This window comes from uncultured Apibacter sp., assembly GCF_946479295.1.
In the GTDB taxonomy this organism is placed as follows: Bacteria; Bacteroidota; Bacteroidia; order Flavobacteriales; family Weeksellaceae; genus Apibacter.
This window is the reverse complement of record NZ_CAMLFD010000003.1, coordinates 57,672-115,342: the sequence shown is the minus strand read 5'-3', so window position 1 is coordinate 115,342 and position 57,671 is coordinate 57,672. Positions and strand designations below refer to the sequence as shown.

Below are 57,671 nucleotides of genomic sequence, written 5' to 3'. Positions count from 1 at the left end.
ACCCTGCATATAATTTTCGATTTTATATATTACCTTTTCAGGATACATTAATTTGTAAAAAGGTTCAGGATTTTTTAAAATTTCATTTGGTGAATATGCTGTATAAATTTCTGGGAAAATATCCATAAGATGAAAACTTTGGTGGATATATAAATTTTCATAACACCCCCAATCTTTTCTGAATTTATGTGGTGAAAATATTGAAAAAGTAGGTTTTTGTAAAGCTTTAGCAATATTTACAGCTCCCCCTTCATTAGCGATCAAAGCATCGGCATTAGATAATATTGCTGCAAATTCTCTAACATTATTGCCAAGAATTGATGTAAATATTTTTTCTTTATGGTCAATTTTTTCAAGTAAAATTTCAACTTCATGATGTTGAAGAGGAATAAAGTTAAATAAAATATCAATATCATAATTGGATAATAATACGTTAATTAAATCAGCCATGTAAGAAAGAGGCCATGATTTATCCATGCTACTCCCCAAAATGCCAATAATTATGATAGGTTTGGTAAAAGTAATGCCTGAATTATGCATCAATTGTTTTGCATGTTCAATTTCTGCATTTGTTAGAAATATTTCTGTTTGAAAATCAATATTAGAAAAATCTTTTATAAAAGGAGAAAGTAATAAGCATCTGTTTTCTATTGAGGTACAATTAATAACTTTCGGAAGTTTTTCCTCAATATATACATCGGTATAAAAATGTTTAAAAAAAGGTTTATCGAAACTAATTCTTTTTTTAGCTTTAGAAAATAGAGTAATAAATCGACTTTGCAATTTTGCATACGGATCTATTAAAATATCATATTTTTCACTTCTAATATAGTTGGAGTATTTCCATAAAACTGATAATTTTTTAAGTTCAATATCATCAAAATCGATGATTTTGTCTATATGCGGATTATTTTGAAGAATGCTAATTGCCTTATTGTAGCAAAAAAAATGAACTTCAATATGTGGGAATATATTTTTTAAATTTTTGGCAAGTACACTAGCAACCAATACATCTCCAATATATTTATTTTGTATAATTAATGCTTTCTTCAAAGTGATAAAATATTACAATATTAAAAATTATAAAAGATAAAAATACAATGTATTAAAAAAAGGATAAATAAAAACTTATATAAATAAATTATTATTCATAGTTCAAGACATATGTCATATAATAATTGTTAATTTTTTTATAGTAAGCGTAATACTTGACACTTGCTTTTTCATCAATTATCCAACACATGATAGGCTTTTCATTTTTTAAGGTAAAAGGCTCAACTCGATAATGGTTTAAAAAAGACCATAAATTTCCATGATGAATCTTATATAAAGCTTCTTTAATTCCCCATAATATATGATAATAGTCCTTTTCCTGATCTTTTGGAATAAATTCAAATTCATCTTTTCGAATGAATTTATATTTAATAGTGTTAATTTTTTCTTCTCTTTCCAATTCAATGTCAACCCCTATATTAAATGAAGAGGCTCCTACACATACAACTCCATGTGAATGAGATACGGAAATGTTATAGGTTCCTTCAACAAAAGGTTTACCTTCGGGAGTGTATTTTACAGTATTATCTAATCCCAATGCCATTAAACAAGCCCGTAAACCCAGATATTCACGTTTTCTTTTAGATGTTAAAGAATCATATTTTCCTTGCCTTTTATTATCTAGCTTTAATATACGTAATAATTCTTCATTGGTTTCACTAACTTTCCAAGTAACGATTCTTGTAAAATAATCTGGTATAATAAAATCTACAATTGGCATCTATTTTACTTATTAATTTGTAATAGATTGGCAGTAAATATATGAAAATAAAAAAGATTATAATTCTGAATTGAAAAAAACTTTATAATAAAACATTTTTCTTTCTTCATCGTATCCTTGTTCTAAAAAATCTTCAGAAGCTTCAGGTTTATTAATATCCAATTTGATCTGAAAATGAGTATCTAATTTTATGTCAGTTTTTATTTTACGTTTTTCTCTAACCAGAGCATTAGTGGAAACGTCGAATATTTCCGAAAATTCAATACCTGAATTTTCAGAATATACTTTTTTATAAGATTTAAATTCTTCAACTAAATTGTAATTTTCTAATAATTCCCTATCTAAAATTTCTTCGGTCATAGTTTCATTTTCATTAAATATCTGTAGACAGTTGCTGATAAACTCAGTTTGAATTTTTTTACCTTTTTCTTCGAAAATTACTTGTTGAGAAAAATCGGACAATAAATTTATATAACTCTTTGTTTGGTAAGAATCATCTTTTATATAATCGACCTCTAAAAAAGATTTTTTCCAATATTCAGATTCCACATGTGCATCATCATGTACTAAAATTTTATAGCCGCTTTCTTTGTGCATATTCAGTATTAAGCAAGCTTTATCTATTGCTGAATCCAATCTAAAACCCTTTTGAATGGCACATTCAACAATATCTGAATGTTTAAAACGTAAAAATTTGTTTTTGTTTTCAAGTTTAAATACTCCAATACCGCAAATCTTAGACTCTAATCCTACATCAATATCACTAAATAAAGCAATAAAAATTTCACCTTTTTTTATTTGCGGGTGATTTGATCGTTCATACAAATGATCAAGTACCTTATCTGAAAAATTCACAAAATCAAGAGTATCTTCAAAGACATCTTTACATAAAGAATATAAAATATTAAAATTAATATCTTGAGTATAATGAGTAAATTGATAATATTCTAAATTTTTTTTGAAAGGAGAAATAAAATAAGGTTGAATTTCTTCTTCTTCTTTTTCATTTAAATGAAATAAATCCCCAGCATATATATTTTTTTCTTCACGTAATTTATTACCCGAAAATTGCAAAGTTAATTTGGAAATAACAGCATGTTTTAAATTAATCGTCATAAATTTGCCTGATAAAAAGAGTTACAAAAGTAATTCTTTTAAATAAATGAATAAATAATTATACTTATAAAATAGAATTTATCGTATAAATAATTCGTTACTAATAAGGTAATATAAGATTTTAAAGCAACTGAAAACCTAGGCTAGGATTACTCGAAATATAGTTGATAAAAAAATGAAAACAATTATATGTATTTAGTTCATATCATTGATTTTAAGATACACTAAAAAATAATAAATATTCTATATTTGCAAACATTTGATTGAAAATATATGGGAACAACTTTAGAAAAAGAAATTAAAAGGAGAAAAACCTTTGGAATCATATCCCATCCGGATGCCGGTAAAACTACGTTGACAGAAAAATTGCTCTTATTTGGAGGAGCAATTCAAGAAGCGGGAGCTGTAAAAAGCAACAAGATAAAAAAAGGAGCTACTTCGGATTTTATGGAGATTGAGAGACAACGAGGAATTTCTGTAGCTACATCTGTATTAGCCTTTGAATATAAAGGAAAAAAGATTAATATATTAGATACTCCTGGACATAAAGATTTTGCTGAAGATACGTACAGAACTTTAACAGCTGTGGATTCTGTTATAGTAGTTATAGATGTAGCAAAAGGGGTAGAAGAGCAAACTGAAAAATTAGTACAGGTTTGTCGAATGAGGAATATTCCTATGCTGGTTTTTATAAATAAATTAGATCGAGAAGGTAAAGATGCATTTGATTTATTGGATGAAGTAGAACAAAAATTACATTTAAGAGTTACCCCCTTGTCTTGGCCTATAGGAATGGGTTTAGATTTTCAAGGCATCTTTAATATGTGGGAGAATAACTTTAAATTCTTTACAGAAGAAAAAAAACAGAAGGTAGGGGAGAGTATTGAAATTAATGATATAAATGATTCTATAGTAAACGAGCTTATTGGAGACAATGCCGCTGAAAATCTTAGAAACGAACAAGAATTAATTCATTCCGTTTATCCAAAATTTTCTAAAGAAGAATATTTGAACGGAACTTTACAGCCTGTTTTTTTCGGATCAGCATTAAATAATTTTGGAGTTCAAGAATTATTAGACGCATTTGTTGAAATTGCACCCAATCCATTACCTAAGATGAGTGATGTTCGTTTAGTAAAACCCGAAGAACCCAATTTCACAGGATTTGTATTTAAGATACATGCCAATATGGATCCTAAACATCGTGATAGGTTGGCATTTGTGAAAATTGTTTCAGGTACATTTAAAAGAAATACTAATTACTTGCATGTTCGTCAAAATAAAATGATGAAATTCAGCAGTCCTGCAGCTTTTTTTGCAGATAAAAAAGAAGTTGTTGAAGAAAGCTTTCCTGGTGATATAGTAGGTTTGCATGATACAGGTAATTTTAGGATTGGGGATACTTTAACAGAAGGAGAAAAGTTAAATTTTAAAGGAATTCCATCATTTTCACCCGAGCATTTTCGTTATATAAATAATGATGATCCGATGAAAACCAAACAGCTAGCAAAGGGTATAGATCAATTAATGGATGAAGGTGTAGCTCAATTATTTACGCTTGAAATGAATAATCGTAAAATCATTGGAACTGTGGGAGCTCTTCAGTTTGAAGTAATCCAATACAGATTGGAACATGAATATTCAGCTAAATGTAGTTATGAGCCGGTAAATATACATAAGGCATGTTGGGTTCAAACTGATAATGAAAAATCTACAGAATTTTTAGAATTTAAGCGAATTAAACAAAAATTTTTAGCTAGAGATAAATTCGGTCAATTAGTTTTTTTAGCGGATTCAGCATTTAGCATTACTATGACACTTGAAAAATTTCCCTCTATAAAGCTCCATTTTACCAATGAATTTTAACAATAAAAAATGAGTGTTGAAGACACTCATTTTTTATTATAAATCAATCCAATATTAAATGTTTTATTTCAAAATATAGAAAGCGATTCCTTCATATTTATATTTAGGTAAAATGATACCCCATTTTTTATTTTCTAAATATTGAACTTCATTTTTTTTAGTTGTAAGTAAATGATCCGGTTTACTTTTTTCTCTGAAAAAACGATAAACAGGAATAGTATTTGGTTGTGGTGAATTATATGCATAACCTGTTATTCCTTCGTAAACCCAACCATTACTTCCTCCATTTTGTAATTCGTTCCAATTAATCGTAGACAATCTATCTCCATTTATTCTATTATAGTATCTATAAATCGGGTATGTATTTGGAATTTGTGAACTATAAATTTTTCCCAAAATACCTTCTAAATATCGATAACCAAGTTCATTGAAATCGGAGGTATAAAAATGTCTTGAATCATAAAAATACCTATAAAGGTTTTGTGTTTCATATACTTTTCCCGGATATAGTTGAGCTATAAACTCCTTATCTTTGACAGAAAGTACAGTGTTCCATCCGCTTGACCAACCATTCAATGATAAAGAAGATGGAAATGAATAAAGCATAATAGATTTATTATCAAAAGAAGAATAATTGGTTATAGTATGATCATATTTATAAAAAATATTTTGGTCAACTTTTTCTTTGCTCCAATAATTCGGTGCTCCCCCATAATATTCATATACTTTTTGCTTATTCCATTGTATACCCGATGCAGGACTTTGATGTTCATGCACTAAACCTAAAGCATGTCCGAATTCATGAATAACGGTTCTAGAGAACTCATAATCAGGTGTGTTCGAATTAAACCATCCAAAATTCATAGTAGGTTTATTTGCATCAATGTAATTACAATCTGTACCTATATATGACCAAGATCCACCGCTGTTATCAAAATTAATTCTTATATCTGCATTTTGATATGGATTTACATATTCAAAATTCAAATTAGCATATTTCAACCATTCATTAGCAAATTGTTTAATCTTACTTTGTAAAAAAGGAGTTCCATTTAAAAATTTAATTCTAATTGTTTTTCCATTTTCCCATTTTTTATACTTAAGCAGTGCTCCATATGAATTAATGTCATATTCTGAATTTACTTTTGAGTGATTCTCAATATCTTCAATTAAATAAACATCAAAGCAAATGTTTTCATTTGTAATAGTATTTATTTCCTGCGAAATATCCGAACTTAAAGAATCTTCATTACAAGATACAAATAGGACCAGTGAAAGTAGTAAAAAGTAAAAATACTTTTTCATGATTTATTTTTTTATGTTTATCAAATATAGAAAAATAATTATTTGTATTATAATTTTAATTAATTAAATAAAATTATATTTATATATATTTTTAAACATATAAACTAAAACTAAATGAAATAGGTGTTTATATGTAAATAAAAAATAAAATTATTTTATATTATACAAAATGATAATAAAATACATTTATTGTATATCAAATAATTAAGTAAGTTTGTTTATTAATTTAATAGTAATTAGATTTTAATGATTAGTTATTTTGAATTTAAAACAGTCAAATATTGTGAATTATAATTTTTTTAAAACAGATTTTCGAATATCAATTACTTTTCTAAAATATTTGTTTTTACTCTTATTCCTTATTCGCATAAATATTTTTCATGCGCAAACTTTAAAAAAAGGTGAATTGACAGTAGGAATTGACCTTACCTATGCACCTTATGCTTATACAGAGGGAGGCCCTAGAGGGTTTGATCCGGACCTAATGAGGCTCGTAGCTGAAAAATTGAAACTAAAAGTAGTATTTAAAGATACAAGAATAGAAAATATCATTATAGGTCTAAATGCAGGACACTATGATGTTATAGCCTCTGCCCTGTATGTAAATTCACAACGAGCTAAACAAGTTTCTTTTTTACCGTATCTTCAAACAGGAGGTGTACTAGTGGTTAGAAAAGATGATACCTATCGTCCTACATCTTTACAGGAATTATGTGGCAAGAAAATTTCATCGATGAAAGGTGCTGCCTGGATACCTAAATTAAATGAAATATCTCAAAAATATTGTTTGCTTAATAATCTTAATACAATTGAAATTAAAGAATATCCAAGTGCTCCCGAAGCATCACAGGCGCTTTTATCCAAAGGGGTAGATGTTCAATATGAAGACGCTGCTGTAGCAAAAATGTTGGTAGATAATTTAGAGGAAAAGCTAATTATATCAACAAAAGAAATGATCGATCCGGTATTAATAGGATTGGCTTTTAAAAAGGATAATAGTTCATTAAAAAATAAAATTTCGAAAATAATACAAGATTTAAGAGAATCGGGAGAATATCAGCAACTGTTGAATAAATATAATTTGGCATACCCAAGTAAAGAATTACTGAAAACTTACAAATTAGAGGAAGAAGATATTTCTGATAATAATAAGAAAAAGGGTTTCATTTGGGAATATTTTATAAATCAGTTTTTTAATAAGGATTTTTGGAAAGCTTGTGTAACCGTTCTTGAATTAAGTACCTTAACCTGGTGTATAGGTATAATCGTAGGTTTCTTTGTTGCTTTATTGGGCCGAAGTAAATCTTTGATTTTAAGAAAAATTTCTAGGGGTTATATCTGGTTTTTCAGAAGTTTGCCTTTATTAGTATTATTAATATTTATTTACAATTTGCCACAAATTTGGCCGCAAAGCTCAATAATTCTTTCCAATCCTTTTATTTCAGGATTATTGGCTTTAGTATTAAGCGAGACTGCTTATATTGCTGAAATACATAGAGGAGCATTACAAGCCGTGCCCAAAGGCCAATATGAGGCAGGAAAAGCACTGGGATTATCATATTGGTTAATTATGAGGCTAATTATTGTGCCTCAAACCCTAAGAGTTGCCTTACCATCATTAGCCAATCAATACATTACAATAATCAAGTTAACTTCTTTAGTTTCCGTTATATCATTAACGGAAATATTACTAGTTGGACAACAACTCTACACTCGTAACTTTCTAGTTATGGAAACTCTATTAGTCGTTGCCCTCTATTACGTTTTGATTGTAACCATAGTAACTTGGATTATACATAAGCTTGAAGAAAAATTTGACGTGAATAAAAAAATTACAGATACGGATGAATTCATAAAAGTGGATCATGATAAGTTGAAAAAATATTCAACCATAAAAAGTAACAAGGTTGGAGAATTAGCATTAAGCCTAAAAAATATAAATAAGTCCTATGAAAACACTCCGGTATTAAAAAATGTAAATATAACGGTTCCATGGGGTAATGTTATTAGCATTATAGGCCCCTCCGGATCAGGGAAAAGCACACTTATACGATCAATAATTGGCTTAGAATCAATTGATACAGGAGCTATCCGAATGGGTAATAATCCAATAATAACAAAAAATAATCATAAAATAGAAAATACGATAAAAAATAATCATAATCAAAGGATAGGCATGGTATTTCAGTCTTATAATCTTTTTCCTCACAAAACCGTATTGGAAAATGTTATGTTAGCACCTTTATATCATTTGAAAAACAAAGATAAAATTGCTATACGGACCTATGCATTAGCTATGTTGGATAAAGTTGGTATGCTAAGTCATGCGAATAAATATCCGCATCAGCTATCTGGAGGACAACAACAACGAGTGGCCATAGCAAGGGCTTTGGCTATCCAGCCAAGCATTATGTTATTTGACGAACCTACTTCGGCTTTAGATCCGGAATTAGTAAAAGAAGTCTTAAAAGTTATTAAAGAATTATCCAATGAAGGAATGACCATGATCATAGTTACTCATGAAATGAAATTTGCATTTGAAGTTTCAGATAGAATAATTTTTATGGAATCGGGGCAAATTTTATATAATGAAGAGCCTCAACAATTAAAGAAAACCCGAGATGAAAGATTACTAAAATTTATCGGAAATATAGCTCCGATTGAGTATAACATATAATAAAAACAAGGAAATACAAGTATGAAGAACCAAAACAAAGAAATAGGTATTTTACAACGAAGAAAAATAGAAGCGGAGATCATCAAGCCTATCTATAATATTTTAAAGAAAGAATACGGTTTGGAGAAAGCAAAATCTATTATAGAAGAGGCAGTAGCCAATGCAGCAATACAAGCTGGAAGAGAATTCGCGCAAAAAGAAGAAGGTCCCACTTCTGTACAAAGTTTTGTAGCACTGCAATATCTGTGGGAAAAAGACGACGCTTTAGAAACGGAAGTATTGGTAAACAATGAAATTCAATACAACTATACGGTTAAAAGATGTCGTTATGCAGAAATGTATCATGAGATGGGGCTAGGAGAAATAGGATTTTTACTTTCTTGTAATAGAGATGCAAAATTTATTGAAGGCTATGCTCCGGACGTTAAATTAACACGCCCACATACTATAATGAATGGAGATGGATATTGTGATTTTCATTATCAATTAGAAAAACACAAAAAAAATATTTCCAATGAATGATAATATATATATTAATTCCAAAAGACTACAAAAATGGATAAGAGATTTTGCTAAAATAGGAGGAACTCCTAAGGGAGGGGTACATAGGCTAACCCTCACGGATTTAGACAAACAAGCCCGTGATTTATTTGTTGAGTTAGCTGAAGAGGCTGGCTGCTCGATTAAAATTGACTCTATGGGAAATATTTTTGCAAGACGATCTGGAGAAGATAATACTCTAAATCCTATTCTGATAGGTTCTCATATAGATAGTCAGCCGTTGGGAGGTAAATATGATGGAATATATGGAGTTCTAGCAGCATTGGAAGTAATATATTCTCTTAATGATCATAAAATAAAAACAGACCGTCCTATTGACGTGGTAAGCTGGACCAATGAAGAAGGAGCTCGTTTTGCACCGGCTATGATAGGCTCTGCAATTTTTTCCCGGCTTATGCCTGTAAATGAAGGCTGGGCTTGTAAAGATGCTTCCGGAAAAACTATTAAAGATGAGTTGACAAAAATTGGCTATGCTGGAAAAGACAATTTTTCTCAATATAAAATTCATGCGTCCCTTGAGCTACATATTGAGCAAGGTCCTATATTGGAGAATAATAATGAATTAATTGGGATAGTTACCGGAGCTGTCGGACAAAAATGGTATGATATTGAATTTACAGGAGTTGCCTCACATGCTGGGACAACACCTATGGAAGTGAGACAAGATGCGCTATTAGGATTGGCTGAAGCCGTAATAAGGGTTAACCAAATTGGGAAAGAAGAAATGCCAGAAGGAAGAGCTACCGTGGGAATGGTAAAAACAATTCCGAATTCTAGAAATGTAATATCCAATAAAGCTTGGTTATCCGTAGAATTTAGGCATCCTTCAGAAAGAGGACTAGATCGAATGAACCAAAAACTATCTGTAAAGATAAAGGAAATTGCTGAAGAGCTTAATTTGAAATATAGTATCAACCAAATTCTTTCTTTTCCACCAATACATTTTTCAGATACCTGCATAGAAACAGTACGCCAAGTAACACACCATTTAAAGTATTCATGTAGAGAAATAGTATCAGGTGCGGGACATGATTCATGTAATATTTCAAAAATAGCTCCGACTTCTATGATTTTTATTCCATGCATTAAAGGAATAAGCCACAACGAAGAAGAAGAAATAAAACCGGAATGGATGAGTGCAGGAGCCAATGTTCTCTTAAATAGCGTGATAAAATTGGCTACTAAATAAAATAATTATTTAATACAATTCTATAAATACATGAGTCAGAATCTTTTAGTTCTGACTTTTTAATTTAAGTAAACCTGAGCTATAACCTCACATAAAAAACAAAATAGACAATATGTCAGGTAATAATAAATTAATTATGACAAATCATATGATAATACTTCATGGCATAATCATTGAAACTAAATTATCAATTAATAATTTAGGTATAAATTAACTATAATTAAATTTAAAATAACGAAAAAATATAAACATGAGTAAAATTATAGGAATTGATTTAGGGACAACGAATTCTTGCGTTGCAGTAATGGAAGGTAATGATCCAACCGTTATTACAAATGCAGAAGGAAAAAGAACAACTCCTTCCGTAGTTGCTTTTATGGAAGATGGAGAAATCAAGGTTGGAGATCCTGCTAAAAGACAAGCGGTAACAAATCCACATAATACAGTGTATTCCATAAAAAGATTTATGGGTACAAGATTCTCATCAGATGCAAGCGAAATATCCAGAGTTCCTTATAAAGTTGTAAAAGGTGATTCCGATACTCCAAGAGTAGACATAAATGGTAGATTATATACTCCGCAAGAAATATCAGCGATGATACTTCAAAAAATGAAGAAAACTGCTGAAGATTTTTTAGGAGAAACAGTTGATAGAGCAGTTATTACTGTTCCAGCTTATTTTAACGATGCACAAAGACAGGCAACTAAAGAAGCCGGCGAAATAGCAGGATTAAAAGTTGAAAGAATAATTAACGAACCGACTGCTGCAGCATTAGCATATGGTTTGGATAAAGCGCATAAAGATCAAAAAGTAGCGGTATACGATTTAGGTGGGGGGACTTTTGATATCTCTATTCTTGATTTAGGAGACGGGGTATTTGAAGTATTATCAACTAATGGAGATACTCACCTAGGAGGGGATGATTTCGATGATGTAATCATTAATTGGTTAGCAGAAGAATTTAAATCAGCAGAAGGTGTTGATTTAAAAGCGGATCCTATTGCATTACAAAGATTGAAAGAAGCTGCTGAAAAGGCAAAAGTTGAATTATCTTCATCTACACAAACAGAAATCAATTTACCGTATATTACAGCTACAGCTTCCGGACCTAAACATTTAGTTAAAACTTTAACCAGAGCTAAATTTGAACAACTTGCCGCAGATTTAGTTAAAAGGTCTATGGAACCATGTAAAAAAGCATTAGAAGATGCCGGGTTAAAAACTTCTGATATAGATGAAGTATTATTAGTCGGAGGTTCTACACGTATACCTGTAATACAAGAAGAAGTGGAAAAATTCTTCGGTAAAAAACCTTCAAAAGGGGTAAATCCTGATGAGGTAGTTGCTATTGGAGCCGCTATTCAAGGTGGAGTTTTAACAGGAGATGTAAAAGATGTATTACTATTAGATGTTACTCCTCTTTCATTAGGTATAGAGACTTACGGAGGGGTGTTTACCAAATTAATCGATGCCAATACTACCATTCCAACTAAAAAGTCAGAAACTTTCTCCACTGCCGCAGACAATCAACCTGCTGTAACTATTAGAGTAGGACAAGGAGAAAGACCGATGTTTAATGATAACAAAGAAATTGGAAAATTCGATTTGGTTGATATACCACCTGCACCAAGAGGAGTTCCTCAAATTGAAGTAACTTTTGATATTGATGCAAATGGTATTTTGAGTGTTTCCGCTAAAGATAAAGGAACAGGAAAAGAACAATCCATAAAAATACAAGCATCTTCAGGATTAAGTGAAGCAGAAATCGAAAAAATGAAGAAAGAGGCTGAAGCTAATGCAGAAGCAGATAAGAAAAGAAAAGAAGAAGTTGAAAAATTAAATTCTGCTGACGCCATGATTTTCCAAACTGAAAAACAATTAAAAGAATTTGGAGATAAATTACCTGCAGAGAAAAAGCAACCGATAGAAGATGCATTGGCTGATTTGAAAAAAGCCCACGAAAGTAAAGATATTCCGGAAATAGAAACTGCTATGGAAAAAATAAATTCTGTATGGGCCTCTGCTTCTGAAGATTTATATAAATCTGGTCAAACAGCAGAAGGTGCCAATACAGGTGCTCAGGGTGGAGGAGAAGGAGCTTCCACCAGTTCTAACCAAGGAGGAGATAATGTTGAAGATGTAGACTTTGAAGAAGTTAAATAATTGACGATTATAAACAATAATCAATAATAATAAAGCCGCAGTAAATCATGTATTTACTGAGGCTTTTGCTTTCTATAAACTTTTCAATTTTGATTGTTTTTAGTTAATTTTCATCATATTTGTCCGCGTTAGTTATATAATATGCGCGTTATTCACGCTTATTATAATTATACCTTAATCGTTCTTAATTGGCGATAAAGTATACAATATGAATATATGGTAGGAGTTAGCAAACTGAAGCAATCATCTTAATCACATTCGGTTCGAATGTATTTGACAATATACAATTAACCGACAGTTTTTCAGGTATAATGTTATTAGCTAATCCTTTGGCCGCTGCAAGTTACATGCCTAATGTAATATTTTTTGCTTTAGCATCTAAAGCATCTCTAAATATGCCTGGAAATGCCAAAACATTATTAATTTGATTCGGATAATAGCTGCGTCCAGTAAAGACAATATAAACACAAGGAGCTTTAGCTCCGTGTAGAAATATTCATCGTGTTGGGTTTGCCATAGCTTAGTGATAGGATGGTAAAGAAAGATTATCCCATGACATGAATAGCAGCTTCTAACCCAATATTTTTTTTATCCTACATTTGCAGGTATTCCCATGATTGCAACTAAATTATTGTTTTCGGGTCAAAATTTTGTTATTTTTTTACAAGTTCCATCTTGTGAGAATAAATTGATATGTAATCGTATATGTGTTTCATCAATTTTTTTAAAGGTACCATATGAACGACGAAAGCAATCATTACCACATGGGGCAGTGTTTCCTGAGCTAAAAGTACCATCAGTATTAAAATTTAAAAACGTACCATAATTAAATTTAGGTATATCTGAATCCTGTTCTACAATCCTATATATGTGAAATGAATTAGATTTATGAGTTATGATTTGATCAGTACGCCAACTATCATTTTTCCAAAAATTACTTATGTCACTTTGTGCGAAACTGATAATTGGTACCAATGATAAAAAAAGGATTTTTTTCATAGTTGTTTTTATAGATAATTAAAATTTATTAATCTATAGTTTAAATAGAAAACTATTTTTTTGCTATTAATTTTTTGTTTTTATTAATTGATAACCATATTCATTGGGTTTAATTTCAAAAATTCCTAAATTTTGTCGTATTGTGTCTGTTACAGGTATACAAGTTCCCTCTTGTGAGAATAAATTGATCTGTAATTGTATATGTGTTTCATCAATTTTTTTAAAAGTACCATATGAATTAAAAAAGCAACCGTTACCGCAAGGAGCAGTGTTCCATGTTCTGAAAGTACCATCAGCATTAAAATCTAAAAACGTACCATAAATAAATTTACGTCTATCTGAATTCTGTTTTACAATCCTAAATATATAAATTGAATCAGATTTACGGGTTATGATTTGATCAATATACCAAGAATCATTTTTCCAAAAATTACTTATGTTACTTTGTGCGAAATTGATAATTGGCAGCAATAATAAAAAAAGGATTTTTTTCATAGTTGTTTTTTTCAATGTTAGTTAAAATTTGTTTATTTATTATAATTTATAAATGAATAATTTAAATAGAAAACTAAATTATTGTTTTTAAGTCAATATTTTGTTATTAATTAATTATTTTTATTAAATTATATATAGCCATATTTAGTAGGTTCAATTTCAAAAATACCCAAATATTGTGATGTTCGTGTCTGTTATTTGTTCACAATCTACACTTTGTGAGTATGAATTGATTTGTTAACGTTATATGTGTTTCATCAATTTTTTTTTTAAGGCATCATATGATAAGGAAAGCATTCCTTATCATATGATGCAGAGTACGATTAGTTGTAAGTATCATGTGTATTAATCTTTTAAGAAATACCATCATTGTATTGAGATTTACCTAAACCTCTTCTACAATCCTAGTTTATAAAGTGAATCAGCTTTATGGCTCTTATGATTTGATTAATATACTAAGTATTATTTTTCCAAAAATTACTTATGTCACTTTGTGCGAAATTAGTAATTGGAAGCAGTAATAAAAAGAAAGTTTAGCTCAATAACTATATCTATTATTAGATAAAGAACGTGATAAATATTTTTACTAATATTTAAAACTGTTAAATGATCATTTTTCTCAATTAACAATAATATCTTTAAAGTCATATTTTATAATAAAAATAATACTTTCTAAATAAAATGAACATTTGCTTCAAGCTATATTTGATAAAATAGTTAAAATTCAATTTCGTATATAAAATTATATATAATAATTTAAATATTTGTTAAAATATTAAATTGTTTCTTAATTTAAAAAAAAATATTAAATTATAGAGTAAAATTAAAGTAGATTATAATTTATTAAATTTATGTTAAAAAAAATAATTTAATAGTTAAATAACTAAATAAATTAGGATTTATTTATATTTGCATTCAAAAATTTAGATATCGTAAAAAATTATAGTAAAAAAATCATTAATATTTCATTCTAAAATGTATATGAATGTAATATAAATTAACTTAAAAATAATAGATTTTTTAACAAAATATTAACTTTGGCACGGTATTTAATATAGTTTTAACACGAAATTAGAGAAATTTAACTTCTTCTAAATGAGGAGATATAAATTAAATAAATTTTGAATTAAATTATTTTAAAAAAGAAAATTATGAAAAAGTTAGTGTTGTTTGCAGCAGTAGTTTTTGGTTTAACAACTATGAACGCACAAAAGAACAGTATTTTATTAGGAGGTAATGTAGGTTACAATCATACCGAAAACAAAATAGGAGGAAGTGCTGGACAAAAAGAAAAATTGGATTCTTATGAGTGGGCTCCTTATTTAGGATATCAGTTTACTGATAATTTAACAATCGGTGCGAAAGTATCTTTTAAAAAAGCTGATATTGGAAAAGACCCACTAGGTTTTCAAGGAGGTGATGAAAAAACTAACAGAATTGGTGGTTTCTTACGTTATTCTCTACCATTGAGTGAGACTTTCTCAATATCCGGAGATTTAGGAGCAGGATGGCAAGAAACTAAAAATAGAATAAATACTGGCAGTGAAATAATTAAAATTAAAGGAGATGGATTTTACATCGGTTTCGAACCTTCTTTATTCATTAATTTCAAAAATAATTTTGGGTTAAACTTTAGTATTGGTGGGGTTGAATACAATCACATGAAAGAAAAAGTATCAAAAAACAAATCTAACGGGGTTGATATAACTTTTGGAAATGCATTTAATATTGGTATTTCTAAAAACTTTTCACTATAATTTAATGAAATTATAGAATGAAATTTTTAAATGAAAGTTTATCTAATTAATAAAAAAAAAGGCATGAAAAAAATTATAATAGCATCCCTTGCTCTTTTTAGCGTCTTTTCTGTTCAGGCTCAAAAAAATTCTATTCTATTGGGTACAGACTTTAGCTATAAAAGAAAGAATAGTTACGACGATATAAAGACTAATGAAGTTACATTTACACCTGTTATTGCTTATGAAGTAGCCGATAATTGGTTTGTAGGAGCTAAGACATCTTTAACATGGGATAAAAATACTAGTGGAGATTATCAAATTAAAAGTTATGAATCTAAGATAGGAGGATTTGTTCGATATTATAAACCGTTTAGCGAAACCTTTGGTATTTATGCGGATTTAGGTGCAGGATATCAACAATATCGCTCAGATGCTAAAGATACTCAAGCAAATATAGTATATGATGACGAGAGAGTAAGAAGAAGCGGTTATTATATAGATTTTGTACCCGCTCTGTTTATTAACTTTAAAAATAATTTTGGATTGAATGTTTCTATTGGTGGAATTGAATGGAACGATACAAAAGAAAATACGGAATTTAAATATAACGAATCCAGTAAAACGAAAAATTTTGATATAACGTTTGGTAAAGCTATTCAAGTAGGTGTAACTAAAAAATTTAGCTTTTAAATATTAAATCAATAAAAGAATAAGTAAACCTCTGATTTATTTCAGAGGTTTTTTTATTGATAGCAAGAGATAAATAAGTAAATTTGTTACTAAATAAATAAATCTCATATGGCATTATCTAAGATTAATCCAACAGAAACCCGATCATGGCAACTATTGAAGGATCATTATGAACAAATAAAAAGTAAACACCTTCGTCAATGGTTTAAAGAAGATGCTCAAAGATTTGAAAAATTTTCAATACAATTTAACGACATCATATTTGACTATTCAAAAAATAGAATAGACGAAAGAACGATTGAATTATTACTTGAGCTGGCTGAAGAAACAAAAGTCAAGGAAGCCATTGAAAAGCAGTTCACGGGAGATAAAATTAATGAAACCGAAAACAGAGCCGTATTACATACAGCGTTGAGAAATCGTAAAAATACTCCGGTATTGGTGAATGGTGAAGATGTAATGCCAAAAATTAATAAAGTGTTGGCACAAATGCAGAACTTTTCGGATTCTGTAATTTCCGGTCAATGGAAAGGATATACTGGAAAAGAAATTACAGATGTCGTAAATATAGGAATTGGTGGTTCGGATTTAGGCCCTTTAATGGTAGTTGAAGGTTTGAAACATTATAAAACAAGATTAAACCTACATTTTGTATCTAATATTGATGGGACCCACATTGTAGAAACTTTAAAGCCATTAAATCCTGAAACCACTCTATTTATTGTTGCTTCAAAGACATTTACTACCCAAGAAACCATGACTAATGCCCAGACGGCAAAAGATTGGTTTTTAAAATCTGCAAAATCAGAATCTGAAGTTGCTAAACATTTTGTTGCTTTATCTACCAATCAAAAATCAGTGACCCAATTCGGTATAGATAAAGATAATATGTTTGAGTTTTGGGATTGGGTAGGAGGAAGATATTCAATATGGTCGGCAATTGGACTCAGTATTTGCTTGGCAATAGGCTATGATAAGTTTACTGAATTATTAGAAGGAGCCAATGAAGTAGATATACATTTTAGAAATGCTGAATTAAAACAAAATATACCTGTAATTTTAGCTTTATTAGGGATTTGGTACAATAACTTTTTTGGAGCGGAAGATGTAGCATTATTACCCTATGAACAATATTTACATCGTTTTGCAGCCTATTTCCAGCAAGGAGATATGGAATCGAACGGGAAATATATCGATAGAAGTGGAAAAAAAGTGGATTATCAAACAGGATCTATAATTTTTGGAGAGCCGGGAACTAATGGTCAACATGCCTTTTATCAATTAATACATCAAGGAACTAAGCTTATTCCTTGTGATTTTTTTGCTGGAGCTAAGTCTTTAAATAAAGTTTCAGATCACCATGAAAAACTTCTTTCCAACTTTTTCGCTCAAACTGAAGCGCTTGCTTTTGGTAAAACAGAAGAGGAGGTAGTTAAAGAATTAAAAGATCAAGGTAAAAACGAAGAAGAAATTAATGCGCTAAAACCTTACAAAATATTTGAAGGCAATCGTCCCACAAACTCTTTTCTATATAAAATTTTAACCCCTAAGTTATTAGGAGAGTTAATTGCTATTTACGAACAAAAGATATTTGTCCAAGGAGTCATATGGAATATATTCAGTTTTGATCAGTGGGGAGTTGAATTAGGAAAACAATTGGCAAACAAAGTCCTTCCTGAATTATCTGGAAACGAAAAAATAACTTCACATGATTCTTCCACTAATGGACTAATCAATGCATATAAAAAAATGAGATAATCATTTTTCTAACTAAGAGCTAAAAAAAAGTCTTCTATTATGAAGATTTTTTTTGTTTAAAAAAATAAGGATTCACATTTAGTGTATTGGTATAATCAATTTTTGTAATGTAATCATTATTTTTTAAAAAGATGCTTAATTGCTTTAGGTCTGATATTTGTATTTTATAAACATATTATAAATCAAATATTTAATAACAAGCTAAAAATTAAAATTATGATCAAAGAGCAAAACGAAGTGAAAAGTACTTACAGTGAATCTTCAAAAAACAAAAAATTAGGTAAATTTTTTGGTGAAATTTTTTCATACAACAGCAGTTTAAAATTATATCATTGGCAGGTAACCGGTAAAGGAAGCTATGCAGCACATATTGCTTTAGACCAGGCAATCGATTCTGTTTTGGCTGTCATAGACCGATTAGTGGAAACCACCTATGCGCAGTTTGGAGATATCGATATTACTATTAAAGAAACTCCTACTCCAAAAGATATTATAAAAACTTGCGAAAATTTTTATATGCTTCTTCAAGACGGAAGAGAATTATTTGTAGATGATTACGCCTTATCAATATTTGATGATTATCAAGAAGCAATACAACAATTATTATTTAGATTAAAAAGGTTACAATAACTAATAGTCTAAAAATTTAACTTAAAAAAACCGAAAAAATCTATGGCAGTAAAACATAAATATATTGAAGCTAACATTGGAATTAGTGAAGATAATAGGCAAGCTATTTCTGATGGATTAAACAGATTGTTGGCAAACGAATATTTTCTTTATACTAAAACCAGGAAATTTCATTGGAATGTTGAAGGACCTCACTTTAGATCAATACATTTGCTATTAGAAAGTCAGTATAAAGAAATTGCGGAAATTATTGATGAAGTGGCTGAAAGAGTGAGAAAATTAGGACATTATGCTTTAGGATCTTATAAACAGTTTAGTGCAGTGGTAGACTTATTAGAACATGATGGTGAAGAAGTGGCTGATGAGAAAACGATTTTGATTGAATTGTGTCAAGATCAAGAAACTATCATTCGCTTAATTCGTTCTGAATTCATTCCTACAGCAGATAAAAACAAAGATGATGGAACGAGCGATTTCTTAACCGGTATTATGGAACAACATGAAACTATGGCATGGATGTTACGTGCTTCAGCAAAATAAAAGCATATTTTTAATACAAAAACCTCTTTTTAAAGAGGTTTTTGTATGCTTTTTATATACCTGAGTATTTCGCTATGATTTTTTCAAACCATTTTTGTGGAAACATAGCTTTAACTATCAATGATAATTTTTGGACGAAAGTACCAAAATAATAATGGGGTTTTAAACTCGATTTTTGTAAAAATAATTTTTCAATAAAAGGAGCAACGCAAGAAGGGGGAAAACCATTATTAACATCATTATTCATATGATCATAAACTTTTTCAAAGCTTTTCATATAATTTTCAGAAATTACACTTTTAATTCTATGATCGGCTATTGAAGTACGAATATCTCCTAAATTTACGGTACATACCTCTATACCTGTATTATTTAATTCATAACGTAAAGATTCAGTAACCATATCCAGAGAAGATTTAGAAGCGGAATAAAAACCTCGGAATGGTAGTCCTATTACACTTCCTATAGAAGAGATATTTATAATTTTCCCACTTTTTTCTTTACGCATGATAGGTATAACCCTATTCATTAAGTAAATAGGAGCTATTAAATTTAAGTTAAATAAATCTATAATTTCATCTTTATTAGCGTTTTCGACAGGACCAACCATACCTTTTCCTGCATTATTAATTAACAAATCAATTTTTCCGGTTTTAGCAAGTATAGTTGAAATAGACTTATCTACTTCTTTTTCATTAGTAATATCAGTTGAAATTGTTTTAAATTTTGCATTTTTAGATATAGATCGACTTAAGCCAAAAACATTATAGTCTTTTTCCTGAAAATAATTTGCCAATTCTAATCCAATCCCCGATGAGGTTCCTGTAATAATTACTGTCTTAGCCATTTGGTAGTTTAATACTTAACAAAAATATAACTAATTTCAAAAATTCCAATCAAATTACAACTAAAAAGGGAATAGATATTTTTTCCATTCCCTTTTTAGCTAATTATATATAATCTTTAAATTTTAGGTAAGTCTATGCTTACAAATGTAATCAATAAGACCGTCTATTGGTCTTCTTAAAGCAACACCTAATCTTAATCCATTTTCAGATAATTTTTTTTCTAATTCATCTTTCAAATAAAATCCTATAGAGCCATTAAAGTTGATAGGAACTTCGGTACAATTATCATATTGTTTAATATAATAATCAATAAAAGTTTGTATCTGTCTATTGATGATTTGCTGAATAAATTCGTGATCTTTATTTTGAATAATAAATTTGGCAAAAGTAGCTAGATATGCGTTCGGATTAGGTTTTTTATATAAATTTATTTTAATAAAATCTATATCCATATTATATTCTTGCGATAGCTTAACAGATAGCTCACTGGGAAGGGTTCTAAAATTATAGGCTCGAATCAAATCAGCACCCAATTTATTTCCGCTACAATCATCCATTAAAAAATAGCCTAAAGACAAAACTTTTTGATGTAAAAGCTCTCCGTCAAAATAACTACAATTAGATCCGGTACCTAATATACAAACGATCGCTTGCGTTCCTGGAGAAGTTGTTGCATAAACAGCACCATATGTATCTTCCTCTACTACAATTTCTTCAGTATGGGGAAAAAATTCAGTTAAAGCATTTCTTACAATTTCTTTCATTTTATCGGATCCACAACCGGCTCCATAAAAAAATATTTTCTTTACTGAATCTTTATTTTGGTAAATGTCAAAACGTTCATTTAATCGTTTGATCATTTCGTCTTTATCTATGGCTTCGGGGCTCAAACCTTTTGTTTGTGTTGAAAATAATCGATTTCCATTATTGTCAATGGCAATCCAATCGGCTTTAGTAGCACCTGAATCTGCTAAAAGAATCATATTTTTTGTATTTAATTTTAGTTATGTTTTCAAAAGTACAAAATAAAAATATTTGAAATTAAATTAAATGCTTAATATACTTTATTAATTTATATTATCATTAAAGTTATATATTGAAAATTTATGATGAATATAAAAATGTACCGTTATTTCTAACAAAATTTTATTTCCAAATGCTTTTATTAAATAAAATTAATAAAAGTTATCATTGCAATTGCAAATATTTCTCAATAGTTGATTTATATCATATATTTTCATTCAAATTAAAATAAAAATCAAGGTATAATTTTAAGTAAAATACAATTGAATAATCTACAGTTTAAGCTATGTTTTTTAAAAGAAAATAATTAATAAAAAGTTAAAAAAATTAACATTTTTTTTCTTCGACATTTAATTTGCTAGAATATATAAAGTTAAAATTCTTAATTATAGCTTAAATTCAGATAAAATATTGAGATTTAAAATATGATATTAATCAATTATAAATTTCTTAATTATATGATAATGATATATTTAAATGTACATGAAATGAATTTGATTTTGCGTTACTTTCTTAATTTATATTATAATAAGATATTTAAATTATATTTGTATTATTACGATAAACATACTCTTTTATCTTAAAAATTAAATAAAATATAACAAAAAACATAACTATGAGAAGAAAGATTTTAACAACATTAACAATCTTGTCTCTTTTTCTTTCAAAAGCTCAACAAAAAGATTTTATTTTGGTGGATAATAAGAATGGGGTAAAGTTAGGTTATTCACCTACTTCAGGTATAAAAATTTTAACTGTAGACGGATTAAAATTTAAAGACCTTAATAAAAACGGAAAACTAGATAAGTATGAAGATTGGAGATTATCTGTTGAAGAAAGAGCAAAAGATTTAGTTCAAAAAATGACCTTAGAACAAATAGCTGGATTAATGCTATATAGTAATCATCAAGCGATACCTTCAAATGACAGTGGATTTGCTTCTGGTACTTATAATGGTAAATCCTTTTCAGCAAGTGGAGTTCAACCTTGGGAATTATCAGATGAGCAACGAAAATTTTTAGAAAAAGATAACTTAAGGCATATATTGATTACCTCAGTTAAAAGTCCGGAAATAGCAGCGAGATGGAATAACCAAATGCAAGCATTTTTAGAGGGGCAAGGATTAGGCATTCCCGGAAATACAAGTTCTGATCCCAGACATTCTGATCAAGTTACAGGTAATATTAAATCAGAATTCAATGCCGGAGCAGGAGGTGCTATTTCCCTTTGGCCCGATGGATTAGGTCTAGCAGCTACATTTGATCCCTCTATAGTAAAAAACTTCGGAAGTATAGCCGCTCAGGAATATAGGGCTTTAGGAATAACAACAGCTCTATCTCCACAAATAGATTTAGGTACTGAGCCAAGATGGTATAGAATTTATATGACTTTTGGAGAAAGCCCTGAATTGACTACAGATATGGCAAGAGCCTATATAGATGGTTTCCAAACATCAACCGGAAATGATGAAATTTCAGATGGATGGGGGTATAAAAGCGTTAATACTATGGTTAAGCATTGGCCGGGCGGAGGCCCTGAAGAAGGAGGCAGAGATGCACATTGGGCATTTGGGAAATATGCAGTATATCCCGGTAATAATTTTGAAACTCATATGAGTCCTTTTGTCAATGGCGCTTTCAAACTTGATGGAAAAACGTCTAAAGCTTCAGCCGTTATGCCCTACTATACTATTTCGTATAATCAATCCAAAGATGGAAGCAATTATGCGAATGGTTTTAATAAATACATTATTACCGATCTACTTAGAAAAAAATATGGTTATGATGGGGTATTATGTACCGATTGGTTAATAACAGCAAATGAAGGCAAAACTCCCGATGAATTCAAAGGAAAACCTTGGGGTGTAGAAGATAAAACAATAGCTGAAAGACATTATATAGCTTTAATGGCTGGAATGGATCAGTTCGGAGGAAATAATGTAATGCAACCTATTTTAGATGCTTATAAAATGGGAGTAAAAGATTACGGAAAAGGATATATGCGAAAACGCTTTGAACAATCCGGATTAAGGCTACTGAAAAATATATTTAGATTAGGATTGTTTGAAAACCCTTACCTAAATGTTGAAGAAAGTGTTAAAACCGTTGGAAATCCTCAATTTATGCAAGCCGGATATGATGCTCAAGTCAAATCAGTAGTTTTATTGAAAAATAAAAATCAAATACTACCGATTAAAGATAAAAAAACAGTATTTATTCCAAAAAATTACCAGCCTTCAATCAAAGATTGGTGGGGAAACTGGTCAGAGCCCAGTTTAGATTATTCAGTTAATATTGAATTAGTAAAAAAATATTTTAATGTAACGGAAGATCCTAAAAAAGCTGATTTTTCTATAGTTTTCGTATCAAGTCCACAGATGAATAATGATGGAGGAGGGTATGATAGTAACGATAGAGAAAAGGGAAGTAATGGATATGTTCCTATATCCTTACAATATAGCAGTTATACGGCAACAGATGCTCGTGATCATAGTATAGCAGCAGGAGATCCTGTAATTGATCCGACCATTACGGATAGAAGTTATAAAGGTAAGACCGTTACCGTTTCAAATACAATGGATTTATCTACCATTTTAACCACTAAAAGTCAAATGGGCAGTAAGCCGGTTATCGTTGTAGTAAATTTAAGCAGGCCTATGGTGTTTCATGAATTTGAAAACAGAGTAGAAGGAATAATAGCGAGATTTGGTATAGGTGAGCAAGCAATTTTAGACATTATTTCCGGAAAATATGAACCTTCCGGATTATTACCACTACAAATGCCGGCAAATATGTCTACTGTAGAAAAGCAAAAAGAAGATGTTCCATTTGATATGGAATGTCATCAAGATAGCGAAGGGAACGTTTATAATTTTGGATACGGACTGAATTGGAAAGGAGTAATAAAAGATGCAAGAACGTCAAAATATGGTATAAAAAAATAGGGGAATATAAATATAAAATGAGTTGTTACTATATTATTACAATATAGTTATACGGATAAAAAATTATAAAATTAAATCAAACTAAAAACATATAAAGATAAGTAGTATGAGAAGAGCAGTGAAGTCTCTTAGTGCTTTTATAATAATTTCTACTATGAATTTAATTCAGGCACAGGAGAATAAGTCTGATAGTCTAAAGGCTAAAACGGATATAAAGAAAGACCAAAATAGCACTGTGATGTTAAACGCATCCGCTGATAATGGACCTAGAAATGTAAATATAGGACTACCAGCAAGTGTCGGAGGAACCACTATTTTAGAAAATGGTTTACCGGTTGTAATGGATTATATAGTACAAATGCCTGTAAGAGCATGGAGATCTGATTCAAGTTTTGAGCGAATGGAAGTTCAAGATCTAGCAAAAACAGCCTTAAGTGTAGGAGATATTGGGGTATCAGTAAACACTTATACTAATAAAGGTACGGATAAACTTCAAGGTAAAGGTGAATTTATTACTAATTCATATGGATTACTAAGGGGAAGTTTTAATGTAAGCGGTCCTATGAAAAATGGTTTCTATTATTCTGTAAGTGCTTATGCAAATATGGATCCCGGTACATTTAATTCAGCTTTCTCTCAATTTTTAGATAAGACCCAAATATATAAAGCGGTAGTCAATAAAAAATATAACGAAGGTAAAGGTGAGATAGGGGTACAGTATAAATTTGTTAGCGTACAAGCTATTTCGACTAAACAAAACCCTTATTATTATCGTTCAAATGGAAAAGTAGACGCTGTAGAAGGCTTTAAATTAGGAAGAAAATCATATTTGGAAAAATCAGGATTAGTACATTATATAAACCCTTTAAATGGAGAGTTTACCACAAGAGATATTATGAAAGGAAGTGGAGGAGAGAATCATGTTTTTGACATTTTTGGTAAAAATAAATTTAATAATGGGATGAAGCTTGATTATATTTTACGATATCAATATTCTGAATCCGGATATTTTAACCCTTACTATTCCTCTATAAGTAATCCAGTTGAGGGCAAAACACGTTTTCGTTATGTAGGTTCTGATAACATATATAATGGAAAAGTGCAGTCGGTTTTAATGCTTTTTACTCCAAGAACTCCATTTAATACTTATATGAGCCGGATAGAATTAAGTAAAAATACTACAAAACATAATTGGAATATCGGATTTAATGAATGGTATTATCACATAAATAATTATAATACTGCTTCGTACTCCTTTTATCATGAAGTAGTGCCTAATCCTTCACTTCTAATTCAGGAAAATTTCGATCCCACAACAGGTACTTGGCAACCGCGAAAAGGATCTGACGAATTTGGAGGCTATAATCATAATGGAGCTATGCAATATTATACAGGAGGCGAAAACAAAATGGCTATTTATGGAACAGAAAAATGGACACCCTCAGATAAATTTCAATTAGAAGGAGGTGTGCGATTAGAATGGCAAAATATAAACGGGAAATGGTACAAAGGAGAAGATAGAAAATTGGCAGGAACTAATTGGGTATCAGGAGATAAAACTAAAGTTAAAAAGGATTGGATAAATAAAACGTTTACTGCTAAGGCTTTATGGAAAATTATGCCCTCTTTTGGACTTCAAGGAGAAGGAACTTATGCGGAATTAGGAGGAAAACTAAGTAGTTATGCTGGAGCTGACGATCCGGGAATAAAAAAGTCTAAAATACCTGGAGCTTCCTTTGGAGTATATTATAACCATTCCTTAGTAAGAATTGTATCAAAAGTTACCTATATACAAAGGAGTAATTTTACTAATAATTCAACTTTCACAAATCCTAAAGATCCTACGGATTATATGAAAAAAACTATCAGTTATGATGTAAAAACCATTGGATGGACTACCGATGCTCTCTTTACACCATTTAAAAATTTTCAATTTCATATGTTGTTAACCCTTCAAAATCCTGAATATAAAAATTACAAATTTGAAGCTTATGATATTAAATATGACTATGATGGGAACATAGCTAGAAGTGTTTCGAAAACTATTATAGAATTAGATCCAAGCTATAATTGGAAAAAATTCAAGTTTTGGGGAAGTGCACGTTATTTTAGTAAAGAATATGCAAACTATACCAATTCCTTATATTTTGCAGGAAGATGGGAAACTTTTGCTGGAATAGACTATAAATATAACAGTAATTTAAGCTTTGGAGTAAGTGCCGTTAATCTATTGAACCAAAGTGGAGCACAAGGCTCAATATCTGGAACCAATACGGCTATGGATCCTACCCCTTATTACGATAGAGCGGTAGCAGGAACTTATATTCGTCCATTTACCATAGAGTTCAAAACTAAATTTAAATTTTAAATAAAAAAAATGAAACGCAGTTGGATTTATCATAAATGTACTACAGCGATATACTTTTTAATTCTGTTAGTTCAATGTGGAACTATATGGGCGCAAGATAAGATTACGAAGAAGCCTATGAAGTTGATTAGTTATAATGTATATTGGGGAATGAAGCAGGATTCCACTACAGATAAATCCAAATTTGCCGAGTGGATTCGAAAACAAGATCCGGATATTCTTGCATTACAAGAAATGAACGGATTTACAGCCGGAATATATGAGTTTGCACCGAAAGGAGCGAATCCCAACAATCTTAGAAAATTAGCAGAAAGTTATGGTCATCCTTATGTTGTTATTGTTAGAGAACCATCTACTGACGGATCTGTAACTTTTCCGGTAGCTATTACTTCTAAATATCCGATCATAAATGTAAATCGAGTATTAGATAATAATATTCACGGATTTATTGAGGCAGAAATTGAAGGACTTCATTTCATTGTAACGCATTTTCATCCGTTCTCATCACAAAAAAGAAGTTATGAAATAGATCAAATTTTAGCAACTATAAAATCAAAACCGACTAATCAAAAATGGATGTTTATGGGAGACCTGAATTCAGTTTCTCCTCTCGATAAAAGTGCATATAAAGATAACAAACTTCGTAACTTCATACGAGAAGACAGAAAAAAGAGACCTCATAATCAAAATTTAGGTAAAGATGATGAACTTGATTATACAATACAACAAAAGATTCTCGATTTCGGCTTTATAGATGCACTCCGTTATTTTCATCCTGAATTTGATGCAACTGCACCAACTAAATTGTTTTATGATCAATCAAAATCTCCGGTTCGATACGATTATCTATACGTAAGTGGAAATATGAAAAAGGATATAACAAAATGTGAAATCATTAAAGATAGTTTTACAGATATCTATTCAGATCATTATCCGGTTGTTTTGTATTTTAATAAATAAAAAAAATAAAATGTAAATAAATGAAAAATTATGTACAATTAAAATTAATAGCTTTCATATTATTGACGCTATTTATCAACCCACAAATTTATGGGCAAAAGAAAAATACAACGAAAAAAGATAACACAGTAACGATTTATTTTACCAGGCATGGAAAAACAATACTTAATACTATGGACAGAGTACAAGGGTGGGCTGATACTCCACTAACGCCAGAAGGAGTTGAAGTGGCTGAATTCTTAGGGAAAGGTATTAAAGATGTAAATTTTAAAGCAGCCTATTCCAGTGATTTAGGACGAGCTAGGCAAACGGCTCGCATCGTTTTAGACAACAAAGGACAATCAAACTTACAAATAATCGAAGTACCTCAGCTAAGAGAAACCAATTTCGGTAGCTATGAAGGAGACCTTAATTCAAAAATGTGGGGTGATGCAGCTCTATACTTACATTATAAATCATCCAAAGAATTATTTGCCGATATGGCTAAAAATCCGGATGTTCTAAAAAAAGCAATGGAAACTTTTAAAACGTTAGAAACATTAGGTATTGGAGAAAATTATGATGATGTTAAAGCAAGAGGTCAAAAAGCTATTCGTGAAATAGCTGAAAAAGAGGCCACATCCGGAGGAGGAAACATATTATTAGTAGCCCACGGAATGGCTATCAGCGTTTTCCTTTCTGATTTAGATAGTAGCGGCAAAAAAATAGCCGGAACTCACATGGGTAATGCGGCTGTATCAAAAGTAGTTTATAAGGATGGAAAGTTTACGGTTGAATCCTTTGGTGATATGGGATATGTAGAAAAAGGAAAAAAATTATCAAATAAATGATAATAGCCGTAACGTTTACTATTAAATAAAATTTACTGCATTTTTAAAATTGAAGGATATGCTTTACATGAATGTATAATAGTATTCAATGCTTTGCTTTATTTAACTATAATACTGGTTTTTCGTTAAAACCTTTTATTAAATCGACTTTATATAATTTTTAGTGTTTGATACTGTTATAATTCATCAATTTCATTGAACGTAAAATTCTGTAAACATCAAAAAATACAGAAAACTAAACCACAGAAAAAAAATTATAAAAAGATGAGAAATAAAAAAATTATATATTCATTCTCAGTACTATTTTTATTGATAAGTACAAATGAAATATATAGTCAGAATCAAACAAAAAAAGACACTATTAAAGTCGATTTAGATCAAAAAAAAGATCGAAATGTAATGTTAAATGCTGCAAATAGTACCGGACCGAGAGATGTTAATATAGGTTTACCGGCCTCAGTTGGCGGAACAACCATTTTAGAAAACGGACTTCCTGTAGTATATCATTATTGGCCAGAACTTCCAACAAAAGCTTGGAGATCAGACGTAATGATTAATCGTTCGGGATTATTTGATTTGGGGCAAACTTTTATTAACATCGGCGACGTAGGTTTTTCATTAAATACCTATGATAATTTAGGCACCGATAAGCTTCAAGGAAAGGTAAATTTAGAATCCAATCATTTTGGCTTAATGAGAGGAAGTACCAATGTAAGTGGTCCTATAAACAATAAAGGTCTGAAATATTCAGCAGGCGCTTATTTAAGTTTCGATCCAGGTACCTTCAAACCTTCGGAAATTGATAGATATTATGCAGATAAAACACAATTATATAAAATAGCATTAACCCAAGACTATAAATATACAGGAGGAGAAGGTTCAGTATCTGTATTATATAAATATGTTAATGTGAAAAATCTAACCTACAATTATAGCCCGTTTATTTATGGAAAAGATGGAGATGTTAGTGAAATTTCGGGTTTTAAAATAGGAAGAAAATCTTATCATGAAAGATCGGGGAAAATAACTCTAATGGATGCCTTTACTGGGAATCTAGTTGAAAAAGACATATTAGATGATTATGGTACGGAATCTCATACTGTTGATTTATTAGGGAATAATAAATTTAATAATGGATTTCATCTTAATTATATGGTACGTTACCATTCATCAAAAGTTGGAATTTATATACCGATAATGGCTGGAGTTTCTACTGCTTTACCCGGTGAATATGTATATGCAGATACAGGGGAGGCCTATTTAGGCAACAATGCGCAAGGAGTATTAGTATTAGCCACTAAAAGAACTCCGGTTAAATCTATAACAGGAACGGTTGAGTTGGGGAAAAAAATCGGTAACCATGATTTAAAGGTAGGTATTAATGAATGGCATTATAAAGTTGATAAATATACAACAGAAACAGCCATGTATTTTCAGGAAGTGGCTCCCAACCCAAGAAAATTAAAGCAGCTGGGAGGAAGTTCTAATGCCAGTACTAATGGAGAATTTAACTTAAATGGTGGGTTGGAGTATCACAATGGAAATGAGAATAAATTTGCTTTATACATTTTAGATAAATGGAATATAATAGATAAATTAGAATTAAACTTAGGGGGACGTATAGAATATCAGGCTTTACGAGGAGATTATCTGGATAGAGAAAAAAAACCGGGATTACAGATCATAGATGAAAATTATAAGGAAAATATAAACAAAGATTGGGTAAATCAATCATATATGCTTAGTACAGTATATAAAATGACCAAAAGATTTGGATTCTTAGGAGAAGTAAATTATAATGAGCAAGCAGGACATTTAGAATATTATAATATAGGTGTTAATCCCAATATAAAAAAGTCTAAAATACCTGCTGCCGGTTTAGGAGTATATTTTAATCATCCTCTAGCTAGTATCGTTTCAAAAGCAACTTATATAACTAGAGATGAATATCGTTCAACCGTTAACTTTTCCAATCCTAATAATCCGGGAGAAGTTAGAAGAAAAACAACTAATTATGACATAGAAACTATTGGTTGGACAACCGATATAGTTTCTTCACCTATTAAAAATTTTCAATTACATTTTTTAATTACGTTACAAAGTCCGAAATATAAAAATTTTGTTGGAGAAGTTGATTTTGCTGATGGTTCCATTTCTAAATATGACTTTACTGACAAATATGTAACCGGCATTTCAAAAGTATTATTAGAAATCGATCCTAGTTATGTTTGGAAAGATTTAAGAATATGGGCAAGTGCAAGGTATTTCAGTAAACAGTATGCAAATAGGCCGAACACAGTATATTTTGCTAGTCGTTGGGAAACTTTTGCTGGCTTGGAATATAAGATAAATAAAAATTTAAGTTTTTCTTCAACAGTAATAAACTTGTTTAATCAAAGAGGAGCTAAAGGGGATATGGGTGATGCAGATTTAATTTTAACTTCTGAAGAAGCAAAAAAGAAGGAAGGAACTATTTTATCAGGAACTTATATAAGACCTTTTACGGTTGAATTTAGTCTCAAATATTCTTTTTAATAATAAATAATTTAAAATAATATCAAATTATATGACGAATAAAGAAAAAAATTATGCATTGCCTATCGCAATGATGTTTGCTCTATATTTTATGATTTCTTTTGTGACGGGCTTACAAAACCCGATGGGAATCATAGTTAAAAATCAATTTGGTGCTTCAAACTTTATGTCTCAATTAGGTAATGCAGCAAATTTTATAGCCTATGCATTTATGGGGATACCTGCAGGTATGCTTTTGCAAAAAATAGGATATAAAAAGACAGCTTTACTTGCAATTATTGTGGGATTTGTAGGGGTTGGAATCCAATATCTTTCCGGAGGAATGGAAAGCTTTGCAGCCTATTTAATAGGAGCTTTTGTATCCGGATTTTCTATGTGTATGTTAAATACAGTTGTCAATCCTATGTTGAATACCTTAGGTGGAGGAGGTAAAAAGGGAAATATTTTATTACAGCTAGGAGGCTCTATCAACTCTTTGGGAGCTACCATTGTACCTGTATTAGTTGGATATCTCATTGGTAACGCCGCAAGCGCAACCATTAAAGAAGCAAATCCGGCTTTATTTCTAGCTATGGGTATTTTTATTTTAGCATTTATGGTATTATTACTAGTTAAAATACCGGAACCGTTTTTAGATAAAAAAGAAAAAATAGAAGGAAAATATAGCGCATTTTCTTTTAGGCATTTTTGTCTGGGGGTAGCAGCCATATTTATATATGTAGGTATTGAGGTAGGTATTCCTAATACAGCTAATTTGTATATGACATCTTCCTCTGACAAAGGTGGATTAGGGATTGATACTACTGTAGCAGGAACTGTTGTAGGTACGTATTGGTTTTTAATGTTAATCGGACGATTGATAGGAGCTTCTTTAGGAGCTCGAATTTCAAGTAAAACCATGTTAGCATTTACCTCTCTTTTAGGATTGATATTTATATTATTGGCTATTATTAGCCCTATCTCTTCTACGGTAAGTATGCCGGTTTTTAAGTCAGATATATCTATAGGCTTTGCAGAGTTGCCGATTACCATAGTATTTTTTATATTATGCGGTCTATGTACTTCAGTGATGTGGGGAGGAATTTTTAATCTAGCCGTTGAAGGTCTTGGTAAATATACTTCAGCAGCATCCGGCATTTTTATGATGATGGTATGCGGAGGAGGAATTTTACCACTAATTCAAAATTATTTTGCTGATTCGTTCGGATTTCTTTCAAGTTATTGGTTGATTATAATAGAATTTGCTTTCATTCTTTATTATGCATTAGTAGGAAGCAAAAATGTAAATAAAGATATTCCAGTAAGTTAATTTAAATTATTATTAACATCTTATTCCCCTAATCTTAAATTAGGGGAATTTTTTATAGTAAAAATAAAGGTGTCTTAGTTAGCTGATAAGAAAACCTAAGAACATTCCACTAAAAACTAAAAGAAGCTTTTGCCAATCTAAAGAGTGTTTCTCATTACTCTCGAAAATGATTACAGAAGAAATATGTAAAAAAATACCTGCAACTATACCTAATATTTTGGGATATACATTAGGGGCTAAAAATGAACCGAAAAATGCACCGATAGGAGCTGAAACAGCAAATAAGATAAGGATTGAAACAGCAAAAATTTTCTTAATATTTAATGAAAATAAAAAGGTTGATAAAACAATGGTCTCTGAAACTTTATGAATGCTTAAAGCCCACAAAATGTTAGAAGAATGAAGATGAGGCTCATGTACTTCATGTGTATGCATATGATGGTGATGAACTTCAAGTGGAGTACCTTCTAAAAATGAGTGGATAAATAATCCTAGCATAACACTTAAGGGAATAACGTTATGAGTATGATCATTAGAACTGTGTAAATGCCCATGCTCTATACCTTTTGATAAGCCTTCGAGTAGTAATTGAGTACCGACGCCTATAATAATCCATATTCCCGCATTAGTTTCTCCTGATTGAAATAGGAGGGGAAACATATCCAAAACAGTTATTGCCAGAAGAAGTCCGGCACTAAACATTAATAGTCGTTTGCTGAATTTTGAATTATTTTGGAAAAAATATGCTATTCCTGCTCCGATAATTACTGCAGAAATTAATACGATATAGTCCATTTACTTTTCAAAAATTAAAATTAAGCGAGGAGAAGTTTTTACATTAAATTCATGTAAATCATAATCACCAAAGATATTTTTTAATGAAAATCCTACCTTTTTACCAATATTTTCGAAGTAATTTAAATGAAAAGTCCTAACTCTTTCTTGAAAATAAAAATTTTTGTCTTTATCTTGAAAGTTGATGTCTTTTATTATAAAACCATCCTCAATTTTCCTATGTAAATGGAACAATATGCCATCAACCTCTTTATCCTCATTTTCTACCAAATTATCAATAGCTAATGAAACATTCATAAAATCCATTACAAAAATTCCCTTATCTAATAATTGTTCATAGATTGCTTGATACACTTTAAGGTTATCTTCATCATTGCTAAAATAACCGAAACTTGTAAATAAATTAAAAATTGCGTTAAAAGAGTGTGGAAAGTTTGGTTTTCTCATATCGCCCACAAAAAACTTAAGATGTTCATTTTCGTGTTTTTTAGCGTATTCAATACTTTCAGGAGCTAAATCAACACCTGCGACATCATATCCCAACTGATTTAAAAAGATACTATGCCTGCCTTTACCACAAGCTAAGTCTAAGATTTTACTTTTCCCGGATAGGGAGAGATATTTTAGTAAGTTGGTAATAAATTCCTGAGCTTCATTATTATCTCGATTTTTATATAAAATATGATAATAGGGAGTATTAAACCATTCTGCAAACCAATCCATACCTCAAAATTACTACAAATTTTTTACCTAATTATAAAATTATTTGTAGTATTATAAAGATTTTTTTCCATTATATGACAGGATTGCATCCACCTATATATTTTTACATTTAATTATTTATATATCATTTAAATTTGATAAAGAACTAAATAAAATAACAAGATTATTTGTTTTATATTTTATTGATGATTTTTTTAATCATTTAATTACTGCAGAAATTAATACGAAGTCCATTTACTTTTTAAATACTGCAGGCAATAAAATAATTAAAGTTTTCGGGTACAATAAATAGGCTTATCATTAAATTTTCTTTCAATTTCACTATGTGATTCATTTTCGATATAAGCAAAATTTCTTTACTTAAAATAAGGTTTCAAATTCAAAAAGTGTAAAAAAAACTACCAAGGTTCACCGTTTTGTTTAAAAAAGTAATAACATTATCCATGATTTCTCTTTATGGATGATTTTTATTTAAATAATCCAGGCTTATCCCAGAAACGTTTATCATATTTAAAGAAATCTAAAATTCAAATAACTTTTTCGGGTTTTATTTTGATGTTAGGTAATGTATTACAATTAGTTTTAAGTGTGTTATAGTTTTTTTAATATTTGGAGAATATATTTCGCATTCGCGTTTAAAAATTAAATTCTGTATCAAAGTTATTGTCACATTTTTTATATAAAACCTATAACCAATAGAAAATCAGTTAAAAAGAAGGGGGAAGATTAATAAAATTAATTTTTTTTTATATATTTGCGCTTCGATTTGGCGACTTGTAGAAAATCGTTATAATGTAAAGTATAATCCACTTCCTAAGCAATCAATTTCGCCATACTCTTACGTTGAAAAGCTAAGGAATACAATGTTAATAAAATATGTCTGAAGAGACTAAAAATTTTGAAGAAGGGCAAGATGCTCTAAAAAATGCAAATGTAACTCCCGAGCAGTTTGACTGGGATTCTTTTGAATCTGGATTAAACGCAGAGGATAGAAAAGAAAAGTCTGAGTTAGAAAAAATGTATGATACTTCTTTGAGAGAGCTTGATGAGAACCAAGTTTTCAAAGGTAAAGTTGTGCGCATTACAGACAAAGAAGCTATCGTTGATATAAACTTTAAATCAGAAGGAGTAATTTCATTAAATGAGTTCCGTTACAATCCGAACCTTGCTGTGGGTGACGAAGTAGAAGTAATGGTAGCTCAAAGAGAAGATAAAACCGGACAATTACAACTTTCTCATAGAAAAGCAAGAATGCTAAAAGCATGGGATAGAGTTAACGAACTTCATGAAACCGGAGAAATTGTTGAAGGATATGTTAAATCAAGAACAAAAGGAGGAATGATTGTAGATGTATTTGGCATTGAAGCTTTCTTACCAGGTTCACAAATTGATGTAAAACCTATCCGAGATTACGATCAGTATGTTGGAAAAACTATGGAATTTAAAATCGTTAAAATTAATCACGAATTTAAAAATGTAGTTGTATCTCATAAAGCACTGATTGAAGCAGATATTGAAGATCAGAAAAAAGAAATTATCGGACAACTTGAAAAAGGTCAAGTATTAGAAGGGGTGGTTAAAAACATTACCTCTTATGGAGTATTTATTGACTTAGGAGGTGTAGACGGATTGATTCACATCACAGACTTATCTTGGAGTAGAATCAACCATCCATCTGAAGTTGTTCAACTAGATCAGAAAGTAAATGTGGTAATACTTGATTTTGATGATCAAAAATCAAGAATCCAATTAGGAATGAAACAATTGGAAGCACATCCATGGGATGCTTTAGATCCAAATTTACAAGTAGGAGATAAGATAAAAGGAAAAGTAGTCGTATTAGCAGATTACGGAGCTTTTGTTGAAGTAGCACCAGGGGTAGAAGGATTAATACACGTTTCTGAAATGTCTTGGTCAACACATTTAAGATCAGCTCAGGATTTTGTTAAAATTGGAGATGAAGTAGAATGTGTTATTCTTACCTTAGATAAAGAAGAAAGAAAGATGTCTTTAGGTATGAAACAATTAACTCCAGATCCATGGACTGATATTACAGCTAAATATCCTGTTGGATCAAAACACAAAGGAACCGTTAGAAACTTTACTAATTTTGGAGTATTTGTAGAACTTGAAGCAGGAGTAGACGGATTAATTTACATTTCGGATCTTTCTTGGACTAAAAAGATTAAACATCCTTCTGAATTTTGTTCTGTAGGTGATGTTCTAGATGTAGTAGTTTTAGAATTAGATACCGAAGCTAGAAGATTAAGTCTAGGTCATAAACAATTAACGGAAAATCCTTGGGACAAATACGAAGTTAAATATGCAGAAGGAACTGTTCACACAGGAAAAGTTATTCAGTTATTTGACAAAGGAGCTACCGTTCAGTTCGAAGATGTTGAAGTAGAAGGTTTTTGTCCATCAAGATTATTAGAAAAAGAAGATGGCTCTAAAATTAAAAAAGGAGACGAAGCTGAATTCAAAGTAATCGAATTTAATAAAGAGTTCAAAAGAGTAGTAGTTTCACATACCGGAACTTTCCGTGAAGAAGAAAATAGAGAAGAAACTGAAAAGCAAGTGAAATCTCAAAATCAAAGCGTTGAAAAATCTACTTTAGGAGATTTAGATGAATTACAAGAATTAAAAAGAAAGATGGAAGAAGGACAATAATCCTTTCTTGAATCAAAATATTTAAGAAAAATAATTCATGAAGAACCGTAATCTTTACGGTTCTTTTTTTATATAAAAATATGATTAAATTAATTTAATTAAATCGCTGATTATAAGCATTTTGTATCTTTATGTGAACAATTTATATTTTATTTTTATAAATATAAACTTTAAAGTAAAAAAAAATTATATATAATTTTGTATAATATTTGTATTTGTATAAAAATAAGTTTAATAATAAAAATTTATATATGAAAGTATCATTTTTTTCAACACAACCCTATGATATTAAATTCTTTAATGAATGTAATAAAAATTTCAATTACGATCTAGAATACTTTGAACCTAATTTAGATGAGCATACTGTGAACATCATTGAAGAAGGAACAGATGCTATTTGTGTGTTTGTAAATGATAAATTAAACGAACGAGTTATTAAGAAATTAAAAAATAGAGGCATTAAATATATAGCGCTTAGAAATGCAGGATTTAATAATGTAGACTTGGAAGCAGCAAAAAAATATGAAATTAAAGTTTGTAGAGTGCCTGCTTATTCCCCACAAGCAGTAGCAGAACATACGTTAGCTATGCTTTTAACCTTAAACAGGAAAACTCATAAAGCATACAATAGAGTTAGAGAACAAAATTTTTCTCTTAATGGTTTGTTAGGAACTAATATTTATAAAAAAACAGTGGGTATAATAGGTACTGGTAACATAGGAAGGGTATTTTGTAAGACGATTAAAGCTTTAGGAACAAATGTTATTGCATACGATGTATATCCAAGTGAGGAATTACAAAAAGAAGGATTTAAATATGCCACTTTGGAAGAGCTTTTGCAACAATCGGATATAATTTCATTACATTGCCCATTAACCCCTGAAACCCATCATATTATCAATAAAAAAACAATAGATATGATGAAAACAGGTGTATATTTAATAAATACCAGTAGGGGAGGTCTTATTAATACACAAGACATAATTGACGGTTTAAAAGCCAAAAAAATCGGAGCCTTAGGTATTGATGTATACGAACAAGAAGAAAAGTTGTTTTTCAGAGACTTATCCGAGACAATTATTGAAGATGATAAAATTCAATTATTACTTTCATTTCCCAATGTATTGGTAACTGCCCATCAAGCGTTTTTTACTGAAGAAGCACTTACACAAATTGCTTTAGTAACTTTAGATAATTTAAAACAGTTAAGCAATAAAAATTGTATTGATAATAAAGCAGCTGAACTAGCCTAAATAATGTAACTTTAATTTCATTTTGAGAATCTTTTCTAAATATTAAAGTTTTTATATTTTCTCATTTCGAATTAAAAATAAAGTAGATATGTGTTATATTCCTTTATAAAATAAAATACAAATTGTGTTTTTTTTTAAAATAATAAAAAAAATAGACAATTTTTGATGTATAAATATTTATAATTTGTTTTTTGTATGTAAGTTTATATAAATAAAATAAATTGTTATTTTTATTAATTAAATTTAATTTTAATAACTTATAATTAAAAAAAAGTATTTATTTTTACAGAAGTGAAGATAAAATGAGAATCGATAGTGAATTTTTTCAAAATGAAGCACTTTTTGTTGCACAAGGATTATTAGGTAAAAAAATTGTAAGAGTTTACGATTCCGGGAAAATTGAAAAATATACAATTACTGAAACCGAAGCCTATGTAGGGGAAGAAGATTTAGCGTGTCATGCAAGCAAAGGTAGAACTAAAAGAACAGAAATTATGTACCATGAAGGAGGAAAAGTATATGTATATCTGATATATGGAATTTATTGGATGTTAAATTTTGTAACTGGTAAAGAAAATAATCCTCAAGCAGTTTTGATAAGAGGAGTTGAAAAATGTTCCGGTCCGGGAAGGGTTGGCAAATTATTGCAGTTAAGTGGAGATTTTTATGGTGAAGATTTATCTTACTCTTCAAAAATATGGATTGAAGATTCTCATGTTAAGCCAAATTTTATTACCACTGAAAGGATAGGAATAGATTATGCGGGAGAAATTTGGAAAAATAAACTTTGGAGATTTTTAATAACTAGAAACTAACAATACTACTTATGAAGATATTAACATCAAAACAAATTAAAGAATGCGAGAGTCAATTTATTAAAAGTGAGGAGACAACATCTTTAGCTTTAATGGAAAAAGCGGCTATAGCATGCTTTGAATGGCTAAAAAATAAGTATTCAAATGAATATACTTACTATATTTTCTGTGGTAAAGGAAAAAACGGAGGAGATGGATTAGCCTTAGCAAGATTATTAAATAGTGAAAATTATAATGTTGAGGCTCATATAATACAGTCCTCTTCAGATTTTGCAGAAGAAACTCAGGAAAATTTCGATAAATATCCAAAATCTGTATATTTTATAGAAGGAGACGATTTTGAAATAAGCGAAGAAAAGGCTATCATCATAGATGCTTTATTTGGGATAGGCTTAAATAAAAAATTATCCGGCATAGAAGAAAAAATAGTTAACCAACTCAATGAATCTAATGCTATAAAAATTTCCATCGATATTCCATCAGGATTATTTGCTGATTCAATACCCGAAGAAGGGCAAACCGTATTTAGAGCAGATGAAACGTTGACATTTGAATTTTATAAAAGATCGTTTCTTCATCTCGAAGCTGCGCAATATGCAGGAAATATATATGTACTTGATATTGGTTTAGACAAGAAGTTTATAGAAGATGAAAAAACCGATAATTATCTTATAGAATATAGTTTTTGCGAAAAAAATTATAAGGGAAGAAATCCATTTAGCAATAAGGGTAATTTTGGAAAAGCAATCATTGTAGGAGGAAGCTATGGAAGAATGGGATCTATTACATTTTCTACCTTGTCTGCTTTACGAGTAGGTACTGGTCTTGTATTTACTGGAGCACCCGAATATGGTAATTCAGTACTTCAAACATTAGCTCCTGAGGCTATGTTTTTCTCATGTGGAGATAAGTATATCGAAGATATTCAGATACCTTTTGAAAATTATAGAATTGGAATAGGCCCTGGATTAGGGACTGAGGTACTTACAAAAATGGCATTTGAAAAATTATTGGAAAAAGAAAATAATCCTATGGTTCTTGATGCCGATGCGCTAAATATAATATCAGAAAATAATGATTTATTAAAACTGGTTCCAAAAAATTCAATTATAACCCCTCATCCTAAAGAATTTGAAAGATTATTTGGAAAAACATCTTCTTCAATTGAACAATGCGAATTAGCCAGAAAAAAAGCAAAAGAATATGAAATTGTTATAGTAATAAAGGGACATAATACAGCTATATTATTACCTGATGGACTTTGTTATTATAACGCTACCGGTAATGCAGGTATGGCAAAAGGAGGAAGCGGCGATGTGCTAACCGGAATTATAACGGGACTATTGGCACAAGGATATGATTCAAAATTGTCAGCAATACTGGGTGTATATATACACGGCAAAGCTGGAGATTATGCATCTGAAAAATTTTCTCAAGAGGCTATGACAGCTCAAAGCATTGTACAATGTCTTTCTGATGTTTTTTTAAAGCTGAAAAAATAAAAAAACATAAATTTAGTTAAAATATTGAACATTACCGGTAGGTAGTTTTATATCGAAGAAATTATATTTAAATATAGTTTTTAAAAATCCGGTAGTGTGAAATATTTAAAAAATTAATCTTCGGAAAAATCAACAATTAATTTTCGATATTTATCCAATAATTTTGATTTGGAAAGCATGCCGATGAATTTATCATTTTCTATAACAGGAAGATATAATGATTTTGAATTATCAAAAATTTTGAAAATAGTTTCATTATCATCAAGTAAAGAAATACGTTCCGAAGAGGTTACAATTAAATCTTCAATATGTAAAGTCTCATATTTTTCTTTATGAAGTAAAATAGTTATCAAATCATCCAAAATGATGTATCCTTTAAAACATTGATCAGTATCTTCAACAATAAAGAACTTTTTACTTGATGTAGGTATAATATCCTCAATAAATTCCGTAAAAGATAAAGAAGATGAAATCTTAACAAAGTTTTTTTCAATCAAATTTTTAATATTCATTCTTCTAATCGCCTCTTTATCTTTGTTATGAGTGATCATCTGATTATTTCTTTTTAAATTATAAGTATATACAGAATGTTTATCAAAATGATATTTAACAAGATATGCAATAGTTGAAGTTATGATTAAAGGAAATAATAAACTATATCCGCCAGTTATTTCTGCAATAAGAAAAATAGAGGTCATAGGTGCATGCATGATACCAGCCATAACACCAGCCATACCTACCAAAGTAAAATTATGTTCGGAAAGTTTAGTAAAATTAGTTAGATTAATAATCTTAGTAAAAACAAATCCCAATATTCCCCCCGTAAAAAGAGCAGGAGCAAATACCCCACCTATACCGCCGGCAGATGTAGTAAAACTACTTGCCACTACTTTTATAAACAATATGCCTAATAAAAATATAATTAAAAAATAATCATTTTCTCGTACCAAATAAAAGAGAGAATTTTTGGCTATGCTTTCGGGACTAGAGCTCATTAAATGCTGCAAGCCAATATATCCCTCCCCAAAAAGAGGTGGAAATATAAAGATTAACAGCCCAACTGCCATACCTCCTAAAATAGCTTTTACATAAATACTTTTACTTTTAGAAAATTTTTTTTCAATTAAACGACTGATTTTAATAAAATATAATGAAAAAAATCCACACGCAATGCCTAAAATAATATAATAAATAATTTTAGATTTATCGAATGGCTCAAATATTGCAAAATAAAATGAAATATTATCGCCCAATAAGAAATAAGAAATCAATGCTCCGGTCGTTGAAGATATTAAGATAGGTATTAATGACCACATACTTAAATCAATCATTAAAACTTCAAGAGAAAAAATAATTGCTGCTATAGGAGCTTTGAAAATACCTGCAATTGCCGCAGAACAGCCACAAGCAATAAATAACGTTCTTAACTTTAAATTTAGTTTAAATTCTTGAGCGATATTGGATCCTATAGCAGCCCCCGTATATACTATCGGAGCTTCTGTTCCCACTGATCCACCAAATCCGATAGTTAAACAACTGGAAATGATAGAACTATAAGTGTTTTTCTTATCAATTATGCTACGTTTTTTTGAAATGGTAAATAAAACTTTTTCAACCCCATGGCTGATGTCCATCTTAACAAGATATTTAATAAAAGTTACTGTTAAAATAATCCCTATAGTTGGAAAAAATATAGTCCAATAATTAAAATTGAAATTTTTGTTATGATAAATCAGTTCTTCAGTTAAGCTAACTAAGTTTTTTAAGATTACCGCACTAATGCCACCGATTATTCCTATTAAAATGCTTGCTAAATATATAAATACCTGAGGATTTTGATTTCTAAATTTCCTTATTAGGATGTTATATTTAATTCGTATTTTTTTTATTGAATCTTTAAATAATTCAAAATAATTTTTAATATAGGAAATAATATTATTCATTTACTTCGTTATCAATAACAATTGCGCCTACAGTATTCCTATAAATAGAATAAACAATGGCATTTGAATAGGAAAGGGTAAAAAGGAGACCGATAAAGCACATTAAAATTCCAAATATTTTACTAAAAAAGTAAGAAAAGATTAAAACCAGTAAAATCTTTCCAAAATACATATTTACTATTTTAAAACTATAAGAAATAGCTTTGGTTAATGGAACATCATCAATAATAATGAAAGCTCCAGCCAAAATAAAACCGGGAACTATATATATTATTGGGAGAAATAGAAACAAGCAACTAATGCTTATTATTATTATATGTATTAGCTGTAAACCTAACAATTTAATAAATTTTTTTCCCTGATATCCGCTGATTAAATCTTTAAAGCTTGTTCTACCATTTTTGTCGATCTGATGTGCGCAGAAAACAACTCCTGCATTTAAAGGATATAATAATAGAATACCAATAAAAGAAGAAAGGATAATTTTATTAATAAACATTGGGTTAGTTTTATAAAGGGAAATAATTTCCTCTAAGACTCTAGGATCATTATTCAGCTGAGATACTAAGTTTTTGAATTTTAACTCTATCATATGAGTTCCCAGATAATTACTGAGAATAGTACTAACCAAATTATTGAATAGATAACTGAAAATTATACAAAAAAAACCATAAAAAATCGTACTTTTCCAAGCACTAAAACCATCTGTAAGAACTTTATTCACAGATATATTATGACCATTATTTTTTAATCTATCAATTCTAATTTCTAAAGTTGTTCTCATGAATAAATTTATTACACTACAAAAGTAAACAAATATTACCTATAAAGTATATCAATAATCTATAATTAGATTACAGCTCATTAATTTAAATAATTGAATATGAAAATATACAATTTCTTTATGGATTTGGGATATATCTTATTTATTCGTGGAACTCTTTTAATTATAATATTTTAACAAAATTTCTATATCTTATAAAAACATAAAATAAGTAATTATAAATATTAAATTCAAATATTTACTAATCAAGTGATTATCTATGAGTTAAATAAATAATATTTATGTATATTTTTATAATATAAATTAAAGGTATAAAATCATGTCTATGTTATAAAATAAAAATATTTATTTTTGTATGTCAAAATATAAAAACGATGTCACGAGAAAAAAATTTAAAAGAAGCTGCTTTAGAATATCATAGTTCCAAACCAGAAGGTAAAATAGAAGTTATCCCTACCAAACCCCATTCAACTCAATGGGACTTAGCCTTAGCCTATTCTCCCGGTGTAGCAGAGCCATGTTTAGAAATACAAAAAAATAATGCAGATAGTTATAAATATACAGCAAAAGGCAATTTAGTTGCTGTGATTTCTAACGGTACCGCTGTTTTAGGATTGGGAAATATTGGCGCAGATGCTTCTAAGCCGGTTATGGAAGGAAAAGGTTTATTATTTAAAATATTTGCTGGAATAAATGTTTTTGATATTGAAGTAAATGAAACCAATCCGGACAAATTTATTGAAATAGTTAAATCTTTAGCTCCGACATTTGGAGGCATAAATTTAGAAGATATAAAAGCACCAGAAGCATTTGAAATTGAAAAAAGACTAAAGGCGGAATTAAATATTCCGGTAATGCATGATGACCAACATGGGACCGCAATTATATCAGCTGCAGCTTTATTAAATGCATTGGAAATATCTAATAAAAAAATATCTGAGGTAAAAATAGTTGTAAGCGGAGCAGGTGCCGCAGCTATATCATGTACACGTTTATATAAAGCATTGGGAGCTAGCCCTCAAAATATTTTAATGTGTGATAGCAAAGGGGTTATTTATAAAGGTCGAACAGGTTTAAATGAAGAAAAAACAGAATTTGCTGTGGATACACCTGATAGAACATTAGAAGATGCAATAAGAAATAGTGATGTATTTATTGGATTATCCAAAGGTAACTTGCTTACTCCGGAAATGCTCCTATCAATGAACGAAAATCCTATAGTTTTCGCAATGGCTAATCCAACTCCGGAAATAGATTATAACCTAGCAATTGAAACTCGCAAAGATGTAATAATGGCAACTGGAAGAAGTGATTATCCTAATCAAGTAAATAATGTATTAGGTTTTCCATACATTTTCAGAGGAGCATTAGACGTTAGAGCTACAGATATTAATCAGGAAATGCAGTTAGCGGCAGTTAAAGCATTGGCTGAATTGGCTAAAGAAAGTGTTCCTGAACAAGTAATTCGAGCTTATAACGTTAAAAGCATGAAGTTTGGTAGAGATTATATTATACCTAAACCATTTGATAACCGATTAATTACAAAAGTATCTATGGCAGTAGCTAAAGCTGCAATCGATAGTGGTGTAGCACAACATATCATTACAGATTGGAAAGCCTATGAAGAAGAATTATTAGATCGAATGGGGGGAAATGATGAAAAACTTATTAGACAATTTAAGGCAAAGGCAAAATCTAATCCAAAAAAAATAATAATAAATAATGCTGAAGAATATAATGTTTTAAAAGCAGCACAAATATTAGCAGAAGAGAAAATTGCAAAACCAATTTTATTAGGAAGAAAAGATATAATCAAAAAAGTTTTACATCAATATAATTTACAAATTGAACTTGATATAATTGATATAGATTCGATAGATACTCAAGGAGGTTTTGAAAAATATTCAGAATACCTTTATCAAACAAAACAAAGGAAAGGAATAACTTCAAAAGATCAAGCAAAGCAGTTCCTAAAAATTAGTGATTACTACGGAGCAGTAGCAGTAGAGATGGGAGATGCTGATGCTTTTTTAACAGGGTTTTCTAAAAGCTACAAGGAATCTTTGAGTGGGATTGTAAAAGTTGTAAATTATTCAGAAATATCTAATAATCTAGCCTCTATTATAGTTTTACTATCTAAAAACGGACCTGTATTCATTGCTAATACCTTACTTACAGATGATCCAACATCAGAAGAATTGGCTGTTATAGCCCAAACTACAGCTAATTATGCTAAAAAGCTAAATATTGAACCAAGGATAGCAATGATATCCAACGAAAATTTCTCAGGAAATTCGGAAATATCCAAAAAAGTAGCTGAAGCAGTTGCAATACTTAATAAAGCAAATCCTAATTTGATAGTAGATGGAGAAATACAACCAGATTATGCATTAAATGATCAATTAGTAAATGAATTCCCATTTAGTAAATTAAATACAAAACCTGCAAACGTTTTAGTGTTTCCTAATATGGTTTCTGCAAATTTGAGTGCTAATTTAGCTAAAGGAATAGGCTCCATAAAAAGTGTAGGACCGATTTTATTGGGATTAGGAAAATCGATACATATAATGAATGAAAATTCAAATATAGATGAAATTGTAAATCTTGCCTCTCTTGCAGCTATAGATGCACAAGGAAGGAAATAATTTATATTTTCGCTAAAAAATTAAAAATGATATCTCATTTATCAGGTACTATCTTTGAAATAACCCCTTCCAGTGTAATAATAGACTGCAATGGAGTGGGATATTTTGCTACCATAAGTTTACAAACATATAAAGATATACAAAATCAGGATAAGTCTTTAGTGTATATACAAGAAATTATTCGAGAAGATTCCCATTCTTTATATGGGTTTTCAACAAAAACAGAACGGTTATTATTTAATCTACTAATTAGTGTTAATGGAGTGGGTCCTTCTTCATCCATTATGATGCTTTCATCTATGTCCGTATTAGAAATAACTTCTGCTATTTCAAGCGGTAACAATTTAGCATTACAGAAAATAAAAGGAATAGGAGCTAAAACCGCGCAGAGGATAATAGTTGATTTGCGGGATAAAATTTCTACATTTGAATTGCCTGAATTATTAGATAATAGTTTGGGCAATAAAAACAAATCTGAAGCGTTAAGTGCATTGGAGGTGTTAGGCATTTCTAAAAAAATTACCGAAAAAATAATTGATAAAATTTTAAAGGATAATCCGGAAATAGAAGTTGAAGAACTTATTAAGGAAACTTTAAAAAAACTATAAAAGTTTAAAAGTGTTAGGGTATATTCGTAATTATTTGCTATTTATAGCCATATTTTGTGTAAGTATAGGAGTTTTAATTGCACAGGAAAATGATGATGAACAAGTTTTACAACTTGATGATCCTGTAAAATACGAAGCTTATTATGATTATAAAAGCGGAAATTACATTTTATATCCCAAGTTGGGTGGGGTAGTAGTCGGTACACCGATAACTATGACTGCAGAAGAATATACCAACTATGTAATGCAACAAAAGTTTGATGAATATTACAAGGATCGATCTCGTTTACAAGATGAAATAGGAAGAGCCAATAAAGAAGGTAGAGAAGTTGAAAAGAAGGGATTTATTCCTGGAATTACTGTAAAATCAAAATTGTTTGAGCAAATTTTTGGAGGTAATAAAATTGAATTAAAACCTTCAGGATTTGCTTCTTTTGATTTGGGTATATTACATCAAAAGATTGATAATCCTCAGATTTTACCTCAAAACAGACGAAATTTTACTATAGATCTAAGGCAAAGAATACAAATGAGCCTTATAGGAAATGTAGGAAATAATGTACATCTAGGTGTTAATTATGACACACAAGCAGGATTTAATTTTGAGAATAAATTAAATTTAGCATGGATTCCAGGTTCGGCAAATGGTGGAAACCTGCCAAATGGTGCCAACGGAGGTGAAGATAATATAATTAAAAAGATAGAGTTCGGAAATGTAAATATGCCTCTCAGCACCAGTTTAATTACCGGTGCTCAATCACTTTTCGGAGTTAAAGGTGAATTTCAATTTGGAAATACTTTTTTAACAACAGTATTTTCAGAGCAACAATCGGAAGCCAGAAATATTACCGTTCAAGGAGGAGGGGTGCTAAATAATTTCAAAATCAAAGCTATTGATTACGATGAAAATCAACATTACTTCTTAACCCATTATTTTAGAGATAATTATGATAAGTCCCTGGAAAATTATCCGGTAATAGCTTCTACTATTAATATTACCAAAATTGAAGTGTGGAGAATTGATTTAGGAAATTCAAATTTACAAGAGCAACATCCAGTTATAGCTTTAAGAGATTTAGGGGAATCCAATACTGGACAGTTACCTGATAATTCAAATATAAATTTATATAATACAATTTCAACCCTTGCTGGAATTAGAGATGCTTCGACAACTTATAATACAGTTAACGGCGTTTCGTTACCAGTTGTGCCAACCTCAGCTTCGCCATCTACCGTTAAAAATTATGAAAGTGGTAAAGAATTTGTGGTTCACAAAAGAGTAAAAAAATTATCTGAATCTGAATATTCTTACCATGCGCAATTAGGATATATATCATTGAATCAGAAGTTAAATAATGATCAACTATTAGCGGTAGCTTTTCAATATACAGATTCGAAAAATCCAGGTAAGATTTATAAAGTCGGAGAATTTTCCAATGAAGTAACAGGAGTATTAATATTAAAATTATTGAAGCCTAACCAAATTGTTTCTCCTGAATCTCCTATGTGGGACTTAATGATGAAAAATATTTATTCTATGGAAGCTTCACAAATTTCTTCAGAAGGTTTCATGTTAAATGTTATGTATCAAGATGCCTCTCAAGGGAAAATAAATTATTTGCCCGATCCCAATGTTAGAAATATGCAGTTAATGCAATTATTAAATTGGGATAGATTAAATCAAAATAGTGATGCAACTGACAGCGGAAAAGGAGATGGTATTTTTGACTTTGTAGAAGGGGTTACCATAAACTCTCAAAAAGGTAAATTGATATTTACCAAAGTAGAGCCCTTCGGTGAATACTTAAAAACCAAATCGGTAGACGGGAAGTATATTTTTGAAAAATTATATAAAGATTTAAAAGGGAGTAATACAGTTACTTCTGATCCCCTAGCAAATAGATATACTATAGAAGGTAGATTTAAAGGAAGTATAGGAAACGGTATTTCACTAGGTGCATTTAATGTACCAAGAGGTTCGGTACAAGTTTCAGCCAATGGGCAAACTTTAACGGAAGGGGTAGACTACGTAGTGGATTACCAAATGGGAATGGTAACAATCATAAATGAGACTTATAAAAATTCGGGAGTTCCCATTAATATAAGTTTGGAAAACCAATTTGCATTTAATATGCAAAAGAAGAGATTTATGGGATTGAATGTAGAGCATAAATTTAATAACGACTTTATTGTTGGAGCAACATTCCTTAACTACAAAGAAAGACCTCTTACACAAAAAGTACAATTTGGATCAGAACCCGTTAATAATTCCATGATTGGATTTAATATGATGTTGAATAAGGAATTCCCTTTCTTAACAAAACTTACCAATTGGATACCGGGAATCAAAACCGAAGCGGAATCTAATATGAGTTTTAAAGTGGAAGGCGCTGCTTTATTGCCGGGACAAAATAAAACTATCAATGATAATTCTTATATAGATGATTTTGAAACAACAGCTTCAAAAATAAGTTTAAAAGAGCCCGGATATTGGGGAATAGCCAGTAAGCCAGAAAAAGAAGGGACCTACATGAACGATATAAAAAACGGTAATGGAAGGGCTCTAATAAGTTGGTATAATATTGATCCAAGATTTTTCGGAATCGGAGGAGGTCAACCTGCGGGTATAGATAATAATGCGCTTTCCCTACATTTACAAAGACGGGTTAAATATCAAGAAATATTTACAGATAGAGATTATATAGCGGGAGAGCAGCTATATATGAATACATTTGATGTATCTTTTTATCCGAAAGAAAGAGGGCCTTACAATTTCAATACACTCAATGAAGACCCAGAAAAAGATAGATGGGGGGGATTAATGAGACCAATTTCAGTAACTAATTTTTCGGAAGCTAATATAGAATATGTAGAATTTTGGATGATGGATCCTTATGCTGACAGTAAATCACCGGGATCAAATCCTTTAGGAAATAATCCCGAATTAATAATACAATTAGGTAATGTATCCGAAGATGTCTTAAAAGATGGATTTATGCAGTATGAAAATGGTATTACTGATGATTTAAGCCTAATGACAACCACAAATTTAGGTAAGCAACCCAAAAATTATCCTTTAGTATATGCTTTTGATACTAAAGGAGATGAAAGGAAGAAACAAGATGTTGGTTACGATGGTTTAATGAGTTCTGAAGAAGCAGACTATTATAAAAGTAAAGGATATAATATTGGAAACTATGCCAATTATATAAATCCTATAACCGGTGAAATTGATCCTTCTGGAGACGATTACGTATTTTATTTGAATGGTGCATGGGATTCTTCTAAAGATAAAAGTTCTATTATAAACAGATATAAATATTATAGAAACTTAGAAGGTAACTCTCCTGCCAATTCTATGGATGCTTCATCAGCATCTCCGGATACAGAAGATTTAAATAAAGACTTCAATCTGGATGAAACGGAAAATTATACACAATATCGTTTATCATTATTAGACTCGAATTTAAGAAATAGTCAAAATTCTTTTGTAGTAGATAAAAAAGAAGTAGAAGTATCACTTCCTAATGGAAAAAAGGGTAATACAACATGGTATTTAGTGAGAATCCCGGTTAGCGATTATGAATTTGGTTCTTCTGAAATATTAAATAATGTACGCTACATTCGTATGCTAATGAAAGGATTTTCCAATACAGCTACCTTACGTTTTGCGACTTTAGATTTAGTTCGAAGCGATTGGAGAAAGTATGAAAAAAATATTTCCTCAATAACTGGTGAAAGTAAACAAGATTCAGACGAAGGAACAGCAACACTTTTACCTGTCTCAAACGTGATCATTAGTGCAGTAAATTTAGAAGAAAATTCTACCTCTCGTCCGCCTTATGTATTGCCTCCGGGAATTAGTAGAGAAATATTAGGAAATACTACCGGAACACAAATGCAAAATGAATCTTCGTTGAAATTGGAAATAAAAGATTTGAAAAATTCTGAACCTAGAGGTATTTATAAAAATATAGCGCTGGATATGAGACGATATAAAACATTAAAAATGTTTGTACATGCTCAAAATATGCAAGATGTATCCAGTAATATTGTAGATAAAGAAGCTAAATTCTTTATCCGTATAGGTAGTGATTTATCAGATAATTATTATGAATATGAATTTCCATTAAAATACACTCCCAATACAGCTACCTCTTCTATTGATATATGGCCTATTGAAAATACAATTGAATTAAGGTTAAAAGATTTAGTAGCCGCTAAAAATGAAAAAGATAAAAATAACCTTTATAATAGTACTATACGCTATCGTAGCCACGTTACCGGTAGTGATGATAAAATTATATATGTAAAAGGTAGGCCCTCAATAGGCAATGTAAACTCAATTATGATGGGGGTAAGAAATACTTCTACCTTAGAAAAACATATTGTCTTATGGTTAGATGAACTTCGCTTGACTGATATTGATAATGAAGGAGGATATGCAGCCAATGCAAGTATTAATTTTAATCTTGCAGACTTTGCTCAAATATCCGCATCCGGAACCTATCAATCCGTAGGTTTTGGAGCAATAGATAGTAAACCGAGTGAAAGAAGCCAAGATGAAACCAAGCAATATATGGTTAGTGCGGCGGTGAATGTAGATAAAGTTCTTCCGGAAAAATGGGGTATGAAAATACCTGTAAGTATTAGCATGTCAGAGACCTTTATAGATCCTAAATATAATCCATTGGATAATGATGTGAAGTTAAAAAATGACCCAAGAAAAAGTGAACTTAAAAAAGTGGTAAGAAGTTATTCATCACAAAAAAATATTTCTTTATCCAATTTTAGAAAAGATAGAACTACAAGTAAACAACCAAGGTTTTATGATGTGGAAAACTTATCAGCTTCTTTTTCATATTCAACTGATTATTTTAGAGATATTTATACAACATATAGCTTATATCAAAATTTACAGGCATCTTTAGATTATAATTTTTCGCCCAAAGGTATTTATTATCAACCTTTTAAGAAATTAAATGTAGTTCAGGATACCAGTAGATTTGCCAAATATTTAAGATGGCTAAAAGAAATTAATTTTAATCCGGTACCTACTCGTTTATCATTTAAGATAGATATTGCCAGAACCTATAATGAGTTCCAATATAGAGATATTAATGCATATCTTAATAATAATCCGAGTAGTTACAGTTCAACTTTTGCTAACAATTTTTTGTTCGGGTGGCAATATAACATAGGATTCAATCTTACGCGTTCTTTAAAGTTAGATTATTCATCTGGAACAAGGACTATATTGGATGATATAGGAAACGGCGTACCCGACGATGGTATGATATGGAACGGTTTATTAAATTCGGGAAGACCTATAAATTATAACCAAAGATTCCAATTAAATTATAAATTACCTATTCATTTGCTTCCATATATGGATTTTACCTCTATGGAATTAGGATATACAGGGCAATATGATTGGCAGGCAAGCTCAAGTTTTCAAACTTCATATGATCCTACAAATGCTGATCCAAGAAAGAGAAGTTTAGGTAATACCGCACAAAATGCTCAAACTATAACAGCAATAGGTAATATAGATTTTAGCAAGTTTTATAATTACTTTACTAACTATAAAAAATTTGAGGAAAAGAGAAGAAAAAGACAAAGAGAAATAGATTCTTTAAATAGAGCTTATGAATCAAATTTTGCTCTGAAAAAACCTAAATCATATAAAAAATATACATTAAAAACTAAATATAAAGCTACCGATTACCTTTGGATGATAGCAAGTAGTTTCAAAAGAGGACAAATTCAAGTGAATGAAAATAAAGGTACCATTTTGCCTGGATTTTTACCGGAACCAAGTTTCTTTGGAGTAGGAAGATATGCTGGTTCCAAAAGCGGCCCTACTTTTGGTTTTCTATTTGGGTCTCAATTTGATTTAAGAAATAAAGCGGTAACAGAAGGTTGGATTTCCTTAAATGAATATATGACCAATCCATATGTAAAAAACAATAACTCGCAGGTTTCCGCTACCTTACAGTTAGAGCCCGTTAATCAATTACAGATAGATTTAAATATTATGAGAAATCATCAAAAAACTCTATCTCATTCAGGGTTTAATTCTATAGATCCTATCACTGGACAAATGGCTAATACATTTGTAAATCAATCTGCTATGTTCAGTTCCACAGTTATATCCATAGCTACGGCGTTTAAATCAGGAGAATATGTATATAATAAGATGATCAGCAATTCCATGATATTGTCTCAAAGAGTAGCTGAAAAACAAGGACAGCCGTTAGTTGATGCTAATAATGATGGCTACATAGATGGTTATGGATTAACAAATTCAGAGGTTTTATTACCATCATTTGTATCAGCCTTTACAGGAAGAAGTGCAGGTAGTCAAAAATTGGGTTATAAACGCAATATGCCAATTCCTAACTGGAAGATTACCTATGGTGGTCTAAAAAATATACCACTTATAAATTATTGGTTTAAAGAGTTTAGAATTAATCATAGTTATGTTTCAAATTATACAGTTAACGGCGTACAAACTAATCCTGATTACTACCTATTTCAAAACGATTCTACCGCTCCGGAAAAAGATATGAATGGAAACAGATACAATTATTATACCTATGGAACGGCTGTAATGTCAGAAGGATTTAGTCCATTAGTTGGAGTAGATGTAACTATGAGAAATAATATTCAGATAAGAATAGCATATAATAAAGATAGAATATATTCTCTCGGTTTGACAAATTATACGTTGCAAGAAGATTATGGCAATGAAGTAGTCTTCGGTTTAGGATATATAGTTAAAGATGTTAAATTAAAACTAAGATATAGAGGAGCTACAAAACCTTTGACAGGAGATTTAAATATACGTGGAGATATTTCTATAAGAGATAATAAAACAACCATCAGACGTTTAGTGGAATTAGACTCACAAGTAACTGGTGGACAAAATTTAGTATCATTAAAATTTTCAACTGATTATAGTTTTACTAAGAATTTTAATCTTAAATTCTTCTACGAGCAAATGATAACAAAATATAAAGTTTCAACTGCTTATCCCCTTTCTACTATAAGAGCTGGTTTAAGTGCTACTTTTACTTTTGGTAATTAAAAAAAAGTAAGTACATTTGATTATATGATAATACCATCAGAACTATTGTATAGTTTACAACATATTTGGGTAAAAATAGTAAAAGAAAATGTGGCTTATGTTGGAATTACTGATTACGCTCAAGAACAGCTCGGTGATATCATATATGTAGATGTTGAAAGCATTGGCACTACTTTGAAAATTAATGAAATTTTCGGAAGTCTTGAAGCAATAAAAACTGTCACAGATCTCTATATGCCCTTAGATGGAAAAGTTTTGGATGTAAACTCTGAATTGTTAAGCGATCCGAGTTTAATAAATACAGATTCCTATGGAAAAGGGTGGATAATAAAAATTAAGCTAGTGAATATCCTAACAAACCATTTAATTAATGCTGAAAAATATAAAGAATTGGTTAGTTGAACATCATAAAAAAATACGATTTATACTTATTATATATTTTTGTATTTTAACTTGGTTGTTGTTACGAGCCCCCAAAGGTAATAAAGAGTTTTTAAAATTCATGCCTCTTTATAATGATAAGCTAATTCACATGTTAACTTTTTTAGGACTTTCTTTATTAGCAAAAATAGCTTATCCTAAAAAAAATCAATTTCTAATAATAATTTTAGGAACTCTATACGGCATAATAATTGAATTTTTTCAAGAGTATATGAAATTGGGAAGAACATTTGAATATTCTGATATGATCGCAGATTGTTTAGGCTGCATTATTGGGGCTTTTATAGCTAAAAAAATTTTTTAGTATTTAAAAACTTCCGATACACTTTACTTATAAATAATCTTACGACTTTTCGAGTTTATTTAAATTATTATCTTAAATTTTAGTCCTGCCTTCCTATATTGAAAGTTAATGATTATAATTACTACGAAATTATTAAATATAAGATAAGTAAAAATTTGGCGAATAATTCCTTTTAATTTTATATAATTAGATAAAGTTTAATTAAAAATATCTTCGAATCTCTTTATACATAAAGTCTTTACTTATTTATGTAAAAAATAAAAAATAAATACATAAATTATTGATAAAATTATGTAAATTAGCATGTTGAGATTGTTATTATACTTCCTTCTACTTTTTAAATTGAATTGCTAGTTTTTAGTCTGATTTCTTCTCAATTAATTTTTTATCAATTTTATAAAATTTTTATATGAACATTTTTATTTCAAACCTGAATTACAGGTTGACCAACGAAGATTTACATGACTTATTTTCAGAGTATGGCGAAGTTGAATCAGCAAAAATAATACAGGATCGTGAAACCGGCAGATCAAGAGGTTTTGGATTTGTCGAAATGGCAGATGCTGAAGCTAAAACGGCAATTCAGGAATTAAATCAAAAAGAATTTGATGGTAAAGTTATTAACGTCTCCGAAGCACGTCCAAGAGATGAAAAACCGAGAAATAATTTTAGAAGAAGTTATTAATTGGTTATATGTAATAAAAAAAATAAAACGACTGAATTTATTCAGTCGTTTTCTATATTTACAAATGAATAAAATTTATTATAATTTTAAATCAATTCCCATATAAAACATAGCAGAAACAATAGGGGCATAAACTAAAGAAGTATCAAAATAATCTCCAAAAGGGTTCTCTGAATTTATGATTGGATTTTTTTGTTTATAACTTCCTAAGTTTTCCACACCTAAATAAGTTCTTAATTTATCCGTAAAATGCTTTGATATCTGAGCATTCATTAAAGCATAATTAGGAGAAAAAGACTTTCTTTGATATTCTACCGGATTCTGAGATGTATCAGGAATTCTTTGTTTTCCTACATATTGCAGATTAAAATCCAAAGTCCATTTACTTTTATTTTCTGTTTCATTTGTAAAATATGAAATAGAAAACAATCCTCTATTTTTAGAAGTGAAAGGAACTTGCTTTCTACCCTCCATATAATCAGCTTTAATATCAAACCACTTATATGCAAAATGTAATTCGAGATTAGATATAGGTATAATATCCCACACAGCTTGAAAAGTATTTGAAAAAGATTTTCCATCCAAATTGTAAAACCAAAGAGATTGGGTAGATTTATCTAAATCAACAAGAACTTGCTTTTTAAAATCTGTTCTATAAAAATCGAAAGTTAAGGTATTTTTAACAGTACCAATTTTAAAATCTTGTATTAAACTACCGCCATAATTCCATGCAATTTCTGGTTTTAGTCCATAAATATCACCATTATTAGGTTTAATATGAACTTTTCGTGAGGAAGCTAAATATTGCATATTTTCGGAAAATATATTTGAGGTTCGCATTCCTCTTCCTGCTGCTAAGCGAAGTGTTGTTTTAGGCAAAAATGCATATTTTATATTGATTCTCGGTAAAAGTTGAGTTCCTGCCAAATTATGAAAATCGGTTCTCAACCCTGTAACCAAAGTAAAGTTTTTAAATGAAGTGTTGGTATATTCAGCAAATATCCCCGGTGCATTTTCAGTTCTTTTATAATTCATATTTTCAAAATCTTCATTATAGGAATCATGTAGATAGCTAGCTCCTACAGTATATTTATTATTGGTATTCCCAATAATACTTTCGAACAATAAATTGGTGAAAAAAGAATTTTCATTACCATTATATAATCGTTGTCCAAAATAGCTATTTGTATTATGATGAATAAATTTAGTTTGTAATCCTATGCTTTGATAAGGTTTAGTAAGGAATACATATCCCGTTTTATTCCATATCTCATAATGTGAATTTTCGATTCCAATTCCGTAATGATTCTGAGTAAGACGATCGGTAGATTCTCTAAATTTTTTTTCTCCTCCTATTTCCTTACTATAAAGTGCTTGAAATCCAAACATTGAGCCCCATCCGTTTTTTTTAATTCCATCATAACGAATAATATCCATTAAATTTATTTGTTTAGAAAGAGGATTATCAAGAAAACCGTCATGATTCATGTCTTCTTTGACTAGTCTTCCGCTAAAATGAGATAAAGTTGTGTTGCTCCAATCGTTGGATATTTTTGATGCATTTACCATATTTAATTCTAATCGCGCATTTTGATTTGCAAAAAAATTAATATTAGTAAAATTTTTATCTTTATACTTCATTAATTCAGTGTTAATTTGTCCGGTAATAGCCTCATAACCATTATTAACGGTACTTCCACCTTTTGTTAGTTGTATACTGTTAATCCAAGTTCCGGGAATAAAATTTATACCACTTGCTGATGACAAACCCCTTACTTCTGGTAAGTTATCTACTGTTATAGATGTATACTTTTGATCAAGTCCTAACATTCTGATTTGTTTCGAACCGGTTACGGCATTTGTTGTTGATACATCAACTGTAGGGTTAGTTTCGAAACTTTCTGCCAAATTACAACAGGCTGCTTTCAATAATTCGGTTTTATTAATATTATAAGTAAGAGATGCTGAATTAGCCTTGATACTTACGGCATTTGCTTTTTGACGTATGACAACTTCATCCAATAATTTTTCTGAAGGAGATAATTGTAATTCTAGATAAATTTCCACAGGCTTGTCAACATTCTTTATTAAAATTTCTTGAGAAATAAATCTTTCTTTTGAAACTTCTATAGAAAATAGTCCTTCGTGATACATTAGCTCAAAATTACCCAAGCTATCAGTTACGGTTTTCATAACGGGATGTTCTTTCCAGTTTACATCAGCATTTTTAACGGGAATATTCTCGCCATTTTCTAAAGAAGTAACGATATTACCTTTTAATGTCTTATGCTGTGCGATTGAATATAAGTTTAAGAACAGCAAAAACATAACTATATATTTTTTCATTTTTTATTTTTAGTATAATGTTATATTAAAATTTTGACTGTATTATTGAGTAAGTATATAAACAATAATACATTTACATCTAATCCATATTTAGGGATTAAACAAATTGACTAAAATGAAAAATATATTATCCGTAATAGGTATAACGACAATAAAATTTGTATAATTTAGATATTGAAGGAGGAGGGTTTGAATAAAGTTGAACAATTCCCTCTTTTTTAGAAAAAGCTAAAATAGGTAATTCCCAATTTACATCAGGAACTATAGCAATAAAATAATAATTTAAATTTGTAAAGAAATTATCAAAAGAAAATACGGAATGCTCATTAGATTTAATAAGTACATCTTTACAACATAAATCTCTTTTTAAACAAGGTATTTCTCTTAATTTTGGATCTGTTTTTACTACAGTTGGAAATTTTTTTGAATTAACCGTATAGCCTATATTCTTTCCATGACACCAGTTTTGGTATATATAGATATTAAGATTTGCAAATAAAACCATGCAAATCAATAGTATAGACTGGATTAATTTCATACCGTAAAGATAAAAATAATTTTACAGATTTTTCATCTGAAAAAATTTTATATGATAATAAATTAATGTTTGAAATGTCTAATGCCTGTAAACAGCATGGCGATATTATGTTCATTACAAGCGTCAATGCTTTCTTTGTCACGTATTGAGCCACCGGGTTGAATAATTGCTTTAATACCATTTTTAGCAGCAGTGTCTACCACATCTCT

Annotated in this window: 41 protein-coding genes (2 of these 41 cut by a window edge); 26 read left to right on the top strand and 15 right to left on the bottom strand. The window is 29.9% G+C overall.

From position 1 onward, the window contains the following. The 3 genes from Q0T35_RS04175 to Q0T35_RS04165 all read right to left on the bottom strand — a co-directional run. On the bottom strand, nucleotides 1-1,053 hold the 5' portion of the coding sequence (locus tag Q0T35_RS04175) for a glycosyltransferase family 9 protein (protein WP_295841074.1). The gene continues 813 nt to the left of window position 1, outside the view; 1,053 of the gene's 1,866 nt are visible here — the first part of the coding sequence; it begins with the start codon at nucleotides 1,051-1,053; its stop codon lies beyond the left edge, outside the window. Between the two features lie 91 nt (nucleotides 1,054-1,144). After that, nucleotides 1,145-1,774 (bottom strand): 4'-phosphopantetheinyl transferase superfamily protein, encoded by a 630-nt coding sequence (locus Q0T35_RS04170; protein ID WP_293919259.1) that lies wholly within the window; start codon nucleotides 1,772-1,774, stop codon nucleotides 1,145-1,147. Nucleotides 1,775-1,831: 57 nt separating this feature from the next. Continuing rightward, nucleotides 1,832-2,890: a nucleoid-associated protein gene (locus Q0T35_RS04165; protein ID WP_295811017.1), complete on the bottom strand. Its 1,059-nt coding sequence runs from the start codon at nucleotides 2,888-2,890 to the stop codon at nucleotides 1,832-1,834. Between the two features lie 273 nt (nucleotides 2,891-3,163). On the opposite strand from Q0T35_RS04165, the gene Q0T35_RS04160 reads away from it, so the two are divergent. Next, nucleotides 3,164-4,756 carry a peptide chain release factor 3 gene (locus tag Q0T35_RS04160; protein ID WP_293919261.1) on the top strand — a complete coding sequence of 531 codons (1,593 nt, stop codon included), beginning with the start codon at nucleotides 3,164-3,166 and terminating at the stop codon, nucleotides 4,754-4,756. Between the two features lie 63 nt (nucleotides 4,757-4,819). Here Q0T35_RS04160 and Q0T35_RS04155 read toward each other — a convergent pair whose 3' ends face one another. Then, on the bottom strand, nucleotides 4,820-6,061 hold the full coding sequence (locus Q0T35_RS04155) for a M12 family metallopeptidase (RefSeq protein WP_295841073.1): 1,242 nt from the start codon (nucleotides 6,059-6,061) through the stop codon (nucleotides 4,820-4,822). 406 nt (nucleotides 6,062-6,467) lie between these two features. Between Q0T35_RS04155 and Q0T35_RS04150 the strand changes: the two genes are divergently transcribed. The 4 genes from Q0T35_RS04150 to dnaK all read left to right on the top strand — a co-directional run bounded on the left by Q0T35_RS04150 (nucleotide 6,468) and on the right by dnaK (nucleotide 12,652). Then, nucleotides 6,468-8,738 carry an ABC transporter permease subunit gene (locus tag Q0T35_RS04150; RefSeq protein ID WP_295841072.1) on the top strand — a complete coding sequence of 757 codons (2,271 nt, stop codon included), beginning with the start codon at nucleotides 6,468-6,470 and terminating at the stop codon, nucleotides 8,736-8,738. Between the two features lie 21 nt (nucleotides 8,739-8,759). Next, complete coding sequence (locus tag Q0T35_RS04145; RefSeq protein WP_295841070.1) at nucleotides 8,760-9,260, top strand: L-2-amino-thiazoline-4-carboxylic acid hydrolase; 501 nt, start codon at nucleotides 8,760-8,762, stop codon at nucleotides 9,258-9,260. Next, on the top strand, nucleotides 9,253-10,488 hold the full coding sequence (locus Q0T35_RS04140; protein ID WP_295841069.1) for a M20 family metallo-hydrolase: 1,236 nt from the start codon (nucleotides 9,253-9,255) through the stop codon (nucleotides 10,486-10,488). Before Q0T35_RS04145 ends, Q0T35_RS04140 begins: the two co-directional genes overlap by 8 nt. 250 nt (nucleotides 10,489-10,738) lie before the next feature. Beyond that, nucleotides 10,739-12,652 carry a molecular chaperone DnaK gene (gene dnaK / locus Q0T35_RS04135; protein ID WP_295841068.1) on the top strand — a complete coding sequence of 638 codons (1,914 nt, stop codon included), beginning with the start codon at nucleotides 10,739-10,741 and terminating at the stop codon, nucleotides 12,650-12,652. Between the two features lie 642 nt (nucleotides 12,653-13,294). Here dnaK and Q0T35_RS04130 read toward each other — a convergent pair. Together Q0T35_RS04130 and Q0T35_RS04125 are read right to left on the bottom strand one after the other, a co-directional pair. Then, entirely contained in the window at nucleotides 13,295-13,651 is a 357-nt protein-coding gene (locus Q0T35_RS04130) for a hypothetical protein (protein WP_295841067.1), read from the bottom strand. 66 nt (nucleotides 13,652-13,717) lie between these two features. Next, nucleotides 13,718-14,146, bottom strand: a complete 429-nt coding sequence (locus tag Q0T35_RS04125) for a hypothetical protein (protein WP_295810996.1) — start codon at nucleotides 14,144-14,146, stop codon at nucleotides 13,718-13,720. A gap of 1,151 nt (nucleotides 14,147-15,297) precedes the next feature. Here Q0T35_RS04125 and Q0T35_RS04120 point away from each other — a divergent pair. The 5 genes from Q0T35_RS04120 (at nucleotide 15,298) to Q0T35_RS04100 (ending at nucleotide 19,503) form a co-directional block, all read left to right on the top strand. Then, complete coding sequence (locus Q0T35_RS04120) at nucleotides 15,298-15,903, top strand: outer membrane beta-barrel protein (protein ID WP_295841066.1); 606 nt, start codon at nucleotides 15,298-15,300, stop codon at nucleotides 15,901-15,903. Between the two features lie 63 nt (nucleotides 15,904-15,966). After that, nucleotides 15,967-16,575 (top strand): hypothetical protein, encoded by a 609-nt coding sequence (locus Q0T35_RS04115; protein WP_295841065.1) that lies wholly within the window; start codon nucleotides 15,967-15,969, stop codon nucleotides 16,573-16,575. 108 nt (nucleotides 16,576-16,683) lie between these two features. Further along, on the top strand, nucleotides 16,684-18,333 hold the full coding sequence (gene pgi / locus Q0T35_RS04110; protein WP_295841064.1) for a glucose-6-phosphate isomerase: 1,650 nt from the start codon (nucleotides 16,684-16,686) through the stop codon (nucleotides 18,331-18,333). A gap of 216 nt (nucleotides 18,334-18,549) precedes the next feature. Continuing rightward, nucleotides 18,550-18,963 (top strand): hypothetical protein, encoded by a 414-nt coding sequence (locus Q0T35_RS04105; protein ID WP_293918824.1) that lies wholly within the window; start codon nucleotides 18,550-18,552, stop codon nucleotides 18,961-18,963. A gap of 42 nt (nucleotides 18,964-19,005) precedes the next feature. After that, nucleotides 19,006-19,503: a DNA starvation/stationary phase protection protein gene (locus tag Q0T35_RS04100; protein ID WP_293918825.1), complete on the top strand. Its 498-nt coding sequence runs from the start codon at nucleotides 19,006-19,008 to the stop codon at nucleotides 19,501-19,503. A 52-nt stretch (nucleotides 19,504-19,555) separates the two neighbouring features. Here Q0T35_RS04100 and Q0T35_RS04095 read toward each other — a convergent pair whose 3' ends face one another. Beyond that, nucleotides 19,556-20,350, bottom strand: coding sequence for an SDR family NAD(P)-dependent oxidoreductase (locus tag Q0T35_RS04095; RefSeq protein ID WP_295841062.1), 795 nt, complete (start codon nucleotides 20,348-20,350; stop codon nucleotides 19,556-19,558). 123 nt (nucleotides 20,351-20,473) lie between these two features. Further along, entirely contained in the window at nucleotides 20,474-21,334 is an 861-nt protein-coding gene (locus Q0T35_RS04090) for an N-acetylglucosamine kinase (RefSeq protein WP_293918827.1), read from the bottom strand. A 656-nt stretch (nucleotides 21,335-21,990) separates the two neighbouring features. Between Q0T35_RS04090 and Q0T35_RS04085 the strand changes: the two genes are divergently transcribed. The 6 genes from Q0T35_RS04085 to Q0T35_RS04060 all read left to right on the top strand — a co-directional run bounded on the left by Q0T35_RS04085 (nucleotide 21,991) and on the right by Q0T35_RS04060 (nucleotide 32,320). After that, on the top strand, nucleotides 21,991-24,318 hold the full coding sequence (locus Q0T35_RS04085; protein ID WP_295841061.1) for a glycoside hydrolase family 3 N-terminal domain-containing protein: 2,328 nt from the start codon (nucleotides 21,991-21,993) through the stop codon (nucleotides 24,316-24,318). A 106-nt stretch (nucleotides 24,319-24,424) separates the two neighbouring features. Further along, nucleotides 24,425-26,686: a hypothetical protein gene (locus Q0T35_RS04080; RefSeq protein WP_295841060.1), complete on the top strand. Its 2,262-nt coding sequence runs from the start codon at nucleotides 24,425-24,427 to the stop codon at nucleotides 26,684-26,686. A gap of 9 nt (nucleotides 26,687-26,695) precedes the next feature. Further along, a complete protein-coding gene (locus Q0T35_RS04075) occupies nucleotides 26,696-27,646 on the top strand; it encodes an endonuclease/exonuclease/phosphatase family protein (RefSeq protein ID WP_293918661.1) in 951 nt (316 codons plus the stop codon). Between the two features lie 20 nt (nucleotides 27,647-27,666). After that, nucleotides 27,667-28,476 carry a histidine phosphatase family protein gene (locus tag Q0T35_RS04070; RefSeq protein ID WP_293918659.1) on the top strand — a complete coding sequence of 270 codons (810 nt, stop codon included), beginning with the start codon at nucleotides 27,667-27,669 and terminating at the stop codon, nucleotides 28,474-28,476. Nucleotides 28,477-28,740: 264 nt separating this feature from the next. Beyond that, on the top strand, nucleotides 28,741-31,011 hold the full coding sequence (locus tag Q0T35_RS04065) for a TonB-dependent receptor (protein WP_293918658.1): 2,271 nt from the start codon (nucleotides 28,741-28,743) through the stop codon (nucleotides 31,009-31,011). A gap of 31 nt (nucleotides 31,012-31,042) precedes the next feature. Then, on the top strand, nucleotides 31,043-32,320 hold the full coding sequence (locus Q0T35_RS04060; RefSeq protein WP_295841059.1) for an MFS transporter: 1,278 nt from the start codon (nucleotides 31,043-31,045) through the stop codon (nucleotides 32,318-32,320). 78 nt (nucleotides 32,321-32,398) lie between these two features. Here the strand turns inward: Q0T35_RS04060 and Q0T35_RS04055 are convergent, their stop codons facing one another. Beyond that, nucleotides 32,399-33,115, bottom strand: a complete 717-nt coding sequence (locus Q0T35_RS04055; protein ID WP_293918654.1) for a ZIP family metal transporter — start codon at nucleotides 33,113-33,115, stop codon at nucleotides 32,399-32,401. Beyond that, nucleotides 33,116-33,838: a class I SAM-dependent methyltransferase gene (locus Q0T35_RS04050; RefSeq protein ID WP_295841058.1), complete on the bottom strand. Its 723-nt coding sequence runs from the start codon at nucleotides 33,836-33,838 to the stop codon at nucleotides 33,116-33,118. A gap of 876 nt (nucleotides 33,839-34,714) precedes the next feature. Here Q0T35_RS04050 and rpsA point away from each other — a divergent pair. The 4 genes from rpsA to Q0T35_RS04030 all read left to right on the top strand — a co-directional run bounded on the left by rpsA (nucleotide 34,715) and on the right by Q0T35_RS04030 (nucleotide 40,078). Continuing rightward, nucleotides 34,715-36,508: a 30S ribosomal protein S1 gene (gene rpsA / locus Q0T35_RS04045; protein ID WP_293918651.1), complete on the top strand. Its 1,794-nt coding sequence runs from the start codon at nucleotides 34,715-34,717 to the stop codon at nucleotides 36,506-36,508. Nucleotides 36,509-36,759: 251 nt separating this feature from the next. Next, a complete protein-coding gene (locus Q0T35_RS04040; protein WP_293918650.1) occupies nucleotides 36,760-37,761 on the top strand; it encodes a 2-hydroxyacid dehydrogenase in 1,002 nt (333 codons plus the stop codon). A gap of 302 nt (nucleotides 37,762-38,063) precedes the next feature. Beyond that, entirely contained in the window at nucleotides 38,064-38,576 is a 513-nt protein-coding gene (locus Q0T35_RS04035; protein ID WP_293918648.1) for a DNA-3-methyladenine glycosylase, read from the top strand. Between the two features lie 11 nt (nucleotides 38,577-38,587). Beyond that, entirely contained in the window at nucleotides 38,588-40,078 is a 1,491-nt protein-coding gene (locus Q0T35_RS04030; protein WP_295810954.1) for an NAD(P)H-hydrate dehydratase, read from the top strand. A 113-nt stretch (nucleotides 40,079-40,191) separates the two neighbouring features. On the opposite strand, the gene Q0T35_RS04025 is transcribed toward Q0T35_RS04030, so the two are convergent. Both Q0T35_RS04025 and Q0T35_RS04020 read right to left on the bottom strand, forming a co-directional pair. Next, nucleotides 40,192-42,021 (bottom strand): chloride channel protein, encoded by a 1,830-nt coding sequence (locus tag Q0T35_RS04025; protein WP_295841057.1) that lies wholly within the window; start codon nucleotides 42,019-42,021, stop codon nucleotides 40,192-40,194. Next, nucleotides 42,014-42,805, bottom strand: a complete 792-nt coding sequence (locus tag Q0T35_RS04020; protein ID WP_295841055.1) for a hypothetical protein — start codon at nucleotides 42,803-42,805, stop codon at nucleotides 42,014-42,016. The genes Q0T35_RS04025 and Q0T35_RS04020 overlap by 8 nt, the downstream gene beginning before the upstream one ends. A gap of 374 nt (nucleotides 42,806-43,179) precedes the next feature. On the opposite strand from Q0T35_RS04020, the gene Q0T35_RS04015 reads away from it, so the two are divergent. The 6 genes from Q0T35_RS04015 to Q0T35_RS03990 all read left to right on the top strand — a co-directional run bounded on the left by Q0T35_RS04015 (nucleotide 43,180) and on the right by Q0T35_RS03990 (nucleotide 54,578). Continuing rightward, nucleotides 43,180-45,450 carry an NADP-dependent malic enzyme gene (locus tag Q0T35_RS04015; protein ID WP_295841053.1) on the top strand — a complete coding sequence of 757 codons (2,271 nt, stop codon included), beginning with the start codon at nucleotides 43,180-43,182 and terminating at the stop codon, nucleotides 45,448-45,450. Between the two features lie 26 nt (nucleotides 45,451-45,476). After that, complete coding sequence (ruvA, locus tag Q0T35_RS04010; RefSeq protein ID WP_293919329.1) at nucleotides 45,477-46,058, top strand: Holliday junction branch migration protein RuvA; 582 nt, start codon at nucleotides 45,477-45,479, stop codon at nucleotides 46,056-46,058. A 10-nt stretch (nucleotides 46,059-46,068) separates the two neighbouring features. Then, on the top strand, nucleotides 46,069-53,148 hold the full coding sequence (gene sprA / locus Q0T35_RS04005) for a cell surface protein SprA (RefSeq protein ID WP_295841052.1): 7,080 nt from the start codon (nucleotides 46,069-46,071) through the stop codon (nucleotides 53,146-53,148). 24 nt (nucleotides 53,149-53,172) lie between these two features. Beyond that, complete coding sequence (gcvH, locus tag Q0T35_RS04000; protein WP_293919016.1) at nucleotides 53,173-53,550, top strand: glycine cleavage system protein GcvH; 378 nt, start codon at nucleotides 53,173-53,175, stop codon at nucleotides 53,548-53,550. Continuing rightward, the gene (locus Q0T35_RS03995) at nucleotides 53,519-53,893 is read left to right on the top strand and encodes a VanZ family protein (RefSeq protein WP_295841051.1); all 375 of its coding nucleotides are present in this window, start codon (nucleotides 53,519-53,521) and stop codon (nucleotides 53,891-53,893) included. Before gcvH ends, Q0T35_RS03995 begins: the two co-directional genes overlap by 32 nt. A gap of 409 nt (nucleotides 53,894-54,302) precedes the next feature. Next, entirely contained in the window at nucleotides 54,303-54,578 is a 276-nt protein-coding gene (locus tag Q0T35_RS03990) for an RNA-binding protein (RefSeq protein ID WP_105297947.1), read from the top strand. 78 nt (nucleotides 54,579-54,656) lie between these two features. Here Q0T35_RS03990 and Q0T35_RS03985 read toward each other — a convergent pair whose 3' ends face one another. The 3 genes from Q0T35_RS03985 to purH all read right to left on the bottom strand — a co-directional run. After that, on the bottom strand, nucleotides 54,657-56,924 hold the full coding sequence (locus tag Q0T35_RS03985; protein ID WP_295841050.1) for a TonB-dependent receptor: 2,268 nt from the start codon (nucleotides 56,922-56,924) through the stop codon (nucleotides 54,657-54,659). A 127-nt stretch (nucleotides 56,925-57,051) separates the two neighbouring features. Beyond that, nucleotides 57,052-57,462: a hypothetical protein gene (locus Q0T35_RS03980; protein WP_293918242.1), complete on the bottom strand. Its 411-nt coding sequence runs from the start codon at nucleotides 57,460-57,462 to the stop codon at nucleotides 57,052-57,054. A 62-nt stretch (nucleotides 57,463-57,524) separates the two neighbouring features. Beyond that, nucleotides 57,525-57,671: the 3' end of a bifunctional phosphoribosylaminoimidazolecarboxamide formyltransferase/IMP cyclohydrolase gene (purH, locus tag Q0T35_RS03975; protein WP_295841049.1), read on the bottom strand. Its footprint extends 1,362 nt past the window's final position; the window shows 147 of its 1,509 coding nt (coding positions 1,363-1,509); its start codon lies beyond the right edge, outside the window — the gene reads right to left on this strand; the stop codon is at nucleotides 57,525-57,527.

Bases quoted from the DNA above. Each gene is read 5' to 3' on its own strand.
- Q0T35_RS04170 (WP_293919259.1), bottom strand. From the start codon at position 1,774: ATGCCAATTGTAGATTTTATTATACCAGATTATTTTACAAGAATCGTT.
- Q0T35_RS04165 (WP_295811017.1), bottom strand. From the start codon at position 2,890: ATGACGATTAATTTAAAACATGCTGTTATTTCCAAATTAACTTTGCAA.
- Q0T35_RS04160 (WP_293919261.1), top strand. From the start codon at position 3,164: ATGGGAACAACTTTAGAAAAAGAAATTAAAAGGAGAAAAACCTTTGGA.
- Q0T35_RS04155 (WP_295841073.1), bottom strand. From the start codon at position 6,061: ATGAAAAAGTATTTTTACTTTTTACTACTTTCACTGGTCCTATTTGTA.
- Q0T35_RS04145 (WP_295841070.1), top strand. From the start codon at position 8,760: ATGAAGAACCAAAACAAAGAAATAGGTATTTTACAACGAAGAAAAATA.
- Q0T35_RS04140 (WP_295841069.1), top strand. From the start codon at position 9,253: ATGAATGATAATATATATATTAATTCCAAAAGACTACAAAAATGGATA.
- dnaK (WP_295841068.1), top strand. From the start codon at position 10,739: ATGAGTAAAATTATAGGAATTGATTTAGGGACAACGAATTCTTGCGTT.
- Q0T35_RS04130 (WP_295841067.1), bottom strand. From the start codon at position 13,651: ATGAAAAAAATCCTTTTTTTATCATTGGTACCAATTATCAGTTTCGCA.
- Q0T35_RS04125 (WP_295810996.1), bottom strand. From the start codon at position 14,146: ATGAAAAAAATCCTTTTTTTATTATTGCTGCCAATTATCAATTTCGCA.
- Q0T35_RS04120 (WP_295841066.1), top strand. From the start codon at position 15,298: ATGAAAAAGTTAGTGTTGTTTGCAGCAGTAGTTTTTGGTTTAACAACT.
- Q0T35_RS04115 (WP_295841065.1), top strand. From the start codon at position 15,967: ATGAAAAAAATTATAATAGCATCCCTTGCTCTTTTTAGCGTCTTTTCT.
- pgi (WP_295841064.1), top strand. From the start codon at position 16,684: ATGGCATTATCTAAGATTAATCCAACAGAAACCCGATCATGGCAACTA.
- Q0T35_RS04105 (WP_293918824.1), top strand. From the start codon at position 18,550: ATGATCAAAGAGCAAAACGAAGTGAAAAGTACTTACAGTGAATCTTCA.
- Q0T35_RS04100 (WP_293918825.1), top strand. From the start codon at position 19,006: ATGGCAGTAAAACATAAATATATTGAAGCTAACATTGGAATTAGTGAA.
- Q0T35_RS04095 (WP_295841062.1), bottom strand. From the start codon at position 20,350: ATGGCTAAGACAGTAATTATTACAGGAACCTCATCGGGGATTGGATTA.
- Q0T35_RS04090 (WP_293918827.1), bottom strand. From the start codon at position 21,334: ATGATTCTTTTAGCAGATTCAGGTGCTACTAAAGCCGATTGGATTGCC.
- Q0T35_RS04085 (WP_295841061.1), top strand. From the start codon at position 21,991: ATGAGAAGAAAGATTTTAACAACATTAACAATCTTGTCTCTTTTTCTT.
- Q0T35_RS04080 (WP_295841060.1), top strand. From the start codon at position 24,425: ATGAGAAGAGCAGTGAAGTCTCTTAGTGCTTTTATAATAATTTCTACT.
- Q0T35_RS04075 (WP_293918661.1), top strand. From the start codon at position 26,696: ATGAAACGCAGTTGGATTTATCATAAATGTACTACAGCGATATACTTT.
- Q0T35_RS04070 (WP_293918659.1), top strand. From the start codon at position 27,667: ATGAAAAATTATGTACAATTAAAATTAATAGCTTTCATATTATTGACG.
- Q0T35_RS04065 (WP_293918658.1), top strand. From the start codon at position 28,741: ATGAGAAATAAAAAAATTATATATTCATTCTCAGTACTATTTTTATTG.
- Q0T35_RS04060 (WP_295841059.1), top strand. From the start codon at position 31,043: ATGACGAATAAAGAAAAAAATTATGCATTGCCTATCGCAATGATGTTT.
- Q0T35_RS04055 (WP_293918654.1), bottom strand. From the start codon at position 33,115: ATGGACTATATCGTATTAATTTCTGCAGTAATTATCGGAGCAGGAATA.
- Q0T35_RS04050 (WP_295841058.1), bottom strand. From the start codon at position 33,838: ATGGATTGGTTTGCAGAATGGTTTAATACTCCCTATTATCATATTTTA.
- rpsA (WP_293918651.1), top strand. From the start codon at position 34,715: ATGTCTGAAGAGACTAAAAATTTTGAAGAAGGGCAAGATGCTCTAAAA.
- Q0T35_RS04040 (WP_293918650.1), top strand. From the start codon at position 36,760: ATGAAAGTATCATTTTTTTCAACACAACCCTATGATATTAAATTCTTT.
- Q0T35_RS04035 (WP_293918648.1), top strand. From the start codon at position 38,064: ATGAGAATCGATAGTGAATTTTTTCAAAATGAAGCACTTTTTGTTGCA.
- Q0T35_RS04030 (WP_295810954.1), top strand. From the start codon at position 38,588: ATGAAGATATTAACATCAAAACAAATTAAAGAATGCGAGAGTCAATTT.
- Q0T35_RS04025 (WP_295841057.1), bottom strand. From the start codon at position 42,021: ATGAATAATATTATTTCCTATATTAAAAATTATTTTGAATTATTTAAA.
- Q0T35_RS04020 (WP_295841055.1), bottom strand. From the start codon at position 42,805: ATGAGAACAACTTTAGAAATTAGAATTGATAGATTAAAAAATAATGGT.
- Q0T35_RS04015 (WP_295841053.1), top strand. From the start codon at position 43,180: ATGTCACGAGAAAAAAATTTAAAAGAAGCTGCTTTAGAATATCATAGT.
- ruvA (WP_293919329.1), top strand. From the start codon at position 45,477: ATGATATCTCATTTATCAGGTACTATCTTTGAAATAACCCCTTCCAGT.
- gcvH (WP_293919016.1), top strand. From the start codon at position 53,173: ATGATAATACCATCAGAACTATTGTATAGTTTACAACATATTTGGGTA.
- Q0T35_RS03995 (WP_295841051.1), top strand. From the start codon at position 53,519: ATGCTGAAAAATATAAAGAATTGGTTAGTTGAACATCATAAAAAAATA.
- Q0T35_RS03990 (WP_105297947.1), top strand. From the start codon at position 54,303: ATGAACATTTTTATTTCAAACCTGAATTACAGGTTGACCAACGAAGAT.
- Q0T35_RS03985 (WP_295841050.1), bottom strand. From the start codon at position 56,924: ATGAAAAAATATATAGTTATGTTTTTGCTGTTCTTAAACTTATATTCA.
- Q0T35_RS03980 (WP_293918242.1), bottom strand. From the start codon at position 57,462: ATGAAATTAATCCAGTCTATACTATTGATTTGCATGGTTTTATTTGCA.